Annotated in this window: 42 protein-coding genes; 19 read left to right on the forward strand and 23 right to left on the reverse strand. The window is 55.6% G+C overall.

Translation table 11 applies throughout. The features are described from left to right. Together AABZ39_06730 and AABZ39_06735 are read left to right on the forward strand one after the other, a co-directional pair. Positions 1–810: hypothetical protein (locus AABZ39_06730; protein ID MEK6794452.1), on the forward strand; the 810-nt coding region annotated here is incomplete at its 5' end. 1 nt (position 811) lies between these two features. Next, on the forward strand, positions 812–2,071 hold the full coding sequence (locus tag AABZ39_06735; GenBank protein MEK6794453.1) for a hypothetical protein: 1,260 nt from the start codon (positions 812–814) through the stop codon (positions 2,069–2,071). Positions 2,072–2,080: 9 nt separating this feature from the next. Here the strand turns inward: AABZ39_06735 and AABZ39_06740 are convergent, their stop codons facing one another. Together AABZ39_06740 and AABZ39_06745 are read right to left on the reverse strand one after the other, a co-directional pair. Then, positions 2,081–2,821 carry a P-loop NTPase gene (locus AABZ39_06740; GenBank protein MEK6794454.1) on the reverse strand — a complete coding sequence of 247 codons (741 nt, stop codon included), beginning with the start codon at positions 2,819–2,821 and terminating at the stop codon, positions 2,081–2,083. After that, complete coding sequence (locus tag AABZ39_06745) at positions 2,818–3,948, reverse strand: hypothetical protein (GenBank protein MEK6794455.1); 1,131 nt, start codon at positions 3,946–3,948, stop codon at positions 2,818–2,820. The genes AABZ39_06740 and AABZ39_06745 overlap by 4 nt, the downstream gene beginning before the upstream one ends. A 208-nt stretch (positions 3,949–4,156) precedes the next feature. On the opposite strand from AABZ39_06745, the gene AABZ39_06750 reads away from it, so the two are divergent. From AABZ39_06750 to AABZ39_06765, 4 genes are all read left to right on the forward strand, one after another. Then, a complete protein-coding gene (locus AABZ39_06750) occupies positions 4,157–5,347 on the forward strand; it encodes a radical SAM protein (protein ID MEK6794456.1) in 1,191 nt (396 codons plus the stop codon). An 81-nt stretch (positions 5,348–5,428) separates the two neighbouring features. Beyond that, complete coding sequence (locus tag AABZ39_06755) at positions 5,429–6,472, forward strand: hypothetical protein (protein ID MEK6794457.1); 1,044 nt, start codon at positions 5,429–5,431, stop codon at positions 6,470–6,472. Between the two features lie 58 nt (positions 6,473–6,530). Beyond that, positions 6,531–7,763 (forward strand): cyclic nucleotide-binding domain-containing protein, encoded by a 1,233-nt coding sequence (locus tag AABZ39_06760; protein MEK6794458.1) that lies wholly within the window; start codon positions 6,531–6,533, stop codon positions 7,761–7,763. Beyond that, positions 7,723–9,744, forward strand: coding sequence for a hypothetical protein (locus AABZ39_06765; protein ID MEK6794459.1), 2,022 nt, complete (start codon positions 7,723–7,725; stop codon positions 9,742–9,744). The genes AABZ39_06760 and AABZ39_06765 overlap by 41 nt, the downstream gene beginning before the upstream one ends. Here the strand turns inward: AABZ39_06765 and AABZ39_06770 are convergent. Further along, the gene (locus AABZ39_06770; protein MEK6794460.1) at positions 9,688–10,542 is read right to left on the reverse strand and encodes a sigma-70 family RNA polymerase sigma factor; all 855 of its coding nucleotides are present in this window, start codon (positions 10,540–10,542) and stop codon (positions 9,688–9,690) included. The two genes, AABZ39_06765 and AABZ39_06770, sit on opposite strands and share 57 nt — an antisense overlap. 135 nt (positions 10,543–10,677) lie before the next feature. On the opposite strand from AABZ39_06770, the gene AABZ39_06775 reads away from it, so the two are divergent. Continuing rightward, entirely contained in the window at positions 10,678–11,064 is a 387-nt protein-coding gene (locus AABZ39_06775) for a hypothetical protein (protein MEK6794461.1), read from the forward strand. 781 nt (positions 11,065–11,845) lie between these two features. On the opposite strand, the gene AABZ39_06780 is transcribed toward AABZ39_06775, so the two are convergent. After that, positions 11,846–12,220, reverse strand: a complete 375-nt coding sequence (locus AABZ39_06780) for a GxxExxY protein (protein MEK6794462.1) — start codon at positions 12,218–12,220, stop codon at positions 11,846–11,848. A 720-nt stretch (positions 12,221–12,940) separates the two neighbouring features. Here AABZ39_06780 and AABZ39_06785 point away from each other — a divergent pair. Beyond that, positions 12,941–13,825, forward strand: coding sequence for a transposase (locus AABZ39_06785; protein ID MEK6794463.1), 885 nt, complete (start codon positions 12,941–12,943; stop codon positions 13,823–13,825). Positions 13,826–14,086: 261 nt separating this feature from the next. Here the strand turns inward: AABZ39_06785 and AABZ39_06790 are convergent, their stop codons facing one another. From AABZ39_06790 to AABZ39_06825, 8 genes are all read right to left on the reverse strand, one after another. Further along, a complete protein-coding gene (locus AABZ39_06790; GenBank protein ID MEK6794464.1) occupies positions 14,087–14,866 on the reverse strand; it encodes a hypothetical protein in 780 nt (259 codons plus the stop codon). A 183-nt stretch (positions 14,867–15,049) separates the two neighbouring features. Further along, the gene (locus AABZ39_06795; GenBank protein MEK6794465.1) at positions 15,050–16,126 is read right to left on the reverse strand and encodes a hypothetical protein; all 1,077 of its coding nucleotides are present in this window, start codon (positions 16,124–16,126) and stop codon (positions 15,050–15,052) included. Next, a complete protein-coding gene (locus tag AABZ39_06800; GenBank protein MEK6794466.1) occupies positions 16,113–17,465 on the reverse strand; it encodes an FGGY family carbohydrate kinase in 1,353 nt (450 codons plus the stop codon). Before AABZ39_06800 ends, AABZ39_06795 begins: the two co-directional genes overlap by 14 nt. Then, positions 17,462–18,520: a uroporphyrinogen decarboxylase family protein gene (locus AABZ39_06805; GenBank protein MEK6794467.1), complete on the reverse strand. Its 1,059-nt coding sequence runs from the start codon at positions 18,518–18,520 to the stop codon at positions 17,462–17,464. The genes AABZ39_06800 and AABZ39_06805 overlap by 4 nt, the downstream gene beginning before the upstream one ends. Beyond that, positions 18,517–19,554 carry a GntR family transcriptional regulator gene (locus AABZ39_06810; protein ID MEK6794468.1) on the reverse strand — a complete coding sequence of 346 codons (1,038 nt, stop codon included), beginning with the start codon at positions 19,552–19,554 and terminating at the stop codon, positions 18,517–18,519. Before AABZ39_06810 ends, AABZ39_06805 begins: the two co-directional genes overlap by 4 nt. Continuing rightward, positions 19,551–21,971, reverse strand: a complete 2,421-nt coding sequence (locus AABZ39_06815) for a pyruvate formate lyase family protein (protein ID MEK6794469.1) — start codon at positions 21,969–21,971, stop codon at positions 19,551–19,553. The genes AABZ39_06810 and AABZ39_06815 overlap by 4 nt, the downstream gene beginning before the upstream one ends. 40 nt (positions 21,972–22,011) lie before the next feature. Beyond that, positions 22,012–24,246 (reverse strand): hypothetical protein, encoded by a 2,235-nt coding sequence (locus tag AABZ39_06820; protein MEK6794470.1) that lies wholly within the window; start codon positions 24,244–24,246, stop codon positions 22,012–22,014. A 19-nt stretch (positions 24,247–24,265) separates the two neighbouring features. Then, entirely contained in the window at positions 24,266–25,162 is an 897-nt protein-coding gene (locus tag AABZ39_06825; GenBank protein ID MEK6794471.1) for a radical SAM protein, read from the reverse strand. A gap of 179 nt (positions 25,163–25,341) precedes the next feature. On the opposite strand from AABZ39_06825, the gene AABZ39_06830 reads away from it, so the two are divergent. The 3 genes from AABZ39_06830 (at position 25,342) to AABZ39_06840 (ending at position 31,793) form a co-directional block, all read left to right on the forward strand. After that, positions 25,342–26,646, forward strand: a complete 1,305-nt coding sequence (locus tag AABZ39_06830) for an FAD-dependent oxidoreductase (protein MEK6794472.1) — start codon at positions 25,342–25,344, stop codon at positions 26,644–26,646. After that, positions 26,549–28,216, forward strand: coding sequence for an FAD-dependent oxidoreductase (locus tag AABZ39_06835; GenBank protein MEK6794473.1), 1,668 nt, complete (start codon positions 26,549–26,551; stop codon positions 28,214–28,216). The genes AABZ39_06830 and AABZ39_06835 overlap by 98 nt, the downstream gene beginning before the upstream one ends. Before the next feature lie 109 nt (positions 28,217–28,325). Then, positions 28,326–31,793, forward strand: a complete 3,468-nt coding sequence (locus AABZ39_06840; protein MEK6794474.1) for a hypothetical protein — start codon at positions 28,326–28,328, stop codon at positions 31,791–31,793. A 239-nt stretch (positions 31,794–32,032) separates the two neighbouring features. On the opposite strand, the gene AABZ39_06845 is transcribed toward AABZ39_06840, so the two are convergent. Continuing rightward, the gene (locus tag AABZ39_06845; GenBank protein ID MEK6794475.1) at positions 32,033–33,640 is read right to left on the reverse strand and encodes a DUF4139 domain-containing protein; all 1,608 of its coding nucleotides are present in this window, start codon (positions 33,638–33,640) and stop codon (positions 32,033–32,035) included. Positions 33,641–33,715: 75 nt separating this feature from the next. Further along, positions 33,716–34,603, reverse strand: a complete 888-nt coding sequence (locus AABZ39_06850) for an AraC family transcriptional regulator (GenBank protein ID MEK6794476.1) — start codon at positions 34,601–34,603, stop codon at positions 33,716–33,718. Positions 34,604–34,786: 183 nt separating this feature from the next. Between AABZ39_06850 and AABZ39_06855 the strand changes: the two genes are divergently transcribed. The 3 genes from AABZ39_06855 (at position 34,787) to AABZ39_06865 (ending at position 40,971) form a co-directional block, all read left to right on the forward strand. After that, positions 34,787–37,201: an endo-1,3-alpha-glucanase family glycosylhydrolase gene (locus AABZ39_06855; protein ID MEK6794477.1), complete on the forward strand. Its 2,415-nt coding sequence runs from the start codon at positions 34,787–34,789 to the stop codon at positions 37,199–37,201. A 100-nt stretch (positions 37,202–37,301) separates the two neighbouring features. Then, positions 37,302–39,035: a right-handed parallel beta-helix repeat-containing protein gene (locus AABZ39_06860; GenBank protein ID MEK6794478.1), complete on the forward strand. Its 1,734-nt coding sequence runs from the start codon at positions 37,302–37,304 to the stop codon at positions 39,033–39,035. Positions 39,036–39,279: 244 nt separating this feature from the next. Then, positions 39,280–40,971 carry a carbon starvation CstA family protein gene (locus tag AABZ39_06865; GenBank protein ID MEK6794479.1) on the forward strand — a complete coding sequence of 564 codons (1,692 nt, stop codon included), beginning with the start codon at positions 39,280–39,282 and terminating at the stop codon, positions 40,969–40,971. 80 nt (positions 40,972–41,051) lie between these two features. On the opposite strand, the gene AABZ39_06870 is transcribed toward AABZ39_06865, so the two are convergent. From AABZ39_06870 to AABZ39_06880, 3 genes are all read right to left on the reverse strand, one after another. Beyond that, a complete protein-coding gene (locus tag AABZ39_06870) occupies positions 41,052–42,071 on the reverse strand; it encodes a sulfatase/phosphatase domain-containing protein (protein ID MEK6794480.1) in 1,020 nt (339 codons plus the stop codon). A gap of 6 nt (positions 42,072–42,077) precedes the next feature. Beyond that, on the reverse strand, positions 42,078–42,434 hold the full coding sequence (locus AABZ39_06875) for a sulfatase-like hydrolase/transferase (protein MEK6794481.1): 357 nt from the start codon (positions 42,432–42,434) through the stop codon (positions 42,078–42,080). Between the two features lie 129 nt (positions 42,435–42,563). Beyond that, positions 42,564–43,982, reverse strand: coding sequence for a radical SAM protein (locus AABZ39_06880; protein ID MEK6794482.1), 1,419 nt, complete (start codon positions 43,980–43,982; stop codon positions 42,564–42,566). 187 nt (positions 43,983–44,169) lie between these two features. Here AABZ39_06880 and AABZ39_06885 point away from each other — a divergent pair, with 187 nt between their 5' ends. From AABZ39_06885 to clpB, 3 genes are all read left to right on the forward strand, one after another. Further along, positions 44,170–44,778, forward strand: a complete 609-nt coding sequence (locus AABZ39_06885) for a hypothetical protein (protein ID MEK6794483.1) — start codon at positions 44,170–44,172, stop codon at positions 44,776–44,778. A 32-nt stretch (positions 44,779–44,810) separates the two neighbouring features. Next, entirely contained in the window at positions 44,811–45,860 is a 1,050-nt protein-coding gene (lepB, locus tag AABZ39_06890) for a signal peptidase I (protein MEK6794484.1), read from the forward strand. A gap of 319 nt (positions 45,861–46,179) precedes the next feature. Beyond that, complete coding sequence (gene clpB / locus AABZ39_06895; GenBank protein MEK6794485.1) at positions 46,180–48,771, forward strand: ATP-dependent chaperone ClpB; 2,592 nt, start codon at positions 46,180–46,182, stop codon at positions 48,769–48,771. Positions 48,772–48,788: 17 nt separating this feature from the next. On the opposite strand, the gene AABZ39_06900 is transcribed toward clpB, so the two are convergent. From AABZ39_06900 to AABZ39_06925, 6 genes are all read right to left on the reverse strand, one after another. Next, positions 48,789–49,799 (reverse strand): hypothetical protein, encoded by a 1,011-nt coding sequence (locus tag AABZ39_06900; GenBank protein MEK6794486.1) that lies wholly within the window; start codon positions 49,797–49,799, stop codon positions 48,789–48,791. A 10-nt stretch (positions 49,800–49,809) separates the two neighbouring features. Beyond that, positions 49,810–51,183, reverse strand: coding sequence for a S1C family serine protease (locus tag AABZ39_06905; GenBank protein MEK6794487.1), 1,374 nt, complete (start codon positions 51,181–51,183; stop codon positions 49,810–49,812). After that, a complete protein-coding gene (locus tag AABZ39_06910) occupies positions 51,180–51,653 on the reverse strand; it encodes a MauE/DoxX family redox-associated membrane protein (GenBank protein ID MEK6794488.1) in 474 nt (157 codons plus the stop codon). The genes AABZ39_06905 and AABZ39_06910 overlap by 4 nt, the downstream gene beginning before the upstream one ends. After that, the gene (locus AABZ39_06915) at positions 51,650–52,108 is read right to left on the reverse strand and encodes a rhodanese-like domain-containing protein (protein ID MEK6794489.1); all 459 of its coding nucleotides are present in this window, start codon (positions 52,106–52,108) and stop codon (positions 51,650–51,652) included. Before AABZ39_06915 ends, AABZ39_06910 begins: the two co-directional genes overlap by 4 nt. Beyond that, positions 52,105–53,103, reverse strand: a complete 999-nt coding sequence (locus AABZ39_06920) for a hypothetical protein (protein MEK6794490.1) — start codon at positions 53,101–53,103, stop codon at positions 52,105–52,107. Before AABZ39_06920 ends, AABZ39_06915 begins: the two co-directional genes overlap by 4 nt. A 161-nt stretch (positions 53,104–53,264) precedes the next feature. Beyond that, a complete protein-coding gene (locus tag AABZ39_06925; protein ID MEK6794491.1) occupies positions 53,265–53,789 on the reverse strand; it encodes a hypothetical protein in 525 nt (174 codons plus the stop codon). Between the two features lie 210 nt (positions 53,790–53,999). Here AABZ39_06925 and glgP point away from each other — a divergent pair, with 210 nt between their 5' ends. Together glgP and AABZ39_06935 are read left to right on the forward strand one after the other, a co-directional pair. Then, positions 54,000–56,549, forward strand: coding sequence for an alpha-glucan family phosphorylase (glgP, locus tag AABZ39_06930; GenBank protein ID MEK6794492.1), 2,550 nt, complete (start codon positions 54,000–54,002; stop codon positions 56,547–56,549). Positions 56,550–56,590: 41 nt separating this feature from the next. Next, the gene (locus tag AABZ39_06935) at positions 56,591–57,385 is read left to right on the forward strand and encodes a hypothetical protein (protein ID MEK6794493.1); all 795 of its coding nucleotides are present in this window, start codon (positions 56,591–56,593) and stop codon (positions 57,383–57,385) included. Positions 57,386–57,671: the final 286 nt, after the last annotated feature.

Genomic DNA, 57,671 nt, shown 5'->3' on the forward strand with positions numbered 1-57,671 from the left:
GTATTCCTGGTCACGGTGCAGACGCAGGATACGGCGGTGTTCTCGAGCGGGATGCTCTCGGTAAGCGTACCGAGCAACGCCTTCTCCAACGAGATGTACGTGGATATGCGCAAACCGAGCGATCACCAGTATCTGTATGCCGTCACCAATCGCCTCGCCGACATTGCGGCGGCGGACAGCGGAGTTACGGCCGGTACTACGGTGCTCGCCTCCTCTCTGTATCAGCTGGGTGCTATCGAAAGCAATCTCGTGGAATATCCGGGGACGCTCTCGAACAGCATGATACTTGAATTTACCTATACCGATGCCGACCTTGTAAATGGAAGCGTCATAGCCGCCGGCAACAGCCTTACGGTAGTGGCGCTGACGCAGACCAACAGCACGTTCGCATGGATCGAGGTGGCCGGTGCCACCAATGACATCGCGAACCGGAAAGTCCGTGTATCGGTGAATGCGACCGGCGTGTACGCCCTCAAAGGCAGGGCGAACAGGATAGCGCCGAATTCGGATCTCTCTCGTGTGGGAACCTACCCGAACCCGTTCGACCTGCGATCGGCACCGAACATGTACGTTATCAATCTGCCGCTCGATGTGCAGTATGTCAAGGTGTACACGGCGGACGGCAGACTGCTGCGGACGCTCCTCCCTGGAAAGGGCATCGGGCCCATCGAGGTGCATGGCACGCGCTTTAACGGCGCCACATGGGACGGCAAGGACGAGAACAATAATTTCGTAAGGAGCGGATTGTATCTGCTCGAGATACGGACGCCGAACACCGCGGTGGTCAGGAAATTCGGATTGAAGCGATAGTATGGAAAGAAAAAGAACACTTTGGAATGCAGCGGTCATCATCCTGGCGGCATCCGGCCTGTGGGCGCAGTCCATACTGAACATATCCCCGTACCCGGTGGGGCAGGCGATGTCCGGCGCGTTCAGCGCATACGCAAAAGATTCCGAAGCGATGTTCTATAATCCTGCAGCGACGTGCTATGGGTACAAGAACGACATCTATGCGACCTACACGGCATGGCTCGCTGAGACCAGTCTCATGGCGATAAGTTATCGATACAAGGTCGACTCAAAACTTGCGTTCGGCGTTTCGCTCGGTGCTTTTTTCAGCGGCAACATCGACTACAGTCCTTTCGGAGCGTCGTCCCCGTTCACCCTCGATGCGCAGGGGTTCTGGGTATTGCCGCAGACGGCCCAGTATAGTTACAGCGAGGTGCTCCTTACGCTCAATGCGAGCTATCTCATCACGCTCGGCGATATCATGATGGCCATCGGTGCGAACGCGAAACTGGGCGGCATGTCCTTCGATATGAGGTCACTAGCGGATAATGAGGGAGCGATGTTCGCCGCGCTCGATACCGGGATTCTTTTCCCCGTTCATGTGAACTTCGCGATAAGCGATGTGTGGCTCAAGCGCATCGTGCCCGAATATGTCGCGTTCACCTTCACCGACCTCGGCATCAATTTCGATCCATCCGGCCGGCTCACCGCTACGGGCACGGACATGGCGTTCCGCCTCGGCCTCGGTTTCAATCTGTTCGCGGCGAAATTCATATTCCTCGATCTGCCGTCGCGGTATAATCTGAAGATGGAGATGGATATTTCAAGCGATGATATCTACAGCATGGGCGCGATCAACGATTTCAATTTCAATAAAGTGATAACTTCACAGCTGCTCCTCGGCTTCAAGGCCAATCCGTCGGGCTTCTGGTTCTCAAGCGGTCTCTTCGTCGGGTTCGACATACTGAAGGTCATCTATTCGGTGGGGTATACGTTCACGCTCGCCGGATCGCTCGGGTACACCCATCAATTCTCGTTCAATGCCGATTTCGATTTCGATATCGTCGGGAGCATATTCGGCAAGGACGCGAAGACCGTGCAGGACGACAAGGTCAATCAGGGGGTCGCTGAGATCGTGAAGATAATACGCGTCGGCGAGTACAAGCAGGCGATCTACATACTGAAGCAGCTCCTTGAGAAATATCCCGATGATCAGCGGCTTCAGAACATGCGCGACAGGCTGCGCGAGATCAATCCCGAGGTGGATTCGTTCTTCTACTGAGGGCGTACTTCAGAGTATGCCGGAAAGGCGGTGCGTGATGGCATCGAGCGAGGCGCGGGCCCTCGATGAGGCGGCGGTATAGAACGGTATCTGACGTACACCGGCGTCGATGACGGCCTGTTCATGCGGTATCATATCGACGAGCACTATCTCGCGGTTCAATTTACTCCGCACGAGCGAGATGTAATGCGACACGTACCGCATCGCCATGCGGATGTCAGTGACGCGGTTTATCACGTAGTAGATGATGCACGACTCGTTGAATTCCTTCACATACGCTATGGTCTTATAGCTCCCGACGAGCGCCACCGGGTCCGGCATGGTGACGATGATGACATCCGTTGACCGCGATACGAGTTCGAGCATGGTGCGATTGATGCCTGCACCCGCATCGAAAATGACCACATCATAGGGGAGCTTGAGCACCCCGTCGGCGAACCATTTCATCTGTGCAAGGGTTATGACGGCGTTCTTATTGAAATCGGAATAGTAGACAAGGACATCGATCCCGAATTTCGTCTGCTGCACCGCTGAGCGGAGATATTTCTCGCTGTTGTGCGAAAGGAGCTGCTTCAACCCGCATTGCGGGACGATGCCGAGGAGCGCGCCCACGGAGGGGAGCATGAAATCCGAGTCGACGACAAGGACACGATAGCCGAAATTCCTCGCCATGGCGATGCCGACATTGACCGAGAACGTGGTCTTCCCCGTACCGCCCTTGCCGCTCGCTATCGTATAGACCTTCTTCACCTCTTCTTCCTTTTCGTCTGCTTGAGCATCTTGTCTTCGCTCTCGATGTATTCCTTCAGATAATCCATGTTGATGCTCGGCCCGTCATCGCGCTGCGCCCGGCCTTTTTTTCGGAAGAAGATGAACGCTGCGCCCGCAAAAAGTACACCGATGCCGAGTACGATAAGAAGGAGCGGCGACCACGGTGATGCCCCCGCCGGCGATGCGTTCGATACGCTCTTTGTGCGCATGGCGCCGTCGTTCTGTGCGGGGACAGAGAGGAAGTCGTAGCGGCGCGCATTGTTGAGCGTAAGAAGGTTGATCCGCGCGTTCTCTTCTTCCATCCGCTGCATGCGCTGCTGGAGCTCTATCATGGTGTAGAAATAATTGCTGTAGATGCCCATGAGCTTGGAAACGTTCTCGCTCTGCATGTCCAGGTAGTTGAGGTACAGGTCCATCTGATTGGACAGCGTGAACCAGTTCGTGGTGAATTCGGATCTCAGCACCGCGTTCGTGATGATGTTCGTGTATTTACGCACATCATCGATGTCATTGCTCACGACCTTCGCGAAGATCTGAAAGTTGGTCAGGATGAACTGCTGCAGATTGCGGAGCGCTTCCTTGTTTATCGTGCTGTTCGTCTGCTTGTCCTGCATGACCGCCTGGAGATCATTGCTGAATTTGGTCACGAACTCCTCGAGCTGCCTGCGTTCCTGGTAGCGCGCGCGCGTGTGCTGCTTGACCTCCACGAGCTTGACCATCACATGGCTCATCGATACGGCGATGATCTGATAATCAAGGACGAGGTATGCGTCGAGCGCCGATTTCAGGTATTTGCGGCAGAATATTATCGCCGTGTCGTTCGACGAGGTGTTCGGGAGCAGGGCGTCACCCGACACATTGGATGAGCCGGCCTTGACGAGACTTTTACACTCGGTCACTATCGCCGATGCGCTGTTCTCCGCTTCGGTGAACGTATTGTATGCGGCATGGTAGTCATTGCGGTACAGAAAATTGAAGCCGCGCTCGATAACATCGCGTATCTGAATTATCGTGTTCGCATTGAATTGGACTTTATCGTCCTGGGCATGGCAATTGAACGCCAGCGTACTTGAGAACAGCAGAAGAAGTAGGATCTTCGTATGCATGGTTATCCGCTTTTCGATACTCCGCATGTACTGCAATTATCGGTACTATTCACAGGCCCGTTGAGGAATATTTTCCACGTGAATATATTATATAATGGAAGATATCACAAGCACGTAAGCCGTCGGACTGAGGTGTCGGGCCGGGCATACCGTTGAAAATACGGGGATTTATTGTATCCTATTGACAGAGCGAGGGTAAGGAGATCTCATGCACCGTAATATCTCACTGGTACCGAAACTGTTCTTAAGCAATCCCGACAAGGCGCTGTATATGGCGGAGGGCTTTCTCGCCCAGGTGCGCGCACGGGAGATAGACTATCACAATCCCGACGGGGTGAGCAATGAGCTCCCGCTCATCACGTTCAAGCTCACATCGATATGCAATCTTCGCTGCGTCATGTGCGGCCAGCGCGGGAAGATGGGTACGCTGAAAGGTGAGTTCGCGGCGAAAGAGGCGGAGCATCTGGTCTCCATCGATCAATACAAGCGTTTGACGGATGAGGTCGCCGATAAGGTGAAGGCGTTCTATGTGTGGGGCGGCGAGCCGTTCCTCTACCCCAATTTCATGGAATTGGCCGCCTACATGGCGAAAAAGATCCCTGTGTTCACGGTGAATACCAACGGGACACTGCTTGCGCCGCATGCCGCTGAGATCGTTCGTGACCGCTGGACGGGATTTTTCATCTCCCTCGACGGTTTTCGCGAGACGAACGACGCCATTCGCGGCGAGGGTTCGTATCAGAAGGTCATCGACGGGATACATGCCATCAATGCGGAGAAAAAGAAGCAGAACTCGTCACTGCCGCATGTGGGTATCGTCACGACCGTAAGCAATCTGAACTATCTTGACCTTGACAAGCTCGTTGAGGCTACCAAGGACATCGGCCTCTCATGGCATATCATCAATCTCGGCACGTACCTGACCGATGCGATCGGGCAGAAGCAGCGTGCGTACATGAAAGAGCATCTTGAATACGATCCCCATTATTGGAAGGGGTTCACGAGCGGATATAATGAAGGGATCGATGGTGAGCGCTTTTCCGAGATACTTGCACGCGCCCATAAGATACAGTCCGATCATCCGGTGATCACGGTCCCGGTCATAGACCCCAGGGCCATCGGTTCGTATTACAGCGACCTCGAAGCCGTTGTACGCGATCAATGTCTTGCCCCCTGGTTCTCGGTGAACATCAATTATAACGGGGATGTGCATTTCTGCGCCGATTATCCGGATTATGTCATCGGCAATATCAAGGAAACACCGCTTCTCGAGATGTACAATAACACGCGTGCGCGTAAATTCCGACTGGAGCTTGCGAACGCCCCTGACGGTATTTTCCCTGCCTGTAAGCGCTGCTATCAGCTCATGCTCTGCGGGCATCGGAGGAAAGGGTTCTAGCGGCACAGAGCCGGTCCTGCGGTTGCATCCGTGTGATTCTTCATATATAATGTACGCAATAATTCACGAGGGACGGTATCTATGTTCTGGAAGTGTGTTCCGGTCGTTTTCATCTCGATATGGCTCGTATCCTGCAGCGGCGGTCCGTGGGTAGCACGCATCGACGGCAATCATCCCATCACCCTGTCGGATTTTCGCGACGAGTTCAAGTCGTTCGCCCGCATCTCGGGTCTTACGAAGTCCGACATCGAACGTTTTTACGATAACGAGGACGAAAAGCGCGAATTCCTCGCTAAAATGGTCGACAAGGAGATGATCTATCTTGCCGCCATCAAAGAGAAGATCGATACGAACGCTTCGGTAAAGAAAACATTGCTTGAGCAGACGGAGAATCAGATCGTACAGTTCTATGCCTATTCGCTCATCGGTACGAATGCGAACGTAACGGAGGCCGAGACGATGGCCGCGTTCCGCGAGCTCTCCCCGCGGCTTGCGATGATGAACGGCGGCCGCCCTGTGGCGTATCAGAGCGTACAGCGCGAGATAACCGGCATGGTCGCGCAGAAGAAACTCACCGAAAAGTACAAGGAAGTCGTCGATGCGGCGAAGAAGGAATTCAATGTCGTCATAGACGCGGCGAAGGACCCGATGATCGTGGCGGCCGGGGTGACGAACATCTCCAAGGCCGAGGTCGATGAAAAGGTGAAGAAGCTCGAGGAAGCGGGAGTAGTTCCCGCCGAGCGCCGCGGCGAGGTGCGAACGCTCACTATTGAGAATATTGCCGGGGTGACAGCGTTGAGGCTCAAGGCGAAGAAGACCGGGTACTGGAATGGCGCCGAGGCAAAGACCGCAGCCCGGCTTGCCAGGAAGCAGGTGCTCATCGAGGAGTACATCTCGCGCCGCATGAAGAACGTCCCCGCGGAACCGACGGAGGCCGAGCTCGATCAGATCAATGCCGTGTACGGGAAACAGTACGGGCTCGATCAGATGCCCTATGGCGAACAGCGCAAACGTCTCATCATGATGGCCAAGCAGATACGCGTCGGGCAGCAGCAGAAGGCCATCGTGGACGCCCTTAAGGAGTCCCGGCGCATAGAAAAAAAGGTCGAAGCGATAAAGCAATAGTGCCGATAATCGAAATGAAGTACTATACCCCCGGTGACGGGGACGACCGGACGGACGCATGGCAGAGAATGCACCGAGCGCGCAGCTAGCGCTCGTCAGCTTCAATAAAGGCTCCTTCATCATCGTCGAAGGGAAGCGGGATAATGACTGCTTCTTCATAGTCAAGGCCGGACAAGTGCGCATTTCCAAGGAAGCGGATGTCGGGGAAGGCGAACAGACGATGAACCCCGGCGACTTCTTCGGCGTGGTATCCGCCATGAGCGGACACCTGCGCGAGGAAACGGCGGTGGCGCTCACCGATGTCTCGCTCATAGCCGTCAAGAAGGACCAGTTCGGCATCCTCATCCAGAAGAACACCCCGCTCGCCATGAAGATAATCCGGAGCTTCAGCCAGAAGCTTCGTCACTTCGATCACTCCATCATGAAGATATCGATGAAAGAGGAAAGCGTCGACGACCCGGAAAGCCTCTATTCCATCGGCGAGTATTATCATGATCTCGGCAACCGCAAGCTCGCGATGTACGCGTACGTGCGCTACCTGCAGATCAATGCGCAGGGCATGAACGTGGCGAACGTGAAGGCTCGGCTCGGCGAACTTGGTGAGATAGACAATACCATCGGCAAGCCGGTGGTCGAGTTCAACATTCGCAAGCATGAAGGGGAATTCATATTCTGCGAGCATGAGCCGGGCAATGAACTCTACATACTCCAGGAAGGGAAAGTAAAGATAACGAAGATCGTCGGCGGCAATGAAGTGCTCCTTGCTGTCCTTCAGGCCGGCGATATTTTCGGCGAAATGGCGATACTCGAGAACAAGCCGCGCAATGCATCGGCGATATCCTACGGCGACACGCTGCTCCTTGCGGTGAACAAAGCGAACGTCGAGGGCATGGTGAAGGCGCAGCCGCAGCTCGCCACGCGCCTCATTCAGATACTCTCGGAACGCATCTGGATGGCGTACCGCCAGCTCGCCAATCTCATGCTGAAAGACCCCGTCGGCAGGCTCTACGACATGCTCCTCACCCACATCGAGAAGAACCATGTGCCCATAGAGAAGAAGAAGCCCTATGTGTTCACGTTCGGCGTCAAGGAACTCATCAGCATGGTGGGGCTCCCCGCCGGCGACGGGCGTGTTGCGATAACGAAGCTCATGGATAATAAGACCTTCTCGCTCAAGGACAATAAGCTCATGGTCGCCGATATCGATGAAGTGCAGCGTCAGACCGAATACTTCCGCAAGATGTCCCTCCTTGACAAGAAAAGAGAGCAGGCGAAAACAACGTTCCGCTGACCTCGCGCGGTATCTCGGGGGGCGTCCCCCGCGTCGTCGATACCCGGTCGTTCCTGCCGTGGTCGTGATATCGCTTCTTGCGCTCGTTTCCCTCTTCCTCTTCTTTCCGCGCACGGCATTGATACGTTCGGTATTGACACGCATCGAGAGCGGATATTCCGTTCGTATAGCGTATACATCCTTCGTGTTCGATCTGCGTCACGGGACCGCGGTTCGCGGCATTGAAATAGTACGGCGGGACGGAGTGACCATTGCGAGCGCACGGCGGCTTTCCGCCGGCATACACTGGCCGTCGCTTCTCCGCGGACATATAACGGTGAGCGATATCGTTATCGACGGGCTTTCCGCCGATGCGCGTGCGCTCCTTGCGCTTATGGATCGCGGCGGTCCGGCGACGAACTCGGCGTTCTCCATCGATGCGCTTACGCTTTCCGATGCGCATATACGGCTCGGTGATATTTTCGTCCGCGGGAATATGCGCTACCGCGCCGGGCGTGTTTCCGCCGAGGGTACGGTGAATGATATCACCGCGTTCAATGCGGACATCGCGGGTGACAGCGGAGAGATATCCTGCTCCCGTATCGATTGGCGCACGCTCATGCCGAAGAATCAGTTCACCGCGCTCATCGGCATCGATGCCGCCGTGCCTTCGTTCAATCGCAGCGGGCTTACCCTGCGATGCACGATCGAGAGCAATGCGGTCGGTTTTGCAACGAAGCATCCCTTCGTCCTCTGCACTATCGCGGGGAAGCGGACCATGCTTGAGCTTTCCGGCGAGTATCGATCCGATACCGGGGACCTGTCGATACGTTCGCGCAATGCGCTCCTTGCCGGTACGCCTGTCGATGTTTCGTTCATCATGACAAAGACGGCTTTTCGCGTGCCGTTCACCGTGAACGATGTGCTGCCCATCGCCATACCCTCGCTCGGTGTTTCTCTTACCGCGCGCGGCACGGGTGAGTATGGCGTGCGGGGGCTTACCGCAACGATAGCGCTTGCATCGCTCTGGTATACGAATGCGCTGCTCCGTCACCCGTTCTTCATCCCCAAGGCATCGGTCGTTATCGATCGGGATACGATACGCGCACTCGAGACATCCGGGCGATACGGCACTGCCGCGTTCACGGTGCGCATCCCCGCAATGCCGCTTTCCTTCACGAACCTGCGCGCGTCCCTCGCGGTGGCCGCCTTCGACATCGGCGATATCGTCCCTGCGTCCGGCGGCGGGGCGAATATGATGCCGATATCCCTCGCCGTGTCGGTCAAGCGCCTCTCTCTTGCCTCGACCGTCTTCGAGGATGTGCACGCGGTACTAGAGAGCACGCCGTCCGCGTTCGCGGTGAGTTCCATACGTGCGGTGCTGGGGCTCGGCACGGTCAACGGCGAATACCGCATACGGTTCACCGAGAACCCGGCGCGTCATATCGCGAGCTTCAGCGCCGAGGGCGTGCATGTGAACCGAGTGGTGAAGGACATTACCGGCGAGGAGTATCTGTACGGCACGGCGGAGGCATCGGCGGATGCCGACTTCACGCTCGGGAGCGTCGCCGATGTATGGACGAACGGATTTTTCTCGCTCACGGCGACGGTGAAGGCCGGACGGATAAAGAGGGGCGTGTATCTCGACGCGATCTACGGCAAGCTCGGGCGAGAATCGCCGGCGTATGAATATTTCGACGATCTTACGCTTTCCGGCGGACTGAACAGCGGGAAGGTCATCGCTGAACGCATCGTGATACGCGGCGAGGATAAGGAATATCATCTCTCCGGCGGGGCGTATGACCTCGCGAAAAAGGAATTATCGATACGCTCGAACGAACTTTATGTGAGCGAATCGTTCCGCGACCGCTATATCCCCAACCCATTATATCTTGCCGGGCTTTTCAGGGCGAGCCGCCCCGGGTGGTTCATCGTGGGGCCGTTCTCATACGATAAGGGTACGGTGGAGTGGGGGAAGCCTGAACACAGCCCCATGCATTGACAGCAAGCGCAGCAGGAATATTCCAGCGATGCTGTCTTCCGCCGACGGAACACCATATATTCTGGTAAACGATACGGTATGTTCACCGGGAATGGGCATGCACTTCTCCGTATGAAGCTCGTTGCCTCCCTTTGTATCGACGGCTTCGTCTGTTGATACTTCTTCTGAAACATCGACTTTTGCCGTGTCATATGCCGCTCGTATAGCCGCGATAAGCCGCGAGCAAATGCTCCGTACCGTCCCCGCCGGTTTCTCTATGGCTTGGGCTATCGCAGACGATGTATATCCATCGGAATAGAGCTGAAGTATGTACCGATGGTCGATGGGGAGCGCATTGATGACGGCTTGTGCTGCCTGCAGACCTGGATTATCGGCATATGATGCCGGCGGGAGGTCGGAACCACCCGTGGTATTGTCCGCAAGCAAGTCTATACGGAGTATGTCGCTGCCGGAAGTGACCGGTTCATCAAGCGAAACTGTCTTAGACGCTTCCTCCGCTGCGGCAAGCCGGCGCAGATAGTCGTTGCGGGTATTGATGGCTATTACATATATCCAGAGCTTAAGGCTCCCGCGAGAGGGATCATAGCGCTCTATCGCGCCGATGACCTTTGCCAGAACGTCGCAGGACAGTTCTTCGGCATCGGAGGAGTCGTTCACCCAGCGTCCGAAGAGATGGCGGATGTAGCCGAAATACTTTTCCTGGAAGATGCGATAGCAGCGCATATTATTCCTGCGTATCCCGTTGAGAAGGGTGATGTCATCGACCGGCATGGCCGGTATTGTGTTCGGGGTTCCCATATATCGATCCGTATAATTAGCAGAGATTATTTTGCAACACTCTTTCGTATACAATATCGTAAGGACACGAAGAAAAGTCAAGCGCGCTGATGAATTTTTCGTGAAATCCTGCAAAATAAAAATAGGAGGTGATCTATGAAATCACTGAACGAGACTGGAAAGAGGGAATTCGCGATGCGGATCCTCAATGTGCTCACGACCAATGACGCGGTGGTAAAAGCCGCGGGGGTGGATGCGACCGGAAAGGCGCAAGCACTCAAGGCCCTGACTGACGAAGCGTTCGCTGCCGAAAATGCGCAGATCCGCATCGAGGCGGATTGCCGGAACGCCACGGCACGGTCGCGCAACTCAGCCCAGGCGGCTTATGCCGCGGCATCGGGTGTGGTGGCGCTCATCGCCGGCAGCATCGGCAGGGATGATCAGCTTTCCCGTGAACTGCGGTCGCTCAGAAAGGCGATGACGCGCGGAACGGGAAGCGACGTCAATGCGGTCGCGGTGAAAGCCGAAAAGAAGATCGCGTAACGTGAACACCGGCTGAAAGGCCCGGACAGGAAGACGTTCCTGCCCGGGCCTTTTTTTATTATCAGAAACCATCACCGGATCTTAGAGCGGAATATCCGATGTAAAACACAAGGCCTCTTATAAACCTGATGCGCTTATGTAACCTGCGCATGATCCTGTCTGAATGTATCAAAAAACGGTATATGTACCGTATGATCTCATAACGTGAACGCCCGCGATCATAGGGAAGCTGGTCCCTATGGCTATATCACGCAGATTATCGGCGTATACTGACCCTATTCCAGCGTACGTTCAACATACGCTGGTGTATGTTGGATTTACACTGGATCACGCTGGACGCGAGACAGCGTACGTCAGGCGTACACCGGTGTATGTTCATCGTGAGCTGGCGTACGCTCAACATATTCCAGTGTACAAGCATTGTACACGTACGACCACACTTACCGGTAAGCGTACGTTCAACGTACACTGGTTTTTTTTGAACATATACTGGATCATGTTGTTCGCGAGACAGTGTACGGTAAGCGTACACTGGTGCATGTTCAACAAAAGCCGGCGTACGGTCGTTATACGCTCTCGACAGCTTCTGCAGCCAAGCGTACGTTCAACATATGCTGGTGTACGTTCAGCGTACACTGGATCACGTTCACCGCGAGCTGGCTCACGCTGAGCATACGCTGGAATATTATTGTTGTTTTTGTCTGCATCCAGCCTCGGACACTCACCCCCTCGGGGCTCCCCCTCTCTCACAGGGAAGTGAGAGAGGGGGAGAATAGCGTCCTTAAAGTCCGTTGACGATGCGGACTATGCCGTCTTTGAGAAGGACGGTGTTGAAGTTGAGAAGTAAGCCGAGTTTGAGGTTGGTGAGCTTGAGATAGGTAAGCAGCTGTTTCTTGTGTACCGCTTGGACGGTCTCTACTGATTTGACCTCAATGATGACCATTTTTTCTACGATTATGTCTGCGCGAAAGCCGAACTCGAATACCTTGCCGCCGTAGTTTACAGGGACCACGATCTCGGTTTCGACCGATAAGCCGCTTTCACGTAATTCGTGTGCCAGTATGTTTTGATACACGGATTCTGGCAGGCCGGGGCCGAGATGACGATGCGCTTTCAACGCGCACCCGATGATCTGATTTGAGATCTCATTTTCCATTGTAAACTCCGAATGAAAATAAATTGAGTCCGCTTGCAGGCAGGCCTCACTGATGACGGCCTGACTGCGAGCGGACGAATCGTATGAGCATGCCCTTTGCGGTCTTTGCGGCTTCGCGAGATATTCTTGCCTTATGTATTTCCATGATACATGCATTGAAAAAGAAGAGCGTGTCTCGCAGAGGCGCAGAGTACGCAGAGTAGGAGAATTGCATCCTATGCAATACATGTCGGGCGGAATATTGATGTTTTTCGTGTTTAATTATATGTGCAGACAAAAGGGATATATCGTCAACGTCGCCCAGAGCGATCCGCGCTCTATAAGGTAATGGAATCGCACTACGACGCTTTCCGTGAAGAGTATAATGTCGTTTATGGAGAACAATATGGGTTTTTCCGGCCGGAAATAGATCGGGAAATGGCGAAGTATCGAAAATGCGGAATTCCGAAATACGGTTTCGCGCGAGTGCAGTGTAAAGACGATGACTGCGGACACGAATTTATCCTTCCGTTCTCATGTAAATCGCGCGGTGCGTGCCCATCCTGTATGCAGAAAAACATGCTCGAGACCGGCGCTTTCATCACCGAAGCGATAGCGCTTGAAGTACCCCACCGTCATATAGTCTTTACGATCCCGAAGCTCATGAGGAAGAATTTCTACTGGCATAGACCGGCACTCAATGATCTGTCCCGTATGGCATGGGACTGTATTTTATCATTCATGTGTAATACGCTTCAGCAAGATGGGCGTCCCGGAGCGGTGTTGTCTATAGAAACCGCAGGCGAGTATCAGGACGGCAATCCGCACATTCACGCGGTAACGACCGATGGTATCTATACGCCGACCGGTTCATTCTACTTCATGCCTCGATACGGCGAGCTCGCGGAAAAGTATCTGCGTTCGCTTTGGGAGATGGCGGTTACGAAATACGTGCTTGAAAAGGGATTTGTCACCGAGGAGACGATAGAAAAGGTGTCCGCGTATCGGCATAATGGGTTCTCTGTATACGCTCGACGGCGCGTTGAATATAAGAAATCCGATGAAAGGAGCGTGGCCGAGTTCGAGCAGCTTGCGCGATACATCGTCAAGCCGCATTTCTCCCTTGAATCGATGGAGTATGTCCCGCAGACCGGGAAAGTTCTGTATCACGGCACGATGAACAAAGGGAAGCGGCGAAACTTTGAGATATTTGAAGCCAATGATTTTCTTGCTGCGGTAACCTCTCATATCCCGAAATATAGACAACGGTATTTAAATTATTATGGCGAGTACTCGAGCCGCGCGAGGGCGAAAGAAAAAGAGTATCAGGAAATGCCGCGGGAAGGTGCGTCTGTAGAGCAGCGGGAATATCGGAAACGATGGGCGATGTTGATCCGCAAAGTGTATGAGGTCGATCCATTAAAGTGTCCGAAATGCGGCAAAGAGATGCATATTGTCGAATACGTGCGCGAGGCGTATGCTTTTCTGTATAAGCAATGGCTCGTTTCTATTGATGCTTGGTATGTTGAACCCCCGAGGGCGCCTCCTGAACAGCCAGTGCTGGAGTTAACATACTGCGCAATCTCGGAAGATGCCCACTATGTAGACGAATTTGCCGATGCATGAGAGTATCGTACGGGAGAGGTGTATGCACCAAAAATAAAATAACGCGGGGATCGCCTGCCAGGTGCCCACACAGCACACAAAAGAGGGGCGGGTGAGATAGAATGACACGATGCAGGAACGCAGCGGATGGGGATGCGGTCCGATTTGACAGGAGAACGGCGGGTGGTATACTGGGCCGTGTAAGCGTGCGCCTGTAAGGCGCTGCCTGGCGGCGTAGCCGCTACGGAGGCGGTAATGGTGGCGAATGAAAACTCCTTTCCTTTATTTCAGAATTTCTTCCACCATCGATACGTTCTCTTCCACCATGCCGTCCTTATCCCCGCGATGCATCCCCACGTTCACCGCGTCCGTCGGCTTGATGTTCTCGAACGCGTACTCGAACGCCATCCGCGGATCGATGCGCCCGGCGCCCATTATCTTGTACCCGATGCAGGGCTTTTTGATGTACTGTATCGCGCGAACCGCCTCCGCCATATCGGCGAGACGGAATTTATGACCCTTGCCCGCGTGCAGACTTCCGCAGTTGAAGAAGCAGACGACATGGAAATCCGCTATGCCGTTGTCATACGCCCAGCGATGTGCGTCCGGTGAATGGCCCGCCAATCCGGCCGGCACGCCGCGTTTGCGGGCGTGATCGCACCAGGAGCGGAGCTGCTTGTCGTCCTTTCGTGCGTATGCATCGTCGGTGAGTGCTCCGTGAAAGTAGAGGGCTTTGCAGCCTATCTCCACGGCTTCATCGATGGCCGCTTCCATGTTCGGCTTTGTGCGGCAATTTATCTGGGCTATCCACTGCAGTGCACCCTTCTCTGCGCGGTATTCGCGCACCGCCTGGATGACATGCGGCGTCTCATTATTGGTTATCATCGTTGTGATGCCGGCCTTCTCGGCGCGCGCCCATGTCTCTTTGATGCGCTCGACGGTATTGTATGCGACCATGGCGGCATCGCGTTCTTTGCTCTGATGGCTGAACCCGCCGAAGGGATTTGCGCCGAGTATGAGTCGTGATATCTGCAGCCCACAAAAGCTGACCTGTGGTATCATGGGGAACTCCGTTTTTTCGATCACGTGCAGCGTACCGGGAAATGGTATCGTAAATGGAAAGGAATGCAAGTGCGAAGCGCTATGATAATTAAGAACAGGAACGACCACGGAGGTCACAGAGAAGCACAGAGAACAGTAAGGGCTTGATCTTCTCAGTGCCCTCAGTGCGCTCCGTGGTTGTATTTATTCCTTATCTGATGATGTTTGGCGACAAAGAATCGGTGGTGATGCAATAAATATCGAAACGGGTGATGCCCCTCCGTTCATGATGTTCACCGCTTTAGCTGCATACGGTATGATGAACGCATCGCCTTTGCCGAATCGTATTCCCGTCCCGTCAAAACGCCCCTCGCCGTCCATAATGATCGCGATAGCGAAGCTTGTCACGGGATAGGATATTGATGCTGTGACGGTAAGGATGCGCACGCCGAAGAATTCGCGCCATTTCCCGTTGAGGAGATCGACGTCGGCATCGCCTGTGCTCTTCGATGCGAGTGAACGGAGGAGCGATGCCCCGCGCGCTCCGTCGAGATCGAAGCTTTCGAACATGCGGTCGTCGCCGAGATCCATATGTACCTGTGCCGGTGTCAAGTCCCAGCACGGGCCTTTTTTATCGAGCTGGAACACGAAATCGCTCGGCTCCTGCACCTCGATGCAGAACACACCGCTGCCGATGGCGTGCGGCACACGACCGGGGATGATGAAAAAATCATGCTCCTTCACGCACACTTTATTGAGCATGGAAAGCATGGCGGGCACGTCCTGCTCATCGTACGCACGTCGGAACGATGCCTTATCCGCATTCTCAGTGAACCCGAGATACACATGCGGCGGTACACCATCGATGGTGCGCCCGCCGAGTATATACCATGTCTCGGTCTTGCCGTATTCGGCGGAAAGATATTTCTTCGAGAACGCGCGGTCCGGATGCGACTGTATGGGGAGGCGGATAAGCGAGTCGAGTTCCTTTACGAGCACGCCCGTCCTGTCGCCGATGCGCTTTCTATGCGCAGTGCCGAACAGCGCTTCCGGATGCTCGGTGATGAGCGTCGTCAGGGCCACGTTCTCTCCGTCGATGATCACCTGCGATATGCCTTCACCGGTATCACCGAGCGCAGCCGTATCCGATCCTATCCAGTTCTCGGGAAAAAAACCGTCCGTGCATATGTTCTTGCCGAGGAAGCGGTCAATGAGCGCGCCGCCTTTATAGATGCGCGAAACGCGGTTCTCTTCGAGCTTGAGAGGTCTATCTATTTTCATACGATAACATCCTTCCTGCCGATAGAAAATCTCCGTTTCCCGAACCGACGAAAGCCGAGAGCGCCGCACCGACAGCGGCTTCTTCCCGATGCAGAGTGAACCGTATCGGATGACCGAAACGTTCCTTTACGATGGCGCGGAGCAGGGCGTTCTTCCGAAGTCCATTGCCGGAGCCGGTGAGCGACCGGACGCGTCCGCGAACGGTCTTCGGCATTCGATTGTACATGTCATAGAGCTCATCCGTCATACCGTCGCAGAAACCGACGATGAGATGTTCAGGCGTGAGGTTATCCATGGAGATATTCGATATGGAGCCGCGCACCGATGCGTCCGTGCGTGTTCCGGCGAATCGTGTATCGACGGTCAATCTCTCCGCGAGTGTTCCGATCTTGAGGGCATTCATGAGATCGAAAATATCGCCGGGATCTTTTTCGCCGAAGAACGACAATGTTCTTTCGAAGAACTGATGCAGCAGGGCGTACGATTTTCCGCCGCAGAGCGATGCGCCGACGAGGAGATAGCCCCCGCCGGGGAAAGGACGGGTATCGACACCAGGGACGGCAGCATATCGTTCCGTGTATGCAGATATCTGTGCGCCGGTGCCGATATTGATGAGCGCTGTTCGGCAGATATCCTTGACCGAGCCGAGGAAACTCGCCTGATTGTCACCGAGTGCGGTGTATACGGGGATGCCGCGCCATGTGCCCGCTTTTATTCCGGACGGGACTATTTTCGGGAGCAATGCTGCGCCGATACCGGCTTTCTGCAAAGCGCGTTCATCGAAGCGAAGCGATCTGAGGTTGAATACGCCGAAACTCGCGGCATTCGTCGCATCAATGCGCGGTTCATTTGCTCCGGTCAATCGCATGACAAGATGGTCCTGTATCGTACAGAAAGACGATGCATTCTTCGGCACGCATCTTGTTATGATGTTGTAGTAATGCGTCGCCATGCCGAATCCCGGTGCGACGGCGTATCCTGTTGCGGCGGAAAGAGAACCCGCGTACGTGGTCTTTCGATAGGGAAGTCCCGCGCGTCCGTCCTGCCAGGTCATGAGCGGGCTCGCCGCGTTGCCGTTCTTATCGACATAGACGATGCCGTGCATCTGTCCTGTCACACCGATGCCACGGATGTTCGGATATTTCCTGAGGAGCGATGTGAGGATATTTTCTGCTGTCGTGATGATCTTTTCCGTATCCTGTATGCGCTCCCATGTCCGTGATGTCCGTATGAACGACCGATTATCCTTCGTGATGGAAGCGATGATGCGCCGCCGCTTCGTGTCGATAACCGCTCCGCAAATGGATGTCGTGCCAATATCTATGCCGATGTATCTCATGCTGCACCTGCTTCTGGAACGCATATATGGTCGAGTGTTGTTCGCCCTGCCGCTCGGAAGAGTGCGCGTATGTTCTCGAAGGGGACATCGTGTATGCGGTGTGCCGGCGAAAGAATGTATCCCGATCCGAATATGCCGCAGGTCTCCCGAGCGATACGCTCTATTTCTTCAGGGCTTCCATGACGGAGCAACTCCTGTGTATCGATGCCGCCGAGGAAAGAGAGCGAATCCCCGAATTGCCGCTTCAATCCTGCCGGTGCCATGCCGGGAACGTTCGGCTGTATCGGGTTGAGTATATCAAGTCCGAGTTCGATGAGGTCAGGTATTATCGGGGCGATAGCGCCGCAGGAATGATGTGCGATGATGACGTCCGGCTTGTATCGCTTTATTCCGCGCCAAAGCTTTGCGACGAGCGGCTTTATCGATGTTCGCCACATGTCCGGTGAAATGAGCATGCTCTGCTGTGTTCCCCAATCGTCGCCGGTCCAGATGATATTGGCGCCGACATCGATGCAGTGCTTCGCCACCGCGAGCGTGTATTCGATGTGGCGTTCGAAGAGCGGCAGCATTGCGCGCTCGTCCATGGCGAGGGCGAGCATGGTCGGTTCCATGCCGTAGAGGCTGTATGCGGCTTCGAAAACGATAGGGGAGATATCGACGAGGATGGGATATTCTTTTCCATATCGTGCGACCTGCCGTCTGAGGATGTCGTACTTGCCGGGGGCGTTTGGGTCCGGATGACGATAAGAGGGCACGGCATCGATATCCCTGATCGGATATTCGACGATATTGAATGAATCGTTCTGTTTCAGGAAGCGGAAACCGAATTCGGAGATGCGTTCTTCGCCGTCGGCCATCGACTGCATCATATATGCGTTCATACCCATGTCCACAGGGACGATATCATTGCCGAGCGACGGATGCAGATCGAGCACGTCAACGCGGAGCGCTGCCGCCAGACGCGCTTCCCATTCGGGGCTGAACCAGACATAGAGCGGCTGTTCTGTACCGGACTCATGCCCAACAGTGCGCTGGATACGTTCCTTCGCGGTCATGGCGTCGTCCTCCGTGCGTGTTCAATGATATCGCCTTTTCTGAGTATCGTGGATGCTTTCCATGTTCTCGGTTTTGTGTTCTGTTCGATGAGCCGGTCATAGGCGGTGCGTGCGAGAACTTCCATCGGCTGTGCATACACCGTGATAGCAAGTTCGGATGCGCCGGGAAGGTCATCAACGCAGGCGACTACGATCGATCGTGCGTGTGCGGACGCCCGCTGTACTGCCATGCCGATGACGCCGTTCCCGCATATGACAGCATCGATGGACGACGGCAGTGTGCCGAGCAGGGCTATGGCATCTGTGTCAATGCTTTTTTCCCGTCTCCACGGCAGTCGGTACACTGCGTTCACGCCATGGCGTACGTACGCGGCCTCGCGTTCGATAGTGCTTGTGATGACATCGTTCTCCCATCCGACATAGGCGATGTGCTTTGCGCCATGCTCGATGAGGCGGTCGTACAGTGAATCTATGGCGTGGGCATTATCGACGCTGATAAAGTCAGCGGTGTTCGAATCGACGATGCGGTCGAAGAGCACGAAATTCATCCCGAGACCGCGGAGCCGGGCAAGGCGGGGGACATCGATAGATTCATCGTAGGGCCAGATGACGGCGCTTCGTATGCCGCGTTCGTAGCATCGAAACACCGTGTCCTCGATGCGTGCGCCGCCCGCTTTATACACGACAAGTGTATCGTTCCTCTCCGCGGCAGCCTCGAAGCAGCGGATGAATTCCGCGAAGAAAGGATTCTCCGCTGGCGCGATGACGGCGCAGATGTCCAGGGCTCCTGCATGCGCTTTTGCAGTGAGCGATACATGCGTTCCGTGGCCCTGCCGCCGCGAGATGATGCCTTCTTTCTCCATGGCATCGAGGGTGCTGCGCACGGTAACACGGCTCATGCGGTGCTCGTCCGCAAGATCACGTTCCGGGGGCAGCAGCGCTCCGTCGGCGTACGTGCCTTCGTATATTTTCTGCGCGAGCAGTCTTCTCAGCTTCAAGTGGAGCACTTCGTCCGAAGAGACACGCCGTTTCATATTCGTGTGGACCCCGGATCGAGACGCTTCATGATATCATCCTGAATCGCAGGCGATAGATCGAGAAAATTCACGAACGTGCCGTGTATGCGCATGATGTAGATGCCGTTGGGCGCGTGCTTTTTCGGATGTGCGAGCACTTTCCGAAGCATGGCGGGTGTGTTCACGTTCACATAGAGATAGAACGGCGCCGTTCCATCGCTCGAAAAGAACAGCGGGTGTATGACGCGCTCCTTAAATGCGCGGCCTTTATCTTCGAAGGTGTCCTCGGGGAAGTATCGCGGGTCAATGCCGTAGTGCGATGCGTATCCGCCGGTCATGAGGTCGAAGGGCATTTTTCTTACCGAGAGCGTGCGAAAGCCGAGCCCGGTTATCGCCTCGCCGAACAAGGGGTCGATGCCGTAGCCGAGCATTTCGCGAGCGTGACGCCCGTCCGGTGTTGCGCCTGTCCAGTATCCGTAGAGTAGATGCGTGGATGGGGAACTGAAGTCAGGTCGAAACGGATTGCCGAGATAATTCTTCTGCGCGCTGATACGGCGGGCGACATGCTTCGCGAGCGTTTTGGCTTCATCATCGACTGATGTGATATTGTTCCCGTATTTCGGAGCCGATGCAAGGAATTGACGAAGGTCTTCATCATTTATGAAATCGTTCTTGAGCGCCGCAAGAAGGCGAACCGCGTCATGAGGACGTTCTGCGATGAGCGAATCGATGGCGGCGAATGAATCAGCGACGACGGACAGCCCATGGATGAGGCAGCCGCTGCCGTTATACTTCGTGCCCTGCTTTTTCGCATCGCGCATATCCACGCCGCTCTCTATCCCGCCCATAAGCGTGGATATGAACGGTACGCGAAGAAGGGAGAGCGCTTTTGCGCAGCCGTTCGACGCTGCAGTCATGCGCTCGATGAAGCTGTCGAGATTCGCGTAGAATGCCGGCCGTATGCTGCGAAGGAGGGCGATAGGATCTTTACAAAGGGGCACTCCCCCTTGTTCTCTCGTCTCTGTGACAGTTTTCATATCAACATGTTCCGCTATTTCGCCGATCGATGCCCCGCTGATAGTCGATACACCGCCGGAAAGCGTAAGTTCGAGCACTTTCGCGAGATTGAGCCAGCTTGCCGTGGTGTTGCCGTTATCCTTGCCCATGATGAGCGGTTCCTGACAGCCGGCTATCGAGTAATCCGCAAGGTCGCTTCGTGCGACGCCGGAACGTTCAAGAACGGCAAAAAGTGAATCATCATTAAAGAGCGACGGCGTCAGCATTCCCGGTGTGAAGAAGAAGCGTCCGAGCGAAGCGTACATCTCTTTCGGTGTTCCGCTATGCAGTTTCACCGATAATATCGGCTGCGGATAGTTGCATTCGAAGTAGGCGTCGAGCACAGCGTAGCTCATTTTGTTGGTGAGATCTGCTCCATGCGCATCGCGTCCGCTTATCATGAGGTTCTGCGATATCGCCCAGCTCCTGTCGCCGACATTGAAGAACGTGAGGAGATGCTTCATGAGCGCTGCGGAATATGCACGGTCATTATCGTCCATGGCCCGGTACGGCTCGAGCATGCGGTCGATATTGCCGACGGAGAATGCGTACGGATTGGGTGACTGCTCAAGGCACATGACCTGCCAGAGGAGGATGAACGATTGTATCGCTTCGTAGAGGCTGCATGCGCCGTAGAGCGGGACGCGTGTGAGCGTTTCGGAGATGAGTGTAAGCTCTTTTGCGCGCTCTGTATCGGCAGTGCGGCTCTGCTCGCGTGCGAGCGTACTGTATCGCCCTGCGAGTTTTATCGCCGCTTCGAGCGATGACTTCATAGCGGTGAGCGTCGTGCGCTTTTCCGCATCGGCCTCATGTGAAAGCCGTGTGTCGATGCGCTCCATCTCATATGCTATGCCGTGAGCGAGTATCGGTCGGAAGTCGGCTATCGTGTGCCCGCTTACCTGCTCGACGAAATAGGCGACCTCTTTCGTATCGTTCTCGATGCCGGAATAGACGTGCTTAAGCTCGCGTACGTAGTGCGTCGATGCGAAATATGTCCGCACGTTCTCGATGCGCTCCTTCGTGAATTCGTCATTCGGTTCGATGTCGTTGTATACAGCAAGCGGATCGCAGTAGCCCGCGAACGATTCCACCGTGAATGCCGGATTGATGAGCGCGTAACTGCGCGCGAAGGCATCGCGCTGTGTGCCGGCGAATACGGCGGCCTCAGGTATCGATATCGGCAGCTCCTCCGCGATGCGTACGAGCGTTTTTGCGGCGGCTGATTCGGGGTGATCGTCCCTGAATTCTTTTGCGCATCGCATGCGGATCTCCTGAACGATGAACCAGCCGTCAAGTCGCGTGCGGCAGCGTTCGGCGCTGAACAGCGCTTTGGCTTTATCGGACAGATGAGCGGCGCTATGGATAGTTTGATATGTCATTCGCATTCCCTTCTACTGGCATTGTCGTCATTACGGTCGTTCAGCGCTGCGGGATATCGAATGCGTCCCCGACGGTCTGCATCTCTCCGCGGGCGGCGGCCTCAACAATGGGGCGATGCGAGCGATAAAGCCCGATGCGTTTGCCGTCCCGGTACACGTAGACGAACACCTCGGTATCCCAGAACGGTTTATCCAGAACGGTCACGGCAAGATCGGCGCTGTCTTTCGGGTACACGGCATCGGGCTTGTGGGGAGAGGGGTGATAGACGAACCACGAATTGAGCCCTGCGGGAAATTCCCGTTCAGCAATGAGCGCCTTATCGCAGAACCGTATCAGCACTTTGGCCGGTTCTTTCAACGCGACGGTGATGCCGATATAGTCCGTCGGGGGCGTCGTCGTAGCCCAGGCGAAAGCACCCATCGGTTCGCGCTTTATTTCTTTGGAGCGATAGAAGTCGGCCAGATCCGAGCTTATGGACCGCTGCCATCTCGTCTCGCCGCCGGCAGGCAGGAGCACCTTGCCGGCTACCTGCGGATGATGGAACAGGAGCAGTTTTTCGTTCTCTATCTTCGGCAGAGCACCCGTGTTAAGCCATGCGGCATAGAATTTATTGAGCTCATAGAACGCGAAGCCGTGATTGCTCTCCGGCATGAGCGCGGAATCCTCGGAAAGGTCGTTCCACGTCGGTATCATGACGACCGGTGCGTCGACAGCGATAGCCGTGCGCCAGTCGTCGATGAAGTTCACCATGCCGAGCTTCTCACGGACATTCGGAGTTGTCAATGGCGGACGGCTCTGGGTGAACGACGGCATGACGGGGTACCAGAATTCTTTGCCGGCAGCGTCAACGCAATCTTCGGCTTTTGCCCGTTCCTGTATCGCATGACCGTAATCGGCGTGGAACCAGTCGGTATACGCGTCGGCGCCGGCGAACCAGAGCGGATTTTTTTCCTTCAGGGTTGCCGGAGTGTAGAGGACAAGGAATACCGCGTCGCGTCCGCCGATCCTGTCGAAGAGCAGTTTCATCGCTTCCGGATAGGAGAAGAGTTTACCCCTGCCGTAGTCGGTCCACATCGTTACCAGCAGTTTCCCCCGGTATCGCCGCCACGACTTTTCATGCTGCTTGAGGATGAGCAATTCGTTGCCGATCTTTTCAAGCATGGGTGCGCTTTCCAGGTTCGCCCAGATATCCGGCGCTATCTTGAAGTCGCCGTCTTCAGCAGCGGCATTGAAGAGCGCATGTATCATGCTTGCCGCATAGCTCGCGGGCAGATGGCTGTTGCCGAGGAGGCAGCCGAACGTATTGACACCGCATGCCTTGGCCATGGCGATGTCCTGCCGTGCAGCCTCGAGCGGGCGCCTGGTGTTCACGAGATAGGCATCGATATGGGTCGCCATAGTGCCGTTCGGGAGCGTCGGCGGTTCTGAAAAATTCTGTGTCACCTGGGCATCGGTAGTGTCGATACCGCCGTTCAGCCCGGGAACATCACATCCGACGGACATGCATGGCATATAATGTGAAATTATCAATTTGTCGGTCTTCGCACGCGCAGCATTCCTCGCGCGTCTCTCGGAGATCTTTTTCAGCATATCCGTTCCCGATGGCAGCGTATCCTTTTGCTTCATGGCATCATCTCCGGTGATCTCTATGTTCCCGACGAGTATATCGGTGACAGGTCGTGCGCCGAAACCCGTTTGGATCTGCATCGTTGAGTACGTTCCCCCCGAAGAGAACGGACCCCAGCCGGAAAGCGCTATTTCCCGAGCGCTGCCGCCATGTTCGGTTATCGAAAGTGATGCTGCGTCTTCAGTGCCGCAGGGCGGGATACTGAGCGTGCAGTGATACCAGACACCGCGCGTGAACGTGCCGAGCGGCTTTTGATCGCCGCCGAAGGTGATGGTATCGTTGCCGGTGAACACAAGATAATCGTTCGTGCCGACTTGATCGAACAGGCGAAGGAGAAAAACGCCGTCCCCGCCGCGATATGTCGTTTCTTCTTGTATCCGCACATCGAAGGAAATGGCCATGCCCCCGCGGGCGGATATCTTCTTCATGACGTACGGTGCGTTGGCCGACCCCGCAGGGACACGCAGGTGCAGCACAGGGCCGATCTTTCCGAACGGCGAGCCCGTTGCCGCTTCGATGATGTTGTTCGCGTCACGTTTCCCTGCCGTCCATCCGATAAAACCGTCGATGAATTGGGCGTTCGCGAACGCTGTGCAGATCATCCCCGCTGCGATGATGCACGCGATACGTTTTTTTCTTCGATACATGCTTATGCCTCCACGATCTTCATCTGTTCGTTCTCGCATGATTTGCAGGTCCGGAAGTGCCGGCCATGTTCATCCCGTGCTCACGGAATATCGCTTCTGCTTGCGGTATCGAGAGCGTATCTCCCGATGCGGGGTGATAAGTTTTCCCGCACTGTTGCCATTTGACAGCCCCGTATTCATGATAGACGAGGAATTCGACCCGCGTGTTCGCCCCGAACATCGGTGCGAGCGATGCGAAACGCCGAATATCATCCATTGTGCTGTTAAAACCGGGAATGAGCGTGATGCGTACGATGAGTGAGACATCGTTTTCGGTAGCAGCGGCAATATTTGCACGGACCTGCCTCATCGATGTGCCGGTGACGGCAGATGCGACCGCATCGTCGTGATGTTTCATATCGATGATAAGCGTATCAATAAAGGGGAAGAGCTCCGGCAGACGAGCATGCGTGCCGTTCGTTTCCATTGCGGTATCGATATCCTGTGAATGGAGCGCTTTAAGGAAGGTGCGTGTGCCGTCGAACTGCATCGTCGGCTCACCGCCGGACAATGTCACGCCGCCGCCGCCGTGAAAAAGACTTTTCGCAGATAGAACTTCCTGAACCAGCGCATCGATACGGCAGGGGGATGCGCTCAGTCGTATGCCTTCGTTGCGATTCCTGGACACGCATTCTTTGCCCGTGCATCTTGCGCATAACGTTCTATCGAGCGTATCGGTAATGGCGCCGTGAGGGCATACGGCGGGGGTTAGTTTTGCCGCATTGACGATAAGCGTACCCGCTTCCATTCCCTCGGGGTTGGAGCACCAGGGGCAATGGAGATTGCACCCCTCGAGATGGTAGATCAGGCGATTGCCGGGGCCGTCCTCGCCGAAGTTCCAGCCCTTCTGGAATAGTGAGAGTGTCGCGCTGCTCATATGGTATTATATAGTAATACCAATTATGTAAAAGTCAAATCCACATCACGCTCGGTCTGCGGATAACAGCCGTTTTGTTCAACAGGCTGTTTTTTCGTGCATTTACTAACGATAAATACTTGCTATACTAAACGTATATGAGAAAAACAAGCAGAAGAGAATTTCTGAAGGCAGGCGGCATGTCGGCACTGGGCATAATCGCGGGAAGTTTTGCATCGAAACTTTTTGCTGAAACTGCACGGTCGAATGCCGGGGCGTACAAGTCGATGACCTTATCCGAACGGCCGTCCACCATACTTACAAGCGCTGATGTCGTAGTGCTCGGGGCAAGCCTTGCCGGTCTGGCTTTGGCGGTACTTGCAGCACGTATGAATAGGAAAGTGATGCTTATCGATGCCGGACCGGTGCTCGGTACCGAGATATCCGGTCAATGGGATATGCATGTGCCCGAGGGCTGGCTCGCCGATGAGCTTGCTGAGCTATGCCGTCCTCAGGGCGGTTATGCTGACGGGCGGTTCGATCCGTTCATTACCACACTGGCATGCGATCGGTTGGCGCAATCGGCAGGCGTTACTTCTCTGGTATGCGCACTGCCGATACGGCCGATCGCCGGTGCAGGCGGCATGCTCCACGGCGTGGAGATCGTCGGAAAAAGCGGCCGGCAGCTTATCGCTGCACCGCGTATCATCGATACGACCGCAGGAAATGTTTTCTCATACCGCGCATGCGGCCTCAATATACCGATTGCAACGGCGGTCACGAGGCGAATGTATTTGTATGGGATCTCTTGCAATGCGCCCAAGCGTATAAGCGTTTCGGGATCGCTTGGGGTTGCAGCGGACAGTATTGAGGTGCAGCCGACGCTTTGGCCCGATGAGGTCATCGTTTCATATTCGATGCAGACGAACAGTGCGATGAGCAGAATAGCCCTCGGCGCGATGTCATACCATGCCGGTTTCTTGATCATGCAGCATCTGCACAAAGAGCATTCTGAATTTGAAAAGTCTTTATTAGTGGATATCGCGCCGGAGATTAAAATAACATATCCTGCAGTCGAACCGGATGTTCTGCGGGTGATCGAGAATACTGGTGTCGTGCAGATCGATGCCGGTAAAGCGGTCACGGATAAGCAATGGGCAATGGATCATCTCAAGAATGTATTATCAAAAACGATACGGCCGTTTCCCGTGGGCACTGCAGTGACGATGACCGGTCATACTGTCACGAGTGAACTGAGCGCGGCAGTCGAGCAAGGTTTTTCGCGTACTGTTCTCCCGCCGGTACGTGCAGTGATACATGAGCATTCCGATGTTGTCGTAGCGGGATGCGGCTGCGGGGGCGCATTCGCGGCATTGGCTGCGGGGGGGGAAGGGGGTGCGTGTCACCATGCTCGATACTACCGGCATCCCCGGCGGAACCGGCACTGCGGGAAAGCTGCTCGGTTATTATCACGGCATCAATGCCGGTCTTCAGAAGGCCATTGATGTGAAGGTTAAAGATGCACAGTCAGTCACGGGGCCCGCAAACGGATTGCATCCCGTTGCAAAGACCGAGACGCTGTGGCGCGAACTGGAGAAAGTGAACGCACGGTTCGGAGAAGCAGAGCGGGTGTTCGGCGTAATAAAGAACGGCAACACCGTAACCCATGTACTTGCGGCCGCCGAGGACGGGTATCACGCCTACCCCTGTACAGTATCTGTCGACGCCACCGGAGACGGTGATCTCGCGGCGGCGGCTGGGGCGAACTATTCCATGGGAAGAGACAGCGACGGTTTTCCGCTTTTTTACGGCTATCTCCCGATACAAGCGGCAAAAGGGAAAATGAGCTATTATGTGAAGTTCACGAATAATGGATTGGGATATGTCGATCCGACCGATACGCTTGATTATTCCATAGCGCATTTCAGCGGGAGGGCATCGCTGTGGAGGGAGGGGCCGTTCACCGCGGAGAAACATTATTGCGCATTGGCATCTCTCCTCGGCATCCGGCAGGGACGATCTATCCACGGGCCGGTAGTGCTGACCGCGGAAGATTTCGCACAGGGACGGACGTGGCCGGATAAAGTATGCGCCATGTCCTCCAATTATGATCGCGCGGGATTTTTTGCTTTAGAGAACGACTGGATACAACGATGGGTGGTGATGTTCGGTTTATTCCCATTTGTCCGCACCGGTGAGATACCGTATCGGGCTCTCTATCCGGAAGGCGTGGAGGGGATGCTCCTCGCATGCCGTGCATTTTCCGTGGAGCATGACCTTGCCTCCCTCACACGCATGAGGCATGATATGCAGCAGCTCGGTGAAGTGAGCGGCTTGGCTGCTGCACTGGCCGTTCAGAGCGGCAGATCCCCTTCGTGTATCGATGTGGCAGCGCTGCAGGGTGAGCTTCGGGAACGGGGCGTATTGCCCGAGGAAGCACCCGAGAAAATCCTCGATGTGCCGACGGATGAGCTTTTGAAAAAACTTGGCGGGGAACAGAACGGCTTAGCGATGTGGAGATTGTCGCAGAAAAATGGCGACCCTGATTGGGAACGCTTCGCCAACGAGGAGGGCGATCAGCGTAAGCACTTCTGTGCGGGAGTAGCCGCAGCAATGCGGGGCGACACGCCGAATGTTCTTATGAAGGTCCTTGAGAAAGCCGTGGATGACCGCATTGATAGTCCGCGATTGGGTGACCGTTCGAGCGCGCTCTGTGTCGTGGCTGCACTCGCATTGGCTCATGCAAAGGGGACGGCTGCGTCGGCGCGTATCGCGGCGCTTCTTGCGGACGTTCCCCGAACACCGTATCTGAGGCAGCCGGAGATAACGCTCATCTATCGCGCGCTCGGGATAGCGGGCGGGCGCGATGCGGTCAAAGCGATACAAGGCCATCTCGCGTCCATGGATGCGCCCAAGACCAGCGATGATATGCAGGTTGTGTTTGCCGGAGTGAAAGAGCTGCAGGGCTTAGGCTGCTTCGATGAGTCGCATCGTTTGGAACCGCATCGACAGTCCGAATTCTTCCTGTTCAGGAAGGCTGCTTTGCGCCTGGATGCGGCAAGGAAAAAGCAGTAGGGATTCCGTGCGCGAAGCCGTTTTGTATAATGAGCTGTTTTTTCGTGCATTTACAATACGCATTGTTCAACTATAATAGAGGGGATCAAGAATACACAAGGATACCGATATGAAAACATGCCCGATCGTTCGCTGCATATCTTCCATCAGTCGGTTTTCTGCAGTTCCGCTGACCGTTGCTATTGCGGTCATATTGGCGCTATCCGCTGTTCCCGCGGAAGCACAAACCTATACCTACCCCTTCTCGTATGCGCGGCTTACGCTGTCGGGTATTGCGAGCGGGACTGAGCTTGTGCCCGGAGAGAGGTCCCTTGGGGGGGTAGCGAATTATCAGACATGGCAGCCTGCGGGCAAACAGCGCATGGGATTGGACGTGGAATTCCCGGCAGTTTCAAATACGTGGACGAAACTCTGGTTGTCGTTCAAAGCGGAGAACGACGGCATTGTCCGGCTCACGATAATGGGCCCCTATCTCAAGGAAAGCGGAAAGAACAGGAAAATACTGGTGTGCTATGACGATGTGGAGATCGATGGCATTGTCAACGGCGATCTTGAATCGGAAGCGGACGGACACCCGCGCGGTTGGTCGTACTATGCGGCGACCAAAGACGGGCCATATTATCTCCGTGAGCGCGGCGTTAATGGGAGCACGGCGATAATGACATGGCATGACTGCCCGTATTATCAGGACATATCGATGAAGAAGGGGGAGACCGTGACACTGAAACTGAAAGCGAGGCTTGCGGACGCACTTGATATCGCGATCGCCGATGGTTCAGCGACGACACTTGATCTTAAAGAACATGCCAATATGGGTTTTGCCGATGATGTCGCCGGTGACGGCAAGGGCGGCTGGAGCGATCAGGGACCGGAGAACGATCTCAGGTCATTCGATCCGACGCGCACCGAGTTCGGCGGTGTCCCGTTCCGTATCATCCGCCCGGAGCACAACGGTGGTCGTGCGGTAATGTCATTCATGTCATCGAACCTTTCAGCGCCGCTTGAAAAAGCGACGATTACGCTTGAAAAGCCCGCTCAGGCACGCTATCTCTATCTTCTTCATACGACGTGCTTCAATCAGACGAAAGGCGCTGTCGGCACCGTGTCCGTGCGGATGAGCGACGGGACGATAAAAGAACTCGAGATAAAGTCCTGGCGCGATGTCGGGGATTGGTGGGGGGCGGGGAATCTCGCCAACGGCTATGTCGCGTTCAGGCAGATGAACCGAAGTTCTACGGTCGGGCTCTATCTGTCAAAGTTCGATCTGGGGGAAAAAGCCGACGTGAGCGCGGTGCGGTTCAAAACGACGGCTGCCGCGGTGTGGATAGTCGTTGGGGCAACGCTCTCTACGGTCGATATACCGTTCCCGAAGGAAGGGACATGGAAAGTGACGGCCGGAGAGAAGTGGAAACCGATAGACATGTCGGAACTTCGAGTGGCCTCCGGAAGCGCACTGGATTTTTCCGGGCTTGTCGAAGCTGGTCCCGCCGGTAAATATGGAAAGGTGAGACCGCTACCCGGCGGCGATCTGGAATTCACCGGCAGACCGGGAAAGCCGGTGCGGTTCTTCGCGTTCCAGATATTGGTGAACCATCTTTTCGAGCCGCGCGGTTCGGGGCTTGAAGCCGCAACGGAAGAGGAGACGCGGGCGAACATAAAGGACTGGGCCGCATGCGTACGGCGTCAGGGGTACAATATGGTGCGCCTGCAGGCCGTCGATCTATACCTCATGGCGAAATCCAAAGTCGACGCGGAATTCAATCCGGTGAATCAGGGGAGATTCGATTATCTCGTCCATTGTTTGAAAGAGCAGGGTATATACGTCGGCGTCGATGCGGTGAGCTTTATGGGCTATAAAGCGGTCAGCTGGAACGAGGGATGGGCGAGTGCATACGGAAGGCGCTATCTCGTCGACGAAGATGCGCGCATGAACTGGAAGGATGGCGTTACCAAGATGATGACGCATGTGAACCCGCTTACCGGTACCACGCTCGCGAAAGACCCGCAGGTCGTGTATGTCACCTGCTTCAATGAACAGGACCTGTGGCTGTTCAAGGACCCGTCCTTCCTGCATGCGGAAATAAAGCCGCTTGCGGAAAAGCAATGGCGGCTATTCCTTGCAAAGCGGTATCAGGGAAGGAGCGGCGACCTGGAAAGGGTATGGGGATCGACCGATGCATCTTCGGTGCCTCTCTATACGCTCACACAGATGTCCGGCATGGGCGAACGCAACGAGGATATAGGGAGATTCGTGTTCCAACTCGAGGATGATATCACTGCGTGGTATCTCGATGAACTGAAAGCCCTCGGCTACGACGGGCTGACCGTGCAGTACGATGTCATAAGCCAGTATCTCCATCATGTCGTGCATAATCGGACCACCGCGGTGGCCAATCACGGGTATCATGGGCATCCGTCCGACGGGTCCAGTCCCGGATCGCGTACCACACAGGAGGGTACGGTGAGGGATTCGGGGCAGTATTTCCGGTCGCGTTCGGCGGCACGCTTTACCGATCGGCCGTTCTTCATCACGGAGTATGGTGCGCCGTATTGGCATCGCTATCGCCATGAAGAGGGATTGCTCTTCCCGTCCTATGCAGGACTGCAGGATATCCAGGCGATAACCGTTCATGCGCAGGCAGTCGTCACAAAGCTCACCATGATCATGAGCGATTTTTCGGTCGGCCGCGATCCGGTCAATCGTGCCAATCAGGTGCTTGCCGCGATGTTCTATGGCCGCGGCGATGTTGCGCCGTCGAAGCATCTTGTGGAATTGACCGCCGATGATGCGTGGGTGTTCGGCGGGGGCAATGTCTTTAAGAGCATAGACAGCGGATTGAGCCGCATCGCCCTCCTTTCCCGTTTCGGCCTCCGCTACGAAGGGCGTCCGGTCCCCGCAGGCATCCCGCCCGCACCGAAGGCCGAGATGACGATAAAGTCGTCGGGGGGCGGCGAGATAGTCGCAACGGAAATGACAGCAACGACGGTGGATTCCGGGAATTCGGACACCGCAGGACGAGCCATTGCCGAGATGAAGCGACGCGGCATTCTGCCCGCGGGGAATAAGACCGATCATGCGAAGAACATCTATCAAAGCGATACGGGCGAGATAATCCTCGATGCCGGCATCGACCGCATGTACGTTACGACCCCAAGGTCATGCGCACTTACGCTTCGCCCCGGTGCCTCTGCTGCAGCCGGTGCGATAGTTTCGGCACAGTCGTCGGTGGCGGCGGCCGTCGGCGTCGGTGCATTGGATGATGCGGTGATAGCCGACAGCAGGAGGCTTCTCCTTGTGTACAACACCGATGCGGTGAACAGCGGTCATGAAACATCGGATGACCGTGTGGTGCTGAAGAATATAGGCGTGCTTCCCGTTCTCGTGGAGACGGGCACGCTTACCGCGCGCATCGCGTGTAAAAACGCAGCAGCCATGAAATGTTACGCCATCGGTCTGGACGGTGCACGGCGCGAAGAGGTTGCCGTGACGGGAAAGGACGGCGTATTATCGGTGAACATCGATACAGCGAAGCTTAAGAAAGGGCCGGCACTCTATTTTGAATTGGCCGAAAAGTAGATGCGCTGAATGCCCGAATTTTACGTCGAAAGGGGTGGCGCCTTTTTTCGCCTTCCCGTACTGCTTCCCGCGTACCGGAGTGCCTGAAGAAAAACTCACCCCTATCCCCCGGCCCCTTTCCCCGCTAAGCAGGGAAAGGGGGAGCGATATTTTATTGTCTTCTGCCCCCTTTCCCCTTTTGAAGGGGAAAGGGTTGGGGATAGGGGTTATTATGGTGCGCTGTGAACAATACGATGAAATTATAAACCTTCGACGCGAAGCTCACGCGGATGCTCCACGGTGAACGAATGGACTATCTCCTGTTTCGCCTTCGGTGCGAGCGTGAATTCCCAGAGCGATACCCCTTTCCTGTCCATCCAATCCTTTGCCGTCGCTTCCGGAACCGCTTTCGATGTTTTTACTTTTATGCGATCGTCCTCGGATATCGGCAGTGGTTCGAACAGTTTTACGGTGATATCCTTTGACTTATAATTTTCCACGGTGATCTTGTACGTGAATGCCGACTTTTTCACCGGCGAAGGAATGACTGCGATAAGCGTGCGGTCGACCTTCTTCTCGATGATCTCCCGCTTCACTTTCACATTGTCGTCGATACCGAGATAGATATCGAATTCCTCTCCCGGGCCGACGGCGCTTAACTGCGAGATGCCGACGAACTCGCCGTCGAGGAAGATGTGCACTGCCCCGGGAAGGAGCTGCACGTTCGGCGCGTTCTCCACGCGGCTCCCGAGATAGGCGGAAGACACGGAGCGCGGATACGATGAATACTCGTATTTCGCCGCGAGATTCTGCGCGGTCACGGGGAGCTTATGATCGGTACCGTCGGACTTTACCGATGCGGGATGCATGAGCGTATAGACGATAGCGGTGCCGTGCTCGGCAGCATCGCTGTATTCTTCAGGCGCCGGGGGGGCGTCCATTGACGCCATCGGCATCACTTCTTCCTCTTCCATGCGGCTTTCCTTGTCGGCGAACGCCGCTTTCTGTACGATGCCGAATGAGCGTGCTTTTTTCGCCCTGGGCGGTTCATACTCCATGACATTGAGCGCCCACGGCGACACATACGGCATCGATCCGCCCACCGATGGCTTCGCAGTAGAAAGCGACATGGCGACATTGTCCCAGGCATCGCCCGTCGTCTGACGTACAATACCGTAGAGCGTAAGTTCGACATTGCTCTTCGCGAAATCGGCACGCGCATCGTATATCGGCTCCCATGAAGCGCCCGATACCAGATACGATACCGCGAGCGTGCAATCGACAGCGCTCTTCGCGGAAAGCGCTATCTCAATGGAGCGTTTCGTCGTGCCGCTGCCGCCTGATATCGAATCGAGCATCTCTCCACGTTCTGTAATGCTATGGTCTATCTCGCGTATGCGCTTGTGCGCGCGGAGCACAGCATCGCGATTCTCCTTCGTCTTCTCCGAAATGAAACGGTATACATCGGAAAGCTCGTTCATCGCGGGAATTTTTGTGGCAAGATCGCGCGGGATCTGCTGCTTCCCGAAGAGCTTCACCGATTCGATGAATGCCGCCTCTTCAGCCCGTACGGCAAGATCGCTCTCGACCGATCGCTTATCATCCGTGAGCGCTTCCATCTCGTCGGCAAGCCGTTTGCGTTCGGTATCGGCGGCGTGTGCGCTGTATTCGTGCCTGACCATGGCGCCCAGTATCTTCACGCCCTCACCGATGGCACATGAGCGCAGCGTGTTCTCGTCGATATCGGGAATGATGCCGGGGAGCGTCACGGTGACATCGCCCGCTGAAAGACGGACCGTTCCCTCGCGGCGAATGAGCGCGCTGTCGGGGTAAACGGTCACTGCGGTAATGGGGAATTGTACGTCCATGGGGGCCCTCCGTTGTTCATCGTTTCGTGAGAAGTATACCGCGCCGGGAATGAAATGGGAAGGGGGGCGCGGACGCTACACCTCTGTTGACCGTCTGAACTCGCGCGGTGTCATGCCGGTAAGCTTCTTGAACTGAGCGATGAACAGGTTTATCGAATGGAAGCCGGAGGCGTACGCGACATCCGATATCGATAACTTCGAAGTGCGAAGCGTGCGCTTTGCCTTCTCGATCCGCTGTCGTATCATGAACGCCTTGGGGCTTTCGCCGATCTCGTCCTTGAAGCGGTGGAGGAATCGTGAATATGACAGCCCGCTCGCCGATGCAAGACCGGTCAGTGACGGGCTCTCGTTCGATCGTCGTATCGCTGCCGCCGCTGCTTCGATGGCAGGCGTTGGCGTGCGTACCGAGGGATACCGTGATGCACGATGCGTTTCGAGGATGATGTCGGTCACGAGGGCGCGTATGCGAAACGATGTGTGTTCGTCCGTGCTCTCGCATGCGGATACAAGATGCTCGAAATGCTGTTTAAGCCGTACGCTCCCGGGGAACACCTTCGTGCCGACGGCGGATAGACAGGACCGGAGACACGCTCCGGTCTTCGCATCGTAATTGAGGAAAGCCGCCGGGCGCATAGCAATGATAAGATAGTAGGTGAGCCCGCGCTCCTTGACATACCCGCGAGATCCGTGAACGACATTCGGTGCAATGGTGTAAACCGTGTCGGGGTCGAAGTGATACTCCGTATCGCCGATATAATACCGCTGCCGGCCTTCCGCCTGGTAGTTGATCTCCACGGCATGCGAATGCATATGGTCGGGCACGCGCGGGCGTCCTTTCGGCTTCGTTATCCTATCCCGATGTATGCCGAATTGCACGATGCTGTTCACGCCGTACGTATCCTTGAAGTTCCTGAACAGGATGAGCTTTTCATCCGTGGTAATGCGGCGGATGGTGTTTTCCATTGCCCTATTCTACAGGGGATGCGGTGATTATCAATCGCTTTGCCCGGCCATATCCAGTGATACATCGCCTCAACAATGAACGCGCGGCCGTAAATCACGCAATTCTGCCGCAGCACAATCGCGGTAGACTGATATCCATTTCCGTACTATACTGATGTCTATCATGTATTCGAGGATGCCCGCATGAACCATATACGCATCGCTGTCATAACCTTCCTTGCAGCGGCGATACTTTTCGGCGCAGAGGATGGACTTTCCGCATACTGGAGCTTCAATGAAGAAAAGGGCACGGCAGCCGCCGACTCCGCGGGCGGTTTTCACGGCACTACGGCCGGGCCTGTCATGTGGAAATCCGGCAAGGTCGGGAACGCTGCGATATTCAACGGTGTGAATACGAGCGTATCGGCATTTCCCGATATACGGTTCCTGAGCCAGGGGTATGAGGAGAAACCATTCTCGATATGCGCGTGGGTAAAACCCGACGGCGAGCAAAGCGGGACTGAGCGCGTCATCGTAGGAAAACCGGGATTTCATGCGGGACTTATGGCCAATACAGCGAACGGTCAGAATACCTTCAGCTTCGTGATATGGACGCCGAAAGGCGGCGAGGGCATGCTTAAAGTGAGCACGCCGCCGCTTGCCTTCGATACATGGTATCACGTATCGGCGGTGTATGAGAAGAGAGTGCTTACTATCTATATAAATGGAAAGGAATCCGCATCAGGACGATTTGAGAACGAGATGCGCAAATACCCGAATATGATAGCCATCGGCGGTATAGGGAAATTCACGTTCAAGGGAATGATCGATGAAGTGTCTCTCTTCTCTCTCGCCCTTACTGAAGCGGACATTGCACGGATAATGGCTAAGACCGATATCGCCGATGTCTCCTCGGCACCCGCACCACGGGTGAGGAAGATCTCGTTCGCGAAGGACAGGCCGGAACTTGCCGCGGTGCTTTTCACCGATAAGCCGGTACTCGCCCATTACATGACGAGCATCAACCCCTCCGGAGAGGCGAAATGGCTGTTGGACCCCGCGCAGTATCGTCCCGACGGACCGACGGGTTCCATTGGCGGCGCGGCGCGGTACCGCGTTCTTTCTGGATATTACTACAGCAATCGTTCGCTTGAGGATATCATCGAGTATGAGATACGTACGGCGAAGCGCCTGGGTATCGACGGTTTTCATTTCTACTATCAGAGCTTTGAGTCCGGCGCCGGCGGCGAGGTGCAGGCAGGGATCAATAATGACATGATACGCACGTTCTTCAAAGTGCTCGATGAGAAGAACATTGATTTCAAACTTACGCTTTGTCTCTCGCATCCGAATCAGCCGGAGACGTCCGAACAGAAGATAATTGCCTGGTCGCGGCGGATACGATCGCTCCTGAAGGGAACTGCCAATTCAAGACATTGGCTGCGCGCGCCGGACGGACGGATAATATTCCTGACCTGGTCCACGGAGGGCCTTGCCGACGGCGTGAAAAATACCGCCGATATACTTCGGCAGCCGAACGTCGAGGAGAACATGAAGGCGCTTGCGGAGGCGTACGAAAGCCTCGCCGATGCGATGGGGATCAAAGCAGCCTTCGTGTATCATATGTCGGCGAGCGAGCATGTGCGCGTCGCATCGAAAGGGAAGGACATCGGGGATGTCGATGCGTTCTATAAACGATATGTGAACGCGGTGTTCGATTATTTCCCCGCGGCCACCGGTTTCGCCGACATGGTTTTTCCTGAGGAGGATGCTGACTGGGATTATGTCATCAGCACGGCGAAAAAGCGCGGACGCTTCTACGGACAGGCGGTGCTCACCGATTTCTATGATTCAAAGGTGTTCTCGAAGAAGACGAAGCAGATGTATCATTTTGAGCGCGATATACAGAAGATAACGCCGGCCGACGTCATGACGTACTATCTTCCCATTCCCGGCGCCACGATGTTCCGCACGCTTCTTGATCGTGCCGTGACAAACGACGTATCGTTCATGAGCTATGTGACATGGAACGATTATCCCGAAGGGCATCATCTCGCACCTGAGATCAATCATAATTTCGCGTACTCGATTTTGCTTCAGTATTACAAGAATATCTGGCGGAAAAAACCGCAGACGGTCACAGGCGATGTCGCCTTCGCGTTCTACCGGAAGTATCCGTCGACCGCGGTGCCGTCGCATTTCAATATCGATATCGAAGTGCCGTACTGGCATATCAACAACGCGGTGCGCGATCAGCTTGTTCCCGCGCAGGACATCATCGATGTTGCGGCGATACTGGCGGCGCCTGCTGAAGTGTGGGTGAACGGAAGAAAACGCATGGATGCAGCCGCGGGATTGTCGAGCGTGCAGATACCGATGGAAATAGGCGCTGTACGTGTTGAGATACGCCGCGGCGGAAAAACGGTCGTCGACTTGAAACCGCCGGAATGGATAACGGATAAGCCGTATCGGACCGATCGTTTCAATTTCGGGTATTCGAGCCGGTGCGAGGCCATGTACAAGGAATTGTTCGGTGAGAAGCCGCCGTTCGTATCGGACGAATATGCCGAGACGGACGGCGTGCCGAATTGGAAGACGAGATATACGTTGAAGAAATAACCCCTATTCCCCCGGCCCCTTTCCCCATAGCGGCTTTGCCGCCGGGCTGCGCCATAGGCGCACGCCTTGATAAAGGAGAAAGGGGAGAAGGAGTGCACACATGTATCGAAAATTACTCGTACTTGTTCTGATCGCGGCTTCAGCATTCGCAGCGGTAAAGCCGATCGCTGATTTCGGCGGAAAAGCCGACGGCACATTCGATAATGGGCCTGCGCTCCAGAAAGCATTCACATACGCGGCGTCGCATCCGGGTACGACGCTCTCACTCGGCGGAGTATGCCGCATAGCGACCCCGCAGTCGAACAACGCCAAATGGCAGTACGCGGCGGGCGGCGAGTACGTAACGAACCTTACTATCGAGGACGGCGAGATCATTCTCGGCGGTGCATTCGCCGCATTAACCTTCGACCACAGCCCGGGGCTGATGCTCCGCAATGTCGCTTTCGATTACGACCCGCCGATACTATCGCAGGGCTCCGTTGTCGCAACGAGCCAGGGCGAACGGTCGATAACCTGCGTGCCCGATCCGGGTTATCCCCTGCCGACGGGGAGCGGTTTTAACGACCGCGACGGGAATTGGCTTACCGTGCATAAACCCGATGGGGAGTACGCGTTCTTTTTCGTCGGTTTTATCCAATCGTCGTCTATGATCGGCGATAAGGCGCGTCTTGTCTATGATCGCCCGGATATGGCGGCGGCGATAGAAGGGATAGAGGGGCTTCGCTATGTCCGTGTCCGCCGCGCCCTCGGACACCTCAATGTATTCAACTTCTGCGATAGGCTTACGCTCGAACGAGTAAGTGTTTTCAGCGCGAGCGCGTTCGCTTCTATCTTCATGTTCTGTAACGATGTAACGCTCGTCAGTAACCGCATCTGCCCGCGGCCCGCGAGCGGCCGCATCGTGGCGACCTGCGCGGACGGTTTTCATTTCATCGGCGCACGGCGCGGTCCTCGCATCGAGAATAATTATTTCGATCATCTGCAGGATGACAATATCGTCATTTCGCTTCGCGGCAATAAAGTGAAGTCGTTCGAAGGGAATACGCTCGATCTGCACGCCGGTTCGGTCACGTGGTATGAGAAAGGCGATACGATAGAGGTCGTTGAGGTCGCCGAGAGCAGAAAGAGCACATACACCATCGTCGCTATGGAGCCGTATCGATGGCCGTGGCAGCCGCCGCGGATAACGCTCGATCGCCCGCTTGCGGGGAATGTCGTTCCGTTCGATACGAACGATACGCGGCTGCCGACACTTGTGTTCAATAAAAGCTGGCGGCTCGACGGGACGCTCATCCGCAATAATCGCTTCCAGAACACGCGGCGATATGCGGTGTTCATGGGCGCGGGCGGTGTACGCATCGAGGATAATGTCATGTCCAACCATACGAGCGCTGCGATACTCTGCTCGTACATCGAGAACGTGAAGAATAAGCGCAATGAGCTTAACTACTACTTTTCAAGTGATATCAGCATCGCACGGAACACGATAGTGAATTCGCTTAATTATGGCGAGGGCGGCAGGAAGTATGCCGGTCGTCCCGCGGGCGCCATCGATATCTACGACTTCGATCGTGATGCCGTCGGCCTCGGAGACCTCACGCTTGTGCACAACCTCGTCATCCGTGATAATCGTATCGTCAACTCCGGCGCACTTGGCATACATGTCGCCAATGCGTCGAATGTGACGGTGAGCGGGAATATGATAATCGATCCGAATCGGCTGAGCTTGACGAACCGATACGGCATATGGGCGGAGCATTCTTCTGCGGTGAACGTGTCCGGGAATTCCGTTGAAGGAGGTTCGCTCGATATGCCGGTGAAGATCGATCCATAGCCGGCCAATGACTGACGTTTCATTGTCGGTATAGCGCACGGGGTATTGACCCCGTGTATAACAGCTTAAATATAACAAACACGGGGTTAAAACCCCGTGCTCTTTGGCATGACGGCATGTGATGCCGACAATTGAAAGTCGCACACCCGGCCGCTGCGGGGTTGACAGCGTACGGAAAAAACAATACAGTAGGCGCGCGTGCGATGACATCCATCGTACGCAGCCATTATGAAAGGAGCGCCGTATGATTGCCGTCGTCGTCATCTCATCGATAATCGTTCTCGCCGCGGGATATATTTTCTACGGGAAATTCGTTGCGAATATCTTCGCCCTCGATAATATGCGGAAAACCCCCGCGGTTGAGATGAACGACGGCATGGATTATGTGCCCGCGAAACCGTCGCTCCTCTTAAGTCAGCATTTTTCGGCCATATCGGCGGCAGGTCCCATCGTCGGCCCCATACTCGCCGGCATCTGGTTCGGCTGGCTCCCCGCACTCCTATGGATAGTCATCGGTTCCATATTCATCGGCGGTGTCCACGATATGGGTTCACTCGTCGCATCGATACGCAATAAGGCGTCGTCCATCGGCGAGATCGTCAAGTCGAACATGTCGCGCCGCGCGCAGATACTCTTTCTGATTTTCGTATGGTTCGCCCTCGTGTACGTTATCATCGCATTCGCCGATATCACCGCGCAGTCGTTCCGCTCCGTCGCAAGCGGCGATGCGTATGGGCCGGGCGTGGCTGCAAGTTCAGCCGTATATCTCGCGCTTGGGCTGCTCATGGGTGTCCTTATGCGTAAAACAAAGCTGCCCCTTGCGCTCCTTACTGCCGTGTTCGTGCCGCTCGTGATCGGTGCGATATTCGCGAGTACGAAGCTCCCGCCGGAATTCGGCGCATTCGTCATGCAGATGCCGCATAAGGGCTGGGTGCTCGTGCTCCTCGCATACTGCTTCATCGCGTCGCTATTGCCGATGTGGCTTCTTCTTCAGCCGCGCGGCTATCTCGGCGGATGGTTCCTTTACCTCGTCATGGGTATCGCCCTCATCGGCGCGGTGCTCATGGGCGGAGCGATCCAGTATCCGATGATCAACCTGAAAGGCTTAGCGGGTATTGAGTCGGGAAAGCTCGTGTTCCCGTTCCTCTTTATCACCGTCGCCTGCGGCGCCTGCTCGGGTTTTCACAGCATCGTGAGCTCGGGAACAACATCGAAGCAGATAGAGAAGGAATCCGACACCCGTGTCGTCGGGTACGGCGCGATGATACTTGAAGGTGTGGTCGCCGTGCTTGCGCTTGCCACCGTCATGATGCTCGCCAAAGGTGATGCGGCGCTCAAGAGCGACCCCAATATGATATTCGCCAACGGCATAGCGAAATATCTATCCGCCGTAGGTATCGATGCACAGTTCGCGCTGTCATTCGCGCTCGTCGCCTTCGCCACCTTCGTGTACGATACGCTCGATGTGACGACGCGCCTTGCACGCTATATCTTCCAGGAGATATTCGGTTTAAATTCGCTTGCCGGCGGTATGCTCGCGACCGCTGCAACGCTCTCGCTCCCCGCGCTTTTCCTCATGCTCGCCGGTGAAAAGGGATATCTCGTCGCCTGGCCGATATTCGGCACGAGCAATCAGCTCCTTGCGGCGCTCACGCTCCTTGCGATATCCGTGTGGCTCGTGCGTACGAAGAGGAACGCCCTCATCGCGATAATCCCCATGCTCTTCATGCTTGCATTCACGCTCTGGTCGCTTGTGAGCATGCTCATATCGTTCATCTCGTCGATACCGGCGATATCCGCGGGGACATATCCGAAACCGGCTGCGGTGCCGACGCTCATCATAGGAGGTGTCTGCGGGATAGTGCTCCTCGCGCTTTCATTCCTGCTGCTCATCGAGGCGTATCGGTCGATACGGTGGACTCGAAAGAAAGCATAAGAAATATCGAACCACAGAGATCACAGAGAAGAAATTTGTTTTCGTTACTCTCTGTGTTTCTCGGTGTCCTTCGTGGTTTTTCAGATTTTTGTATTATCTTCAAGCGATGATCTCGTCCATTCATTGAGCACCACGTCATTCGTCTCCAGCATCCACGCAACGAGACGCTTTCTCATTCGCGATAATACCGCTTTGCAGGCAGTATCTGTCGCGCGATTGGTCAGTTCGGCGGGATCGTCCGTCATGTGATAGAGCTCATCCTCAGCGGACGCGTTCCAGACATATTTCCATTCTCTGTTGCGTACCATGCGTTGCGTGAACGATGAGAATTGGCCGCCGTGCCATGCACTGAAAATGTCCTCTCGCGGTTTCGCATCCGCGCCGTTCACAATGTCAAATAAATTCTTACCGGCGAATGTCGACGGCGGCGTTATTCCGGCGGCGGAGCATATCGTCGATGCAATATCGATGGCGTGGCTTACAAAGGCGTCGCATGTTTTTCCTGCAGGCAGTTCGCCGGGATAACGCATCATCATCGGTACGCGCGTAACGTCGTCGTACATGATGAAATGTTTATCTATCATGCCGTGCGCACCGCACATATCGCCGTGATCGGTGGAGTATATGACGAGCGTGTTGTCCGCGAGCTTGAGCTCGTCGAGAAGCGCGAGTATTCTGCCGATCTCATGGTCGAGCAGGGTTATCTCCCCGAGATAGCGGCCCACTATCGGTGCCCACTGCTCCCACTTCCAATCGTCCACTTTCCAGGTGCGGCGCTGCTGTGCCTGAATATACGGCTTGCCGGCAAGCGCATCGCCGAAGCTCGGCCACGGCGGTATTGACTTCGGCGGGTACATCGATGCGAACGGTTCCGGCACGACATTGGGCAGATGCGGCTCGCTCGGATCCCATCGCACGAGGAACGGCTTTTTCTCAGCATTATACTTTTTAATAAGATCGATGCTGGCCGATGCGCCCCATGCTATCCGTGACTGTTCCGGCTTTATCGCGGCATCAGTTTCACCGAACCATCGATTCGCCCGCGGTTTATCGGGAAGCCCCTGCGCCTTGCGCCATGCGCCGTATGCGTGCTCGGGGATGTAGTCTCAAAATCCATAGTCGAGCGGCGTTCCGGGGAACTCCTGATGATATTTCCCGACATAGCCGAGATCGTACCCATTGGTGTTCAAAAGATGCGAGAACGTCGTGAACTTCGTGTCGGCGGGCGCATAGGTCTCGGTATTCGGTATGCTCAGGCATCCATGCTGCGTCGTCCATGCCCCGCACAGGATGCTCGCCCGTTCCGGTGAGCATATCGGGGATGGTGTATACGCTTGGGTGAAATTCACGCCCTCGCGGGCGAGCCTGTCAAGATTCGGCGTCTTGAGGAACGGGTGGCCGTTCGCCCCGACGCAGTCGAAGCGGTGCTGATCGGAGTGGATGAGGATGATGTTCGGGCGCATGCTGTCTCCATGGGATGTTGCGGTATCGTACGGAAAAGAACGGGTGCCGGCATAGCGATAGTATATGCGAACGATGCGTGGCGGTCAATTACGGAACGGGCTTCCGGTCGCCGGAATGACCCGGATGTATCACCAGGAATGGCGCGATGCGAACAGTCTTCCGCGGATCGCACCGAACACATAACGGAAATTGTTCATGAAGAGCGGCAGCCACAGCGAGGGGTGATATCGCCAGAAACGGCTTCTCAGTATATGGAGCGGATCGAAATAGAGCTTTATCCCTTCGATGAGCATGGCACGTGTCAGCGCTTCGTTCGTCAGATGATGCGTGCGCACGTTCGCCATGAACCCATTATAGCGGCTGAAGTCGTTCTTGTTCGTGATAAGCCCCTCGCGCATAAGGTCATCGCGCGTCCTGGTCTTGGGATACGGAGTAAGGCACTGCATGATGGGGTGATCAACACCGGTTGTACGGGCGCTTTGGAACGCGCGGGTGATATCGCTCCGCGTATCATCGGGATTGCCGACGATGAAGCCGCCGAACACGCCGATGCCGTTCTTCCTGAGACGCGACACCGCCTCCCGTGCATCGCCGGGGGCCGACGGTTTACCGAGCGAGCGGAGGTTTTTTGCCGTATCGCTTTCGATGCCGAGGAACACCCATCGGAAACCGGCTTGTGCGAGGAGCGGCGGCAGCGTTTCATCGGCAAGTATCCCGCGGACGCTCGCTTGCGTGATGTAGGTCAGCGTGTCAAGGCCTTCGGCGATGATGGCGCGGCAGAGCGCGATACAATGCGCGGTGTTGAGCGTGATGTTGTCATCGACAAAGAACACGCCCTTAACGCCGCTGTGCCTGAGCTCTGCAAGGTCGGCGATGATGCGCGGTATCGGGAAGTGACGGATCGATCGGCCGTACATCTCCGTTATACTGCAGAAGCGGCAGCCCATGGTGCAGCCGCGCGATGTCTCCGCACAGTCGAATCGCATCCCGAGGAATCGCGAGCGGTCTATGAGGCGGGCAATGCGGCGCGGCAATGCGATCTTCGACAGCGCGAGCGGCGGTGCCGGAGGATTGCTGCGGATGACGCCCGTATGCCGGTAGGTCAGCCCCGGGATGCGTGAAAATCCGCGCCCGGAGCCGATGGCGTCGACTAATGCCGGGAACGCGCGTTCGCCTTCGCCGCGGACGATATGGTCAAAAAGTTTCCCCTCCGTACTTTCCGCGATCTCATCATGCATGAGCGTCGCGTGATAACCGCCGAGCACGATGGACGCGCGTGGAGCCGTTTCACGGATGATGCGTGCCACACGGCAGGCGCTTGCGTATTGAAAGCTCATCGCGCTCAAACCGACGATATCGGGCTTTTCGCGGATGGCGATCGATCGTACGCGGGCGGAGATATCACGGCGATAGAACGCAAGATCGATCATGGATACATCGTGACCGGTGACGCTGCCGGCGATCGATGCGAGACCGAGGTTGGGGAGCGCGGTGACAGCATCAAGAGCGCTCACCGTGTCGGGCATGGCGAATAAGAGTATGCGCATAGGTCATTCCTTCCATGGTACTATACAATTTCTAATGTTTCTGGTCAATGCAGGATGCCCGTGCTGTTCCGCTGTCTCAGCACTCGTACATTCGATAACGATATCGGCTTTACACGAGCGGCATTTACTGCTATAATGCCGCCATGAAAAGGCGGGGAAATGCGTATTTTCACAAGGAGTTCCGGCGATGAAAGCATATTTTTTCATGGCAGCGGCCTTCATGTTCATACTGTCCTGCGGGACGAAGGGCGGTGAAGGGCTCATCGCGGGGAGCGGCAACGGCAGGAGCTATGACGAGGCGCTCTCGAATGCGACCATCGCGCTTTACCGGAGCGCGGCAAAGCAGGTGTCGTTCAAGGCGATACGAAGCGATATCCCCGCCGTTGAACGGCTGATACGCGGCACGAACGCGATACGCATTATGAGCAATACTATCGTCCATACGGTGCACGGCACGAGACATTCCGTGGATATCACGATGGACCGCGAGTCGCGCGAGCGGCTCAATCTGCTCGCGAAGTCGCTCATGCGCGACGGGTTCATCGATGAGAACACGGTGCGGGCGTACGGCATGGGGACGGTGAAGGACCGCACGCTCATGGACTCGCGGCGGAAATATCTTTCACGCGAGGCGGCGCTCATGACGGCGAAGGCGAAATTGAAGGTACTGCTTGCACAGCGGTACCCGGGTGCGGATGATGCGGTGCAGAAGGTGATAGCCGCCGCGGAACCGGTGAGCGAAACGTTCGACGGCGAGCGCTTCGAGATAATTCTGGAATTGAAGATACCACGATAGTGCAAGTCGTTTAATACTTAAGGAGAAAAGCGGTGCGTGAACTGAAAAAGATCATCGACTGGTTCATCGGCGAGTGCAAGGACTGGCGCGGCAATATCCGTTCGCTGGCCGAGGCCGCCGTTGTCGTCATCGCGTTGAGCCTTACGCTCTTGCAGAATTACATGATACCGACCGGTTCCATGAAACCCAAGCTCATGCCCGGCGACAGGCTTTTTGCCAACCGTTTTCTCTACGGCATGAAGGTCCCGTTCACCGACGGGCATGAGGGGCTTCGCCTCCCGAAGATAAAATTCCCCGCCCGCGGAGATATCATAATATTCCGCGCGCCGCCGTCGGCGAGCATGGCATGCGAGGGCGGTCGCCCGCTCTATCCGCCGTCGCCGCTCATACAATTGGTCAAAGAGGTCGTCGCGCTCGTGTGTCTCTCTCCGTTCGCCTCCGATCCGCGCATTACGATAGCGAACTATATCGGCGAAAAGGTGACCGGCGAGAGAATGGTGCCGATGATGGGACTGCTCGGCCTGAAGACATCGGACTGGGACCCGAAAAAGGAATATGTCAAGCGCGCCATCGGCGTTGGCGGCGATACGGTCGAGATCATTCGCAAGAAGATATATATCAACGGAGAGCCCCTCGATGACAAATGGGGCAATTTCAGTTTCGGTGACGGCATGAACGTACAGAGCCGTCCGATGCTTGAGATACCCGGGAGCATGCGCGATAATTACGGCCCGGTGTATGTGCCGAAGGTGGGAGAATCCATCGTCTTTACGCGTCTTTCTCAGGACCCGACATATGATGATGTACGGTCTTACAGCGTGAAGGTGAATGGAGAAGAAGTGCATTACGATTCGAAGAAGTGGCTTTGGGTGAACATTTACCAGCGATTCGCGTCGAACGCTGCGGAGTATACGTATCCGGTGAAGGAGCCTTTCTATCTCGCCATCGGCGATAACCGCAATGAATCATGCGATTCGCGATACTGGGGGCTTGTGCATTTCTCCTATATCAAGGGCCAGCCGAATATCATGTATTGGCCGATACAGCGTGCGATATTCCAAGGGTATATTTGGATACACTGAGCGGACGTTATCATGCCCTTCTATACTGAACTGATACATTTGAAGTCTGTCAATTGCTGAAATTGTATTGCGGGTGAACAGGGCTTCTTCGCATCCCTCGGCACCTACCTCGGCTGTTCGCCATCGGCTCACTGATAGATCGGGGCATCGGCTCGGGAAGCGAACTGCTTTTTAACATGAATATCTTGGCCGTTCCCTGAGCGGAGTCGAAGGGAACGTGGGGGAATTCAATAAAATCAACTTTTCATGCGTAACGAAACGATAGGGGCATAGCTCAGGTCGGCACACATCTTGCTATTGTTACAGCGAGAGGCCGACTATGCGATACGACAAACTTACCACGAAGGTCCAGGAAGCGCTTCAATCGGCGCATTCGCTTGCCGTGGAGCGCGGCAATCCCGAGGTGGACGATGTCCATCTCTTTTCGGCTTTCCTTGAGCAGGAGCGCGGGGTGATCGTTCCCCTCCTGAAGAAATTGTCAATAGACCCGGGGCTGTTGCGTACGGCGATAGCCGATGACATTGTACGATCGCCGCGTGCGGACGGATCGAACGCGCAGATAGCGCTTTCGGCGAGACTCTCGCGCATCCTTGTCCGCGCGGAGAAGATCGCCGGCGCCATGAAGGACGACTATACATCGAGCGAGCATGTGTTCCTCGCCGTGCTCGAAGTAAAAGAGGGAACGGTGCATGAGCGTCTTGCCGCACTCGGCGTACGTACCGACGCAGTGCTCGCTGCGCTTAAGGGGATCCGCGGGAGCGAGAAGGTCGATGATCCGGATGCGGAGAACAAATATCAGGCATTGGAAAAGTACACGCGCGATCTTACCGAGCTTGCACGCAAGGACAGGATCGATCCCGTCATCGGGCGTGATAATGAGATACGCCGCGTCATGCAGGTGCTCTCACGGCGCACCAAGAACAATCCTGTGCTCATCGGTGAGGCGGGTGTGGGAAAGACCGCGATCGCCGAGGGGCTTGCGCGGCGCATCGTCTCGGGCGATGTGCCCGAAGGGCTTGCAGGCAAGAAACTCGTCTCGCTCGATCTTGCCGCGCTCATCGCCGGAACGAAATTCCGCGGTGAATTCGAGGAACGGCTCAAAGCCGTTATAAAAACTATCTCGGATGCGGATGGATCGATCATCCTGTTCATCGACGAGCTCCACACCCTTGTGGGAGCGGGCAGCGCCGAGGGTGCCATGGATGCATCGAATATGCTGAAGCCGGCGCTTGCACGCGGTGAGCTTCGCTGCGTGGGCGCGACAACGCTCAATGAGTACAAGAAGCATATCGAGAAGGACCCGGCGCTTGAACGGCGATTCCAGCCGATCCTGGTCGAGCCGCCTTCTGCTGAGGATACGATATCGATACTGCGCGGACTTAAGGAGCGCTATGAAGTGCATCACGGTGTACGGATAGCGGACGCGGCGATAGTCGCTGCGGCAACGCTCGCCGACCGCTATATCACGGACCGTTTCCTTCCGGACAAGGCCATCGATCTCATCGATGAAGCGGCAAGCCGCGTGAAGATAGAGATAGACAGCATGCCCGAAGAGCTCGATACGCTCGCGCGCGACATCACCCGTTTGGAGATAGAACGCGAGGCGCTGAAAAAGGAATCCGATGCCGATTCGAAGAAACGTCTCGCCGAAATAACATCGACGGTCGCTGATAAGAAAGAATCGTTCTCTGCGCTCAAGGTGAAATGGGAGAACGAGAAGAAGATCATCGCATCCATGCGCGCGCTCAAGGAGGAAGTGGAGCATCTCAAATTCCAGGAGGCGGAAGCGGCGCGTGCCGGGGAGCTCGCCCGCGCGAGCGAATTGCGCTACGGGCTCATCCCGCAGAAGGAGAAGGAACTTGCGAGAATGACGGGAGAGATCACCGGCGCGAACACGCTTCTCCGCGAGGAGGTGAGCGAGGACGATATCGCGCGCGTGGTGGCGACGTGGACCGGTATACCCGTGAGCAAGATGATGGAGGGCGAGCGCGAAAAGCTCATCCGCATGGAGGAGGCGCTCTCTCTGCGCGTCATCGGGCAGGATGATGCCGTACGAAAAGTATCGGACGCGATACGGCGCAATCGCAGCGGCCTTGCGGACGAACATCGCCCCGTGGGGACGTTCCTGTTCATCGGGCCCACCGGTGTGGGAAAGACCGAGCTTGCCAAGACGCTCGCTTCGTTCCTCTTCGATGACGAGCGGAACATGATACGCATCGATATGAGCGAGTACATGGAGAAGCACGCGGTGGCAAAGCTCATCGGCGCACCCCCGGGGTATGTCGGTTATGAAGAGGGCGGCGCACTCACCGAAGCGGTACGGCGGCATCCCTACGCAGTCGTGCTTTTCGATGAGGTCGAGAAGGCGCATCCGGACGTGTTCAACATACTCCTGCAGATGCTCGATGACGGACGGCTTACCGATTCGCAGGGGCGTACGGTGAACTTCACCAACACCCTCATCATCATGACGAGCAATATCGGGAGCGATATCATCCAGGAGCGACAGGCGTCAGGTGATTACAGCGAAAAGGCGGTGATGGATGCCATCGAGTCGCTCTTGCGGACGAATTTCCGTCCGGAATTCCTCAATCGCATCGATGAGACGATACTGTTCCATCCGCTCATGAAGGATACGATAGTGCGTATCGCCGAGCTTGAGATGAAAAAGCTCGCTCGCCGTGTCAGGGATCAGGGTTACACGCTGTCGATCGCGAAGAAGGTGTTCGAGTATATTGCCGCCCTGGGCTACGATGTTCAGTACGGAGCGCGACCGCTCAAACGGACGATACAGTCGGAGATAATGAACCCGCTTTCAAAGGCATTGCTCGGCGGTGCGTTCGTGAAGGGCGATACGATCGCCGCCGACGTCGACGAGCGCGGGAAAGTATCGTTCAGCAAACGGGCATAACTGTCAAGGGATGACGATCAGCGGGATATGAGGCGGTCAAGGAACGCTTCCAGTTCGGTCTTGTAATGCCTGTCGCTTGCCGCGGAATTGTAGTAGTAATACATCGCGACGATCTGCAGGAGCGATTTCCCCATGCGGGAATCGGTGAAGGTGGCCGCGTCGGGAAGCAGATAGATATCGACGAAGCGCGAGCTTTCGCGTTTATTGTCGCGGGAATACCATACGGCACCGACATCGGCCGCTTTCGGGTCCGTGCCGCCCGATTTCCCGAAGAATCCCTTGAACGTTTTGGCGACATCGCTTTTCTTGACCGCGACGAGCTTGCCGCGTTCCATGACGGCGAGCATGCCTGCCTTGTCGTAATCGGACGCGATGCGTGCCTTGAGCGTCTTCACGACCTTCTCTTTCACATCCTCATCGGTGGGCGCCGTGTAATAGAACGTGTTCACCTGATACCATATCCCGTACAGCGAAAAGAACGTCCATGCGGATATTTCCCAATCCCCTTCCACGACCTTCCTGCCCGGCGAGGTTATCCAGTACTCCGGAACATCGAACCCGTATCCCTGGACATCGACATTGCGGAACGTGAGCGCCTCGAATTTCCCGCCCTTGTCCAGGAACTGGCGGTAATAGTCCATCGCTTTATTGCAGTAGAATTTTGCATAGTATGCGCGGGCGAAACGAAGGCTTTTTTCCTTTTCATCGGGTATCGTCTCGGCGGTCTTCAGCGCCTCGTCGAAGTTTTTTACCCCGATATACGCGTCCGCTAGTGCACTCGCACGGAGCAGCGGGGCGATGTTGGCGATGTATTCGGGTTTATTGCAGAGCTCTATTATCTGCTGAAAGTCATTGAGTATGAGGCTTCCCTTGATGACGGTCTCATAGTTCTTCTTGTCCTTCGATCCCATCTCGATTTGCTTCTTCGCGCGAATGACATCGCGTGTGGTGTCAAAGGCCGACGGGGCCGGTGTCTGTGCGCTCAATACAGCGGTGAGCGCGATGAGTACGAAGGCAATGCCTTTCATGATACAATCCTTAAAAAGAGATCTTTTTCATCGAGCCTTGGAACACCGCGCGACTCCCGAATTGATCGGGGCGTTTCGCAAAGAAGAGATCGAGGCCGTATTCGGAATCATCGAGCACTATCGAGTCGGGATAGATGAGCGCCGCCATCTGTGCGTTCTCGCGTATCGGTTCGGGAACGCCGTAGGGTTTCCCGGGCGCTATCTGCACGATGTAATCGCCTTCACCGTAGGGGCCTTCTTTTTTCTTCGCCCCGAAAAAGTACACCTTCTTTACCGTATAGGCGGTATGTGTCGGCGATATCGTCTCTTTTCCCACGTCGAAACCGAGGAAGAGCCTGCAGAAGTTCGGTATATTGAACACGGGCAGGAGCGGCCGTTCTGCGAGCGCTACGGTCGCTTGCATGCGTGAACCCTTTCGCAGGAGTACGACCGATGTCTGGTCGCCGACAGCCTTTCCGGCGAGGGCCTGATACATGTCGCTGTAGGAAGTAACGGCAACGCCGTTCACTTCGATGATGGCATCGCCGAAATTGATGCCCGCGTTTTTCGCGGGTGAATCGTCCGGAACGCCGAGCACGAAGAGCCCTTCCTGGGGTAGCCCCTCGGCAGGATAATTGAAGTCCTTGATATTGCGCAGTTCACGTACATAGACGCCGAGGAACGGGTACTGTACTTTCCCGCCCTGGCTTATCGACGCGAACGATGCGCGTACCATCGAGGCGGGGACGGTGAGCCCGACGCCGGCGCGCTTTGTGCCGGTCATGACATTGACGCCCACGATATTCCCGCTCTGGTCGATGAGCGGTCCGCCGAGGTCCTCGGGGACGACATCGGCGCTGAATTGTATGAAATTCTCGATATACGCGATGCCGATGCCCATGCGGCCGAGGCGCGATACGGTTATAGGAATGAGCGTCGGGGCGTTCCCCTCGCGGAAACCGCCCGCTATCGCGACCGCGTCCGCGGTGATGCTGTCGGTGGTGTCGAATGCGAGCATGTCGGGCGCTTCGCCGCTGTTAAGCTTGATGACGGCGACATCGATGAACGGGTCGAACCCGACAAGGGTCGCCCCGGATTGTTTGCCGTCCGCCATCTTCACCGTTATCGTTTCCGGGGAAGCGACAAGTGAATATGCGGTCACGATGAGACCGTCCTTCGAGATGAAAACACCTGCGCCGGTCGACGTGCCCCGGTCCATCCAGCGGCGGTATCCGTAGGTTATCCCCTTCGCTTTACAGGATATTGAAACAAGGGAGTTCTGTACCTTCTTCTGCATTTCTTCGCCGCCGGTGAAGGAAACGGTCTCCTGCCCCGAGAGCAGAGCGGCGAGGGACAGCACCGGAAGGAAGCGGAAGGTTCTCATCGATCGAAAGAATCGCGTCATTGTTGTTTTCCTTTCTCGATACGTGAATCGATCGCGAAGGCCTGGCGGGGAGCAAAGAACGGCGGGAGCGTGAGGGCGATGAAAAGGACATCCCTGAGGAACGTGGATATCGACAGCCGCTCCGGTATGCCGAAGAATTCGAAGCATCCGCAGTCCATATCGGCGCCGCGCACCAGATTGACCGTAATGCCGACGAGGAAGGCTGAGAGCAGAAGGATGAGCGCAATGGCGGTCGAACGCGTACGGAACCCGATGATGAACATGGTCCCGGCGATGAGCTCGAACCAGGGAACGAATATCGCTACGAGCGGCGTGAAGGCGTCCGGCATTATCGCATAGTTGGCGAACGTGTGCGCAAAGCTCACCGGGTGCAGTATCTTATCGACACTCGCGTAGATGAAGAGCGTGCCTATGAGTATGCGGCACGTGAGGGCGAGGAATCGATTGGTCGCAAGATCGGTGATCTTCATTGTTTCCGCTCCGACGGATAACCCTTGGCGTTCCATCCCGTCATCCCCGCGGTCATGATATAAATGCGCTTGCCCTTGAACGAGACGCCGAGCCTGTTGTGCGCGAGCTTATGGGACTTGTCGCATTTCTCATCGGAACAGTAGACGACCACCACCGGTGCGGCATCGATGCGGTCGTAGAGCGCCTCGGCGAATTCAAGGTAACGGTCCTCGGGAAGATTGACGGCACGCGGCACATGACCGGACACATATTCAGCGGGGGAACGGGCATCGATAAAGAAAGCGTTTTCATCGAACTTCACTTTCGCAAGCTGCGTGTTTATCGCTATGATATTGTCGTTGGGGGCACGAAGCTTGTACCCCGACGGGTAGAACGCGTTGAACACGCTCCCCGCGCCGAACGCGATGAGGGCCATTGCGACCAGGTCGATCATGATGGTACGGATCATCTTCATTTGATGTCCAGCCGCCGTTTTTCGAACGCCTTCATCTCACGCTGCATCTCTTCGCTCGCCCATGCGCGTATGGTAGCATCGTCCCTGCTCGTCGTATAATCGATATACTCGAGCGAGAACTTCTTCATGACGATGTTCGCCCCGGCGGTGAAGGCGGCGATGCCGACGCGATTGCCGTTGCCGCCGCTCGAGAGCACGTACACGCCGCCGATATCGACCGCGCTCATGTCGATGACCTCCCGCTCCGGCGATTCGTCGGGGTCTTTCACCGGCAGATACTGGTCATGCCCGCTCACGATGAGATCGATGCCCACACGGCGCTTTGCGAGCGCAACATCAAAATCATAGCCGGCATGCGAGAGGAGTATCACCGCCTTCGCGCCCTTCGCCCGTGCTTCTTTGGCGAACGCTGCGGCGGACTCTGCTGCTGCGGAAAGTACGACCGCATCCTTAATGTTCTGCTTTTGATAACGGAACGCGGTCTCCGCCGTAATGCCGATGACGGCGATATGTACGCCGCCGACGTTCTTCATGATATACGGCGCGCCGAAGGCGGTCGTGCCGTTCGCGGTCTTCAGTTTGACATTGGCGTTCACATACGGCAGTGTCGCCGCTTCGGAGAGAAAGTAGTCGACGCCTTTGCCGATATCCTGATCGCCCATGGCGATGGCGTCATATTTCAAGTAGCGATACGCCTGGAATATATACGGCTCTTTTATCGGTCGTTCCATGACGGTGCCGCCGACGGTCACGGTCTCTTTCAGATATACCGTTTCGATAGCGGACACATCGCCGGATTCGAGCAGGATGAAATTCCTGTTCTTCTTCCGATATTCAGAAAGGAAGTATCCGCGTTTGACAAGACCGCTTTTCGGGTTCTGCCGGCAGTTGCATCCGTCGAGATTCCCATTGAGCGATGATGTGAAGAGGACGGTGAATTCCTGACCGCCAAGGGGGATCACCATTGCGAGGATAATGCAGAACAGTCGATGCACCTTGCTCCTCCCAGAGTTTTTCCGGCCTTTGGACCCATGCCGGATACGATACATATTAATGTAGTATAGCCAATACCGGTGATTTCGTCAAGGGAATACAGGGGGTGCGTGGCAGGGGATTTCCGGGTGTTCGCGAGAAAAAGGTGATAGAGCGGCGCGGGCTAGTCTTTTTTCAGCTGCAGAAGGCGCTCGGCGATCTTTTTGTACGCGGGAGCGGTTTCCATCGATTTGAACAGGGGAGGGATGGGCTCTTTCTTAAGGCTGGTGATATAGAATTCGGCTACCGATATCGCTTCGCCCGTGTTCGACATGACATCGAGGAGGAACTGCATGTACGATAATGCGATGTCTGCGCGCTTCACATTATAGAAGTTGTAGAAAATATCGAATTTGTTCAATTCGATCATCGTCGGATTATCCTTGAGGAGCTCATAGCCCTCGGTCTTCCTGAAATCGAAGTGGATAGAGCTTATATAGTTCGATCGCGCGGCGGCGTAATTCGTAAGCGCGGTATGGCACTGTGCGAGGTTGTAATAGGTCTCGTATTGAAAGATGTACACTTTGTTCGAGAGCATGGTGTTATTGAGCTCGATGATGCGCGCATGGTCCGGCGATGGTTTCCCGAATTCCTCTTTGATCTGCCTGGTGAGCACCTGCGGTGTCGGGAGGTTTCTGGTACTGCGCATATATTCCATGTACGGCGTAGCCGCAAGAACGGCTGCTGCAATGAATGCGATGAAAGGTACATGCTTCATCCGTCCAGTGTACATCATCGAGGCGGTACGTGTCAAGGTGCGGATCGTTCATACAGGGGAAAAACAGGGCGTTCGCCTTGCACCGAGCACCGATTCCGGGTATAATCATCCCCGATCATCAAACGTCGTATGAGGAATACAATGCCGAATATCAAGAAATATCTCGTTTCGCCCTCCGTGCCGAAGGAACTCCTGCCGCTCAAGGAGATCATACACAATTTCTGGTGGACATGGAATACCGATGCGGTCAATCTGCTTCGGCGCCTGGACCGCGATATTTGGGAAGCGGCGCTGCATAACCCGGTAAAGACCGTCGGTTCGATATCTCAGGAAGGGCTCAATGCCCTTGCGGCGGATGAATCGTTCATGAGCGAGCTTGCGCACGTGCATACGGATATCAGGGAATATCTTGCCCGACCTCTCTACAACGGACAGAACGGCAATCCCAACGATATGTGCGTGGCATATTTCTCGTTCGAATACGGCATACACGAATCCCTGCCGATATATTCCGGCGGCCTCGGTGTTCTTTCCGGGGACCACCTCAAGTCGGCGAGCGATCTCGGTATTCCCCTCGTCGCGGTAGGGCTTCTCTACAGCCGCGGTTACTTCCGCCAATACCTCAATGCGGACGGCTGGCAGCAGGAGTATGAGATCGAGAATGATTTCTATAATCTCCCGATAGAACTGATACAGGAAGCTGACGGCAAGCCCTGCATCGTCGATGTCGATATGGCCGGGCGCAAGGTGACCGCGCAGATATGGAAGGCGGCCGTCGGGCGCGTGACGCTCTATTTCCTCGATACGAACATCGATGCCAACAGCCCTGAGGACCGCGTGCTTACTTCGCAGCTCTACGGCGGCGACCGCGATATGCGCATACGCCAGGAGATACTCCTCGGCATCGGCGGCGTGCGCCTTCTGAAAAAGATGAACATAAAGCCGACGGTCTATCACATGAACGAAGGCCACAGCGCCTTCCTCACGCTGGAACGCCTGCGCATGTATCTCGCCGAAGGGCTTTCCATCTACGAAGCATCGCAGCTCATCTACGCGACGAACGTGTTCACCACGCATACGCCGGTGCCCGCGGGCAATGATGTTTTTGCGCTCCCGCTCGTGCAGAAATATTTCAACGACTATATGGAGAAGATGGGCGTGAAATTCGACCGCTTCTTCCGCTGGGGGCGGCAGAACCCCGACGACGTGAATGAAGGGTTCTGCATGACCGTGCTTGCGCTCAACTGGTCGGCGCACAATAATGGCGTGAGCAGGCTTCACGGCGAAGTTTCGCGCCGTATGTGGCAGCGCGTGTGGCCCGATATCCCGAGAGAGGACCTGCCGATAGGACATATCACCAACGGCATTCATACGACGTCGTGGATATCGTACGAGATGCATGGTCTTTACGACCGCTATCTAGGACCGAAGTGGCGCACGTCGCCCGCGAAGAACGATGTGTGGAAGCGTGTCGCCGAGATACCGGATGCTGAACTCTGGCGCATACACGAGCGGCGCAAAGAGCGGCTCATCTCATTCGTGCGCGACCGCGTCAAGAAGCAGATGATACAGAAGGGGTACCCGCAGAGCGAGATAGAGGGCGCGGATTCGATACTCGATGCCGAAGCGCTCACCATCGGTTTTTCGCGGCGATTCGCGACCTACAAGCGCGGCACGCTCCTTTTTCACGATCTTGAACGGATAAAACATATACTCAATGATCGCGAGCGGCCGGTGCAGATAATCTACGCGGGCAAGGCGCATCCGCACGACAACGAGGGAAAGGAACTCATCCGCTACCTGTCGCAGATAGCCCGGCGCGATGAATTCCGCCGGCGCGTGGTCTTCGTCGAGGATTATGACATCAATGTCGCCCGCTATCTCGTGCAGGGCGTGGATGTATGGCTCAACAATCCGCGGCGTCCCGAAGAGGCGAGCGGCACGAGCGGCATGAAAGTGCCGGTGAACGGCGGCCTTAATCTCTCCATACTCGACGGCTGGTGGGATGAATCGTATAACGGCGAGAACGGCTGGGCCATCGGGCGCGGCGAGGAATACACCGATTACAAGCATCAGGACGAGGTGGAATCACGTGCGCTCTACAATGTCATCGAAAAGGACATTACGCCGCTCTACTACGACCGCACGCACAGCGAGATACCGCGCGGCTGGGTGAAACGGATGAAGGCTTCGATAATGACCGTATGCCCCGAGTTCAATACCGACCGTATGGTGGGCGATTATACGAAAAAATTCTATATACCCGCGCACAGCAAGGGAATGATGCTTACGGGAGAGAATTTCGACCGCGCGAAAAAACTGGCACAATGGAAGGAAGGTATTCTCAAGAACTGGGATTCCGTCCGTATAGAGAATGTCACGTCCGAATCGCCGGAAAAAGTGGAAGTGGGAATGAAGTATACCGTTGAAGCCCAGGTGAATCTGGGAGGGCTTACTCCCGATGCCGTCACGGTCGAGATATACAGCGGTACGCTCAATCGGCAGGGCGAGATAGTCAATGCCGCAACGATACCGATGGCAGCGATACGTGAATCGGGGAAGGGGAAGTGGCAGTACAAGGGCGAGATAGACTGCCGCAAGACCGGGCAGAACGGATATGCGGTGCGCGTATTCCCGGCGCATCCTGACTTGAGTTACAAATTCGAGATGAAGCTCATCATCTGGTCATGACAGTGAGTATTACCGGTTATAGAACACGGGGCTTACGCCCCGTGCTTTTTATCATTACGGCGGCAGTGCTGCTTGCCAAACCGTCCGAGCAGGGGCTTTTCTACGATCAAAGTGTCGGTGCCCAGATGAATCCGCTCGGGCTCGCTGTCGACAGCAGGATACTGTATCGCATTCCCCTCGGCAAGCCGGGGAATATTCTTTTCGAAAGCACGAAGATCGATGTGGGGTTCCAGAACCTGTTCACGCCCGCAGACGATCTCATGGCGCTCTACTGTACGATCGAGCCGATCGCGGTGTTCGATGTGACGGCGCGCGTGGGCTTTCTTGAACTCTTCAAGCTCCTCGGTTTCGGTTTCATCCGTCTTTCCGGGCCGACGGCGCGCTACGACGGCGATGCGACGAGCGGCATCACGCAGGAGCATCATGCGGGGCTTTGGGCGTCCATTGCCCCGCGTGTGAAGATTCAGGTGTGGAATTTTATCCTTGCCCATACGCTGACCGTGAACTATTTCGATATGTTCATCACGAACTACTATTTTGAGCGGCATACCGATTCGGTGCACAGGGGTACGGACTTTGATATCAACAATGATTCGTATCTCTTCTATAAGATATCTGATCTTCTCATGGTCGGCGCCAATAATTTCTGTCTGAACGTGCCGTCCACGGGCTATGTCTCGGACCGTGTATCCGCGATGCTGGTATTCACCCCGACACTGCCGTGTTTCTATGATCTTTATGCGGTCATCATGGCGGGGAGCTTTGTCGTCGATCATTACTATGTCGGAAAGCTCTATCTGGCGGCAATGGTCGGTTTTACGATCAAGATGTTCTAGCGGGCGGCCCTTCGGGCGCCGCGCCGAGAGAGTGCGATATTTTTTCGGACTACGCGACGGGAAGCGGTCAGTATTTGACATTTACCCCCCCCCTGCTATACTGATGCCATTAGGATTTAAGCTGATGAACAATAGTGAGACGGATGGCCGCATAGTATTTTGATGTGCGTGAGGAGGGGTTGGTGCTCGATCGAATACAAGTGCTATCAATGGACAAAAAACAAGTTGTGTGGCCCGTTCTTTTTTTGTGCATGGTATCCTCGTGCTTCGCCGTCGAAACAACGAA

This window comes from Spirochaetota bacterium (genome assembly GCA_038043445.1).
Taxonomy (GTDB): domain Bacteria; phylum Spirochaetota; class Brachyspiria; order Brachyspirales; family JACRPF01; genus JBBTBY01.

Coding starts and splice junctions, on each gene's coding strand:
- AABZ39_06925 (MEK6794491.1), bottom strand. CDS start 53,789: ATGCGCAGTACCAGAAACCTCCCGACACCGCAGGTGCTCACCAGGCAG.
- AABZ39_06800 (MEK6794466.1), bottom strand. CDS start 17,465: ATGAGATACATCGGCATAGATATTGGCACGACATCCATTTGCGGAGCG.
- AABZ39_06795 (MEK6794465.1), bottom strand. CDS start 16,126: ATGAAAATAGATAGACCTCTCAAGCTCGAAGAGAACCGCGTTTCGCGC.
- AABZ39_06790 (MEK6794464.1), bottom strand. CDS start 14,866: ATGATACCACAGGTCAGCTTTTGTGGGCTGCAGATATCACGACTCATA.
- AABZ39_06915 (MEK6794489.1), bottom strand. CDS start 52,108: ATGAAGATGATCCGTACCATCATGATCGACCTGGTCGCAATGGCCCTC.
- clpB (MEK6794485.1), top strand. CDS start 46,180: ATGCGATACGACAAACTTACCACGAAGGTCCAGGAAGCGCTTCAATCG.
- AABZ39_06880 (MEK6794482.1), bottom strand. CDS start 43,982: ATGCGCATACTCTTATTCGCCATGCCCGACACGGTGAGCGCTCTTGAT.
- AABZ39_06840 (MEK6794474.1), top strand. CDS start 28,326: ATGAAAACATGCCCGATCGTTCGCTGCATATCTTCCATCAGTCGGTTT.
- AABZ39_06775 (MEK6794461.1), top strand. CDS start 10,678: ATGAAATCACTGAACGAGACTGGAAAGAGGGAATTCGCGATGCGGATC.
- AABZ39_06805 (MEK6794467.1), bottom strand. CDS start 18,520: ATGACCGCGAAGGAACGTATCCAGCGCACTGTTGGGCATGAGTCCGGT.
- AABZ39_06760 (MEK6794458.1), top strand. CDS start 6,531: ATGGCAGAGAATGCACCGAGCGCGCAGCTAGCGCTCGTCAGCTTCAAT.
- AABZ39_06825 (MEK6794471.1), bottom strand. CDS start 25,162: ATGAGCAGCGCGACACTCTCACTATTCCAGAAGGGCTGGAACTTCGGC.
- AABZ39_06750 (MEK6794456.1), top strand. CDS start 4,157: ATGCACCGTAATATCTCACTGGTACCGAAACTGTTCTTAAGCAATCCC.
- glgP (MEK6794492.1), top strand. CDS start 54,000: ATGCCGAATATCAAGAAATATCTCGTTTCGCCCTCCGTGCCGAAGGAA.
- AABZ39_06745 (MEK6794455.1), bottom strand. CDS start 3,948: ATGCATACGAAGATCCTACTTCTTCTGCTGTTCTCAAGTACGCTGGCG.
- AABZ39_06905 (MEK6794487.1), bottom strand. CDS start 51,183: ATGACGCGATTCTTTCGATCGATGAGAACCTTCCGCTTCCTTCCGGTG.
- AABZ39_06770 (MEK6794460.1), bottom strand. CDS start 10,542: ATGGGAACCCCGAACACAATACCGGCCATGCCGGTCGATGACATCACC.
- AABZ39_06815 (MEK6794469.1), bottom strand. CDS start 21,971: ATGACATATCAAACTATCCATAGCGCCGCTCATCTGTCCGATAAAGCC.
- AABZ39_06835 (MEK6794473.1), top strand. CDS start 26,549: ATGCTCGATACTACCGGCATCCCCGGCGGAACCGGCACTGCGGGAAAG.
- AABZ39_06830 (MEK6794472.1), top strand. CDS start 25,342: ATGTCGGCACTGGGCATAATCGCGGGAAGTTTTGCATCGAAACTTTTT.
- AABZ39_06810 (MEK6794468.1), bottom strand. CDS start 19,554: ATGAAACGGCGTGTCTCTTCGGACGAAGTGCTCCACTTGAAGCTGAGA.
- AABZ39_06860 (MEK6794478.1), top strand. CDS start 37,302: ATGTATCGAAAATTACTCGTACTTGTTCTGATCGCGGCTTCAGCATTC.
- AABZ39_06755 (MEK6794457.1), top strand. CDS start 5,429: ATGTTCTGGAAGTGTGTTCCGGTCGTTTTCATCTCGATATGGCTCGTA.
- AABZ39_06900 (MEK6794486.1), bottom strand. CDS start 49,799: ATGAAAGGCATTGCCTTCGTACTCATCGCGCTCACCGCTGTATTGAGC.
- AABZ39_06855 (MEK6794477.1), top strand. CDS start 34,787: ATGAACCATATACGCATCGCTGTCATAACCTTCCTTGCAGCGGCGATA.
- AABZ39_06850 (MEK6794476.1), bottom strand. CDS start 34,603: ATGGAAAACACCATCCGCCGCATTACCACGGATGAAAAGCTCATCCTG.
- AABZ39_06785 (MEK6794463.1), top strand. CDS start 12,941: ATGTGTAATACGCTTCAGCAAGATGGGCGTCCCGGAGCGGTGTTGTCT.
- AABZ39_06865 (MEK6794479.1), top strand. CDS start 39,280: ATGATTGCCGTCGTCGTCATCTCATCGATAATCGTTCTCGCCGCGGGA.
- AABZ39_06735 (MEK6794453.1), top strand. CDS start 812: ATGGAAAGAAAAAGAACACTTTGGAATGCAGCGGTCATCATCCTGGCG.
- AABZ39_06910 (MEK6794488.1), bottom strand. CDS start 51,653: ATGAAGATCACCGATCTTGCGACCAATCGATTCCTCGCCCTCACGTGC.
- AABZ39_06885 (MEK6794483.1), top strand. CDS start 44,170: ATGAAAGCATATTTTTTCATGGCAGCGGCCTTCATGTTCATACTGTCC.
- AABZ39_06845 (MEK6794475.1), bottom strand. CDS start 33,640: ATGGACGTACAATTCCCCATTACCGCAGTGACCGTTTACCCCGACAGC.
- AABZ39_06875 (MEK6794481.1), bottom strand. CDS start 42,434: ATGCGCCCGAACATCATCCTCATCCACTCCGATCAGCACCGCTTCGAC.
- AABZ39_06820 (MEK6794470.1), bottom strand. CDS start 24,246: ATGTATCGAAGAAAAAAACGTATCGCGTGCATCATCGCAGCGGGGATG.
- AABZ39_06780 (MEK6794462.1), bottom strand. CDS start 12,220: ATGGAAAATGAGATCTCAAATCAGATCATCGGGTGCGCGTTGAAAGCG.